46 protein-coding genes (2 of these 46 running past the window's edge) are annotated in these 57,671 nt (G+C 72.8%); 18 read left to right on the forward strand and 28 right to left on the reverse strand.

Annotated elements, in window-relative coordinates; translation table 11 throughout:
• The 3 genes in view from nrfD to fdh are tightly spaced (at most 40 nt apart) and all read right to left on the reverse strand, a layout consistent with a single transcriptional unit that may run on beyond the window.
• Positions 1-548, reverse strand: the 5' portion of a protein-coding gene (gene nrfD / locus ACQEVC_RS31450) for an NrfD/PsrC family molybdoenzyme membrane anchor subunit (protein ID WP_432884786.1). The gene continues 547 nt to the left of window position 1, outside the view; 548 of the gene's 1,095 nt are visible here — the first part of the coding sequence; the start codon lies at positions 546-548; the stop codon falls past the left edge of the window.
• Between the two features lie 40 nt (positions 549-588).
• Entirely contained in the window at positions 589-1,638 is a 1,050-nt protein-coding gene (locus ACQEVC_RS31455; RefSeq protein WP_432884789.1) for a 4Fe-4S dicluster domain-containing protein, read from the reverse strand.
• A gap of 2 nt (positions 1,639-1,640) precedes the next feature.
• Complete coding sequence (gene fdh, locus ACQEVC_RS31460; RefSeq protein WP_432884791.1) at positions 1,641-5,003, reverse strand: formate dehydrogenase; 3,363 nt, start codon at positions 5,001-5,003, stop codon at positions 1,641-1,643.
• Positions 5,004-5,249: 246 nt separating this feature from the next.
• On the opposite strand from fdh, the gene ACQEVC_RS31465 reads away from it, so the two are divergent.
• The 3 genes from ACQEVC_RS31465 (at position 5,250) to ACQEVC_RS31475 (ending at position 8,403) form a co-directional block, all read left to right on the forward strand.
• Positions 5,250-6,518: a cytochrome P450 gene (locus ACQEVC_RS31465; protein WP_432884794.1), complete on the forward strand. Its 1,269-nt coding sequence runs from the start codon at positions 5,250-5,252 to the stop codon at positions 6,516-6,518.
• A 126-nt stretch (positions 6,519-6,644) separates the two neighbouring features.
• Positions 6,645-7,244, forward strand: a complete 600-nt coding sequence (locus ACQEVC_RS31470) for a maleylpyruvate isomerase N-terminal domain-containing protein (RefSeq protein WP_432884797.1) — start codon at positions 6,645-6,647, stop codon at positions 7,242-7,244.
• 130 nt (positions 7,245-7,374) lie between these two features.
• The gene (locus ACQEVC_RS31475; RefSeq protein WP_432891799.1) at positions 7,375-8,403 is read left to right on the forward strand and encodes a magnesium transporter CorA family protein; all 1,029 of its coding nucleotides are present in this window, start codon (positions 7,375-7,377) and stop codon (positions 8,401-8,403) included.
• Between the two features lie 168 nt (positions 8,404-8,571).
• On the opposite strand, the gene ACQEVC_RS31480 is transcribed toward ACQEVC_RS31475, so the two are convergent.
• Positions 8,572-9,339: a hypothetical protein gene (locus ACQEVC_RS31480; RefSeq protein WP_432884799.1), complete on the reverse strand. Its 768-nt coding sequence runs from the start codon at positions 9,337-9,339 to the stop codon at positions 8,572-8,574.
• A 311-nt stretch (positions 9,340-9,650) separates the two neighbouring features.
• On the opposite strand from ACQEVC_RS31480, the gene ACQEVC_RS31485 reads away from it, so the two are divergent.
• The 3 genes from ACQEVC_RS31485 (at position 9,651) to ACQEVC_RS31495 (ending at position 11,954) form a co-directional block, all read left to right on the forward strand.
• On the forward strand, positions 9,651-10,007 hold the full coding sequence (locus tag ACQEVC_RS31485) for a hypothetical protein (protein ID WP_432884802.1): 357 nt from the start codon (positions 9,651-9,653) through the stop codon (positions 10,005-10,007).
• Complete coding sequence (locus tag ACQEVC_RS31490) at positions 10,004-10,663, forward strand: nucleotidyl transferase AbiEii/AbiGii toxin family protein (protein WP_432884804.1); 660 nt, start codon at positions 10,004-10,006, stop codon at positions 10,661-10,663. Before ACQEVC_RS31485 ends, ACQEVC_RS31490 begins: the two co-directional genes overlap by 4 nt.
• Positions 10,664-10,790: 127 nt before the next feature.
• Positions 10,791-11,954 carry a low temperature requirement protein A gene (locus ACQEVC_RS31495; RefSeq protein ID WP_432884806.1) on the forward strand — a complete coding sequence of 388 codons (1,164 nt, stop codon included), beginning with the start codon at positions 10,791-10,793 and terminating at the stop codon, positions 11,952-11,954.
• 97 nt (positions 11,955-12,051) lie between these two features.
• On the opposite strand, the gene ACQEVC_RS31500 is transcribed toward ACQEVC_RS31495, so the two are convergent.
• From ACQEVC_RS31500 to ACQEVC_RS31525, 6 genes are all read right to left on the reverse strand, one after another.
• Positions 12,052-12,768, reverse strand: a complete 717-nt coding sequence (locus tag ACQEVC_RS31500) for a hypothetical protein (protein WP_432884809.1) — start codon at positions 12,766-12,768, stop codon at positions 12,052-12,054.
• Positions 12,769-13,133: 365 nt separating this feature from the next.
• The gene (locus tag ACQEVC_RS31505; RefSeq protein WP_432884811.1) at positions 13,134-13,367 is read right to left on the reverse strand and encodes a hypothetical protein; all 234 of its coding nucleotides are present in this window, start codon (positions 13,365-13,367) and stop codon (positions 13,134-13,136) included.
• Between the two features lie 111 nt (positions 13,368-13,478).
• A complete protein-coding gene (locus ACQEVC_RS31510) occupies positions 13,479-14,516 on the reverse strand; it encodes a questin oxidase family protein (RefSeq protein WP_432884813.1) in 1,038 nt (345 codons plus the stop codon).
• Positions 14,517-14,727: 211 nt separating this feature from the next.
• Positions 14,728-15,414: a DUF998 domain-containing protein gene (locus ACQEVC_RS31515; RefSeq protein WP_432884815.1), complete on the reverse strand. Its 687-nt coding sequence runs from the start codon at positions 15,412-15,414 to the stop codon at positions 14,728-14,730.
• 51 nt (positions 15,415-15,465) lie between these two features.
• Positions 15,466-16,125 carry an SRPBCC family protein gene (locus ACQEVC_RS31520; protein ID WP_432884818.1) on the reverse strand — a complete coding sequence of 220 codons (660 nt, stop codon included), beginning with the start codon at positions 16,123-16,125 and terminating at the stop codon, positions 15,466-15,468.
• Positions 16,122-16,520, reverse strand: a complete 399-nt coding sequence (locus ACQEVC_RS31525) for an ArsR/SmtB family transcription factor (protein ID WP_432891802.1) — start codon at positions 16,518-16,520, stop codon at positions 16,122-16,124. Before ACQEVC_RS31525 ends, ACQEVC_RS31520 begins: the two co-directional genes overlap by 4 nt.
• A 161-nt stretch (positions 16,521-16,681) precedes the next feature.
• Here ACQEVC_RS31525 and ACQEVC_RS31530 point away from each other — a divergent pair, with 161 nt between their 5' ends.
• Entirely contained in the window at positions 16,682-17,698 is a 1,017-nt protein-coding gene (locus tag ACQEVC_RS31530; protein ID WP_432884821.1) for a DUF5937 family protein, read from the forward strand.
• Positions 17,699-17,785: 87 nt separating this feature from the next.
• On the opposite strand, the gene ACQEVC_RS31535 is transcribed toward ACQEVC_RS31530, so the two are convergent.
• On the reverse strand, positions 17,786-18,481 hold the full coding sequence (locus ACQEVC_RS31535; protein ID WP_432884823.1) for a hypothetical protein: 696 nt from the start codon (positions 18,479-18,481) through the stop codon (positions 17,786-17,788).
• 319 nt (positions 18,482-18,800) lie between these two features.
• Positions 18,801-19,691, reverse strand: a complete 891-nt coding sequence (locus tag ACQEVC_RS31540) for a LysR family transcriptional regulator (protein ID WP_432884825.1) — start codon at positions 19,689-19,691, stop codon at positions 18,801-18,803.
• Positions 19,692-19,766: 75 nt separating this feature from the next.
• Here ACQEVC_RS31540 and ACQEVC_RS31545 point away from each other — a divergent pair, with 75 nt between their 5' ends.
• A complete protein-coding gene (locus ACQEVC_RS31545) occupies positions 19,767-20,513 on the forward strand; it encodes a CTP synthase C-terminal region-related (seleno)protein (protein ID WP_432884828.1) in 747 nt (248 codons plus the stop codon).
• A 172-nt stretch (positions 20,514-20,685) separates the two neighbouring features.
• On the opposite strand, the gene ACQEVC_RS31550 is transcribed toward ACQEVC_RS31545, so the two are convergent.
• Positions 20,686-24,453: a CHAT domain-containing protein gene (locus ACQEVC_RS31550; protein WP_432884831.1), complete on the reverse strand. Its 3,768-nt coding sequence runs from the start codon at positions 24,451-24,453 to the stop codon at positions 20,686-20,688.
• Between the two features lie 186 nt (positions 24,454-24,639).
• Here ACQEVC_RS31550 and ACQEVC_RS31555 point away from each other — a divergent pair, with 186 nt between their 5' ends.
• On the forward strand, positions 24,640-25,020 hold the full coding sequence (locus ACQEVC_RS31555; protein ID WP_432884834.1) for a hypothetical protein: 381 nt from the start codon (positions 24,640-24,642) through the stop codon (positions 25,018-25,020).
• Positions 25,017-25,982: a hypothetical protein gene (locus tag ACQEVC_RS31560; protein WP_432884835.1), complete on the forward strand. Its 966-nt coding sequence runs from the start codon at positions 25,017-25,019 to the stop codon at positions 25,980-25,982. Before ACQEVC_RS31555 ends, ACQEVC_RS31560 begins: the two co-directional genes overlap by 4 nt.
• Positions 25,983-26,060: 78 nt before the next feature.
• Here the strand turns inward: ACQEVC_RS31560 and ACQEVC_RS31565 are convergent, their stop codons facing one another.
• The 3 genes from ACQEVC_RS31565 to ACQEVC_RS31575 form a co-directional block, all read right to left on the reverse strand.
• Positions 26,061-27,086, reverse strand: a complete 1,026-nt coding sequence (locus ACQEVC_RS31565) for a hypothetical protein (protein WP_432884838.1) — start codon at positions 27,084-27,086, stop codon at positions 26,061-26,063.
• Positions 27,087-27,098: 12 nt separating this feature from the next.
• On the reverse strand, positions 27,099-28,946 hold the full coding sequence (gene ggt / locus ACQEVC_RS31570; protein ID WP_432884841.1) for a gamma-glutamyltransferase: 1,848 nt from the start codon (positions 28,944-28,946) through the stop codon (positions 27,099-27,101).
• A 345-nt stretch (positions 28,947-29,291) separates the two neighbouring features.
• A complete protein-coding gene (locus ACQEVC_RS31575; protein WP_432884843.1) occupies positions 29,292-30,509 on the reverse strand; it encodes a M20 metallopeptidase family protein in 1,218 nt (405 codons plus the stop codon).
• A gap of 312 nt (positions 30,510-30,821) precedes the next feature.
• Here ACQEVC_RS31575 and ACQEVC_RS31580 point away from each other — a divergent pair, with 312 nt between their 5' ends.
• Positions 30,822-32,609, forward strand: a complete 1,788-nt coding sequence (locus tag ACQEVC_RS31580; RefSeq protein WP_432884846.1) for a bifunctional metallophosphatase/5'-nucleotidase — start codon at positions 30,822-30,824, stop codon at positions 32,607-32,609.
• Between the two features lie 950 nt (positions 32,610-33,559).
• The gene (locus ACQEVC_RS31585) at positions 33,560-34,591 is read left to right on the forward strand and encodes an NlpC/P60 family protein (RefSeq protein ID WP_432884848.1); all 1,032 of its coding nucleotides are present in this window, start codon (positions 33,560-33,562) and stop codon (positions 34,589-34,591) included.
• A gap of 67 nt (positions 34,592-34,658) precedes the next feature.
• Here ACQEVC_RS31585 and ACQEVC_RS31590 read toward each other — a convergent pair whose 3' ends face one another.
• Both ACQEVC_RS31590 and ACQEVC_RS31595 read right to left on the reverse strand, forming a co-directional pair.
• Positions 34,659-35,741, reverse strand: coding sequence for an aldo/keto reductase (locus ACQEVC_RS31590; protein ID WP_432884851.1), 1,083 nt, complete (start codon positions 35,739-35,741; stop codon positions 34,659-34,661).
• A 168-nt stretch (positions 35,742-35,909) separates the two neighbouring features.
• Positions 35,910-37,913 carry a BTAD domain-containing putative transcriptional regulator gene (locus ACQEVC_RS31595; RefSeq protein ID WP_432884854.1) on the reverse strand — a complete coding sequence of 668 codons (2,004 nt, stop codon included), beginning with the start codon at positions 37,911-37,913 and terminating at the stop codon, positions 35,910-35,912.
• Between the two features lie 97 nt (positions 37,914-38,010).
• Here ACQEVC_RS31595 and ACQEVC_RS31600 point away from each other — a divergent pair, with 97 nt between their 5' ends.
• On the forward strand, positions 38,011-38,889 hold the full coding sequence (locus ACQEVC_RS31600; RefSeq protein WP_432884857.1) for an alpha/beta fold hydrolase: 879 nt from the start codon (positions 38,011-38,013) through the stop codon (positions 38,887-38,889).
• Between the two features lie 310 nt (positions 38,890-39,199).
• Here ACQEVC_RS31600 and ACQEVC_RS31605 read toward each other — a convergent pair whose 3' ends face one another.
• Complete coding sequence (locus ACQEVC_RS31605) at positions 39,200-40,264, reverse strand: class I SAM-dependent methyltransferase (RefSeq protein ID WP_432884859.1); 1,065 nt, start codon at positions 40,262-40,264, stop codon at positions 39,200-39,202.
• A 103-nt stretch (positions 40,265-40,367) separates the two neighbouring features.
• On the opposite strand from ACQEVC_RS31605, the gene ACQEVC_RS31610 reads away from it, so the two are divergent.
• The 4 genes from ACQEVC_RS31610 to ACQEVC_RS31625 are packed head-to-tail and all read left to right on the forward strand — an operon-like array spanning position 40,368 to position 43,569.
• Positions 40,368-40,793 carry a TOBE domain-containing protein gene (locus tag ACQEVC_RS31610; RefSeq protein ID WP_432884861.1) on the forward strand — a complete coding sequence of 142 codons (426 nt, stop codon included), beginning with the start codon at positions 40,368-40,370 and terminating at the stop codon, positions 40,791-40,793.
• Complete coding sequence (modA, locus tag ACQEVC_RS31615; RefSeq protein ID WP_432884863.1) at positions 40,790-41,590, forward strand: molybdate ABC transporter substrate-binding protein; 801 nt, start codon at positions 40,790-40,792, stop codon at positions 41,588-41,590. The genes ACQEVC_RS31610 and modA overlap by 4 nt, the downstream gene beginning before the upstream one ends.
• Positions 41,591-41,593: 3 nt before the next feature.
• Complete coding sequence (locus ACQEVC_RS31620; protein WP_432884866.1) at positions 41,594-42,445, forward strand: ABC transporter permease; 852 nt, start codon at positions 41,594-41,596, stop codon at positions 42,443-42,445.
• Positions 42,442-43,569 carry an ABC transporter ATP-binding protein gene (locus ACQEVC_RS31625; RefSeq protein ID WP_432884868.1) on the forward strand — a complete coding sequence of 376 codons (1,128 nt, stop codon included), beginning with the start codon at positions 42,442-42,444 and terminating at the stop codon, positions 43,567-43,569. Before ACQEVC_RS31620 ends, ACQEVC_RS31625 begins: the two co-directional genes overlap by 4 nt.
• Positions 43,570-43,765: 196 nt before the next feature.
• Here the strand turns inward: ACQEVC_RS31625 and ACQEVC_RS31630 are convergent, their stop codons facing one another.
• Positions 43,766-45,124: a cellulase family glycosylhydrolase gene (locus tag ACQEVC_RS31630; RefSeq protein ID WP_432884870.1), complete on the reverse strand. Its 1,359-nt coding sequence runs from the start codon at positions 45,122-45,124 to the stop codon at positions 43,766-43,768.
• Positions 45,125-45,388: 264 nt separating this feature from the next.
• On the opposite strand from ACQEVC_RS31630, the gene ACQEVC_RS31635 reads away from it, so the two are divergent.
• On the forward strand, positions 45,389-45,853 hold the full coding sequence (locus ACQEVC_RS31635; RefSeq protein WP_432884873.1) for a PaaI family thioesterase: 465 nt from the start codon (positions 45,389-45,391) through the stop codon (positions 45,851-45,853).
• Here ACQEVC_RS31635 and ACQEVC_RS31640 read toward each other — a convergent pair.
• The 8 genes from ACQEVC_RS31640 to ACQEVC_RS31675 form a co-directional block, all read right to left on the reverse strand.
• Entirely contained in the window at positions 45,829-47,442 is a 1,614-nt protein-coding gene (locus ACQEVC_RS31640) for a beta-ketoacyl synthase N-terminal-like domain-containing protein (RefSeq protein ID WP_432884876.1), read from the reverse strand. The two genes, ACQEVC_RS31635 and ACQEVC_RS31640, sit on opposite strands and share 25 nt — an antisense overlap.
• Positions 47,442-48,527, reverse strand: coding sequence for a branched-chain amino acid aminotransferase (locus tag ACQEVC_RS31645; protein ID WP_432884878.1), 1,086 nt, complete (start codon positions 48,525-48,527; stop codon positions 47,442-47,444). Before ACQEVC_RS31645 ends, ACQEVC_RS31640 begins: the two co-directional genes overlap by 1 nt.
• Positions 48,524-49,783 carry a beta-ketoacyl-ACP synthase II gene (gene fabF, locus ACQEVC_RS31650; protein ID WP_432884881.1) on the reverse strand — a complete coding sequence of 420 codons (1,260 nt, stop codon included), beginning with the start codon at positions 49,781-49,783 and terminating at the stop codon, positions 48,524-48,526. Before fabF ends, ACQEVC_RS31645 begins: the two co-directional genes overlap by 4 nt.
• A 114-nt stretch (positions 49,784-49,897) precedes the next feature.
• Positions 49,898-51,754, reverse strand: a complete 1,857-nt coding sequence (locus ACQEVC_RS31655) for a hypothetical protein (RefSeq protein ID WP_432884884.1) — start codon at positions 51,752-51,754, stop codon at positions 49,898-49,900.
• Positions 51,751-53,046, reverse strand: coding sequence for a cytochrome P450 (locus ACQEVC_RS31660; protein WP_432884887.1), 1,296 nt, complete (start codon positions 53,044-53,046; stop codon positions 51,751-51,753). Before ACQEVC_RS31660 ends, ACQEVC_RS31655 begins: the two co-directional genes overlap by 4 nt.
• 46 nt (positions 53,047-53,092) lie before the next feature.
• Entirely contained in the window at positions 53,093-54,895 is a 1,803-nt protein-coding gene (locus ACQEVC_RS31665; RefSeq protein ID WP_432884889.1) for an ABC transporter ATP-binding protein, read from the reverse strand.
• Complete coding sequence (locus ACQEVC_RS31670; RefSeq protein WP_432884891.1) at positions 54,892-56,871, reverse strand: ATP-binding cassette domain-containing protein; 1,980 nt, start codon at positions 56,869-56,871, stop codon at positions 54,892-54,894. Before ACQEVC_RS31670 ends, ACQEVC_RS31665 begins: the two co-directional genes overlap by 4 nt.
• On the reverse strand, positions 56,868-57,671 hold the 3' end of the coding sequence (locus ACQEVC_RS31675; protein WP_432884894.1) for an FAD-dependent oxidoreductase. It continues 1,176 nt past the right edge of the window; the window shows 804 of its 1,980 coding nt (coding positions 1,177-1,980); its start codon lies off the right edge, out of view; the stop codon is at positions 56,868-56,870. Before ACQEVC_RS31675 ends, ACQEVC_RS31670 begins: the two co-directional genes overlap by 4 nt.

Genomic DNA, 57,671 nt, shown 5'->3' on the forward strand with positions numbered 1-57,671 from the left:
CGGCGGACCAGCCCGAGCCCGCCGCGCCGGGACAGCGCCGGGGCGACCTCGCTCACCGCGGCAAGTCCGGCCGCCGGCCCGAACGCGGCCAGGATCCAGGTGCCCATCGACATCGGCGAGGTCGGCTTGGCGACCCGCAACATGTGGTGGAACCGTTCCGGCCGGCCGAGATCGTTGACCAGGAAGTAGGCGCTCGCGCAGACCGCCCCGAGCGAGACGAGCCGGCCGGCCCGGCGCAGCGCCGCCCGGCCGGTCAGGTCCGCACCGGCGGCCAGCAGCGCCGATCCGGCGGCCAGCCCGCCGGTGAAGAGGTACGCCGGAACGTCCCTGCGCCACACCGGCGCCTTGACCACCGGCCGCCCGTAGTACGAGCTGAACTCGGCCGGCGGGACGACCACCGGCTGCCCGGCGACGACCCCCGGTCCCGGCCCGCCCCGCCGCCCGGACCGGCGCCGCAGCTCCGCACCGTTCGGCCGGTCGAGGCTCTCCCCGACCTCCCCGAGGTGCTGTCCCAGCGGCCCGTCGCCGTCGGGGCCCGGCCCGGTCATCCCGTCCCACCTCTCCCGGAGAGCCCGACGGTCCGCCGGGTCATGACGGCCGCCCGACGAACGCGGCCACCACGGCGGCCGTCATGGTCAGCGCGGCCAGCCCGGCCCGGCGCCACATCCGGGGCAGGTCCCGGGTGGTCACCACGGGATCCGGCGGCAGGCCGTACACCTCGGGCTCGTCGAGCAGCAGGAAGAACGCGCCGTCCCCGCCCACACCGTCGTCCGGGTCGTGCCCGTAGAGCCGTGCCTCGGGGACGCCGTCGGCGTGCAGCCGCTCGACCCGGGCCCGGGCCCGCTCGCGCAGCTCGTCGAGCTCGCCGTACTGGATCGACTCGGTGGGGCAGGCCTGGGCGCAGGCCGGGGTACGCCCGGCACCGATCCGGTCGTAGCAGAGCGTGCACTTCCACGCCCGGCCGTCGCCCTTGCGCTGGTCGATGACCCCGTACGGGCAGGCGGGAATGCAGTAGCCGCAGCCGTTGCAGATGTCCTGCTGTACCACCACCGTGCCGAACTCGGTGCGGAACAGCGAGCCGGTCGGGCAGACGTCCAGGCAGGCCGCGTGGGTGCAGTGCTTGCAGACGTCCGACATCATCAGCCAGCGCAGGTCGGTACGCCCGTCCCGGTCCTGCTCCCGACCGGGCAGGCTGGCGCCGGGCATGCCGAGGAACTGGGTTCCGTCCGCCATCCGACCGGCCGGTCCGGGTTCCGGGGCCGGCGGCACCCCGGGCCTGCTCCCCTGGTCGGTGGTGGTACCGGCGGCCGCCTCGGCGGTGGCCGGGCTGATCGGCGGCCCGCCCGGGGTACCGGCCAGCGGCGGTGACGACTGCCAGCCGACCGGCCGGGGTTGCTCGACGAAGGCGACGTGCCGCCACGAGTTGGCGGTCAGCGCCCCGGTGTTGTCGTACGACATGCCGAGCAGGTCGAGCCCGCTCTCCGGTACGAGGTTCCACTCCTTGCAGGCCACCTCGCAGGCCTTGCAGCCGATGCAGACGCTGGTGTCGGTGAAGAATCCCATCCGGGGTGGCGGGTCGAGGTGACCGGCCTGCTCGGCGGGGTTGACCGGCGCGTCCGTTCGGCGCGTCTCGACCATGCTCATCCCTCCCGTTCCGGGTCGCCGCCGCCGGCCCGGCGCCCCACTGATCCCGCGTCGCCGCCGGTCCCGCGCTCGGCCGACGCCGGGTCGCCGGGGGCGGGTCCGGCGCCCGGTGGGACGCCCCGGCCGGCGGTCACGACCGGCGGGTGGTGCCCGTCGAGGCCGGCCCGCCGCCGGTAGTCGGCGAGATAGTCGAGCAGGCCCGGTCCGGTCGGGCGCCGCCCGGCCCGGATGTCGCAGGTGCCGACCTTGCTCTCCTGGATCAGCACGTTCGGGTCGAGGGTGACCCCGAACAGGTCGTTGGCCGGCTCGCCCCGGACCAGTCCGGCGCTGCCGAAGTGGTACGGCAGCCACACCTGGTGGATGATCCGGCCCTCGATCCGCAGCGGGGTCAGCCGGTCGGTCACCATCACCCGCGCCTCGATCACGCCCCGGCTGGTGACCAGGTGCGCCCAGCCCAGGTGGGTCAGGCCGCGCTCGACGGCCAGCTCCGGCCCGACCTCGACGAACATCTCCGGTTGCAGTTCGGCCAGGTGTCGGACGGTGCGGCTCATCCCGCCCGCGGTGTGGTGCTCGGTGAGCCGGCTGACCGTGAAGACGTACGGGTAGACGTCCGTGCCCGGATCGGGCGGGCTCGGGTTGGTCGGGTTGTCCGGCCGCTGGTACGTCTTGCGGGTCGGGTTGGCCTGCTGGCCGTAGAGCGGGTTGCGTACCGGGGACTCGACCGGTTCGTAGTGGGTCGGCAGCGGCCCGTCCAGGATTCCGGCTGGCGCGTACAGCCAGCCCTTCCCGTCGCCCTGCATGATGAACGGATCGTCGCCGGCCAGCGCTGCCACCCCGGTCGCGTCCGGGTCCGGCCGGTACGACGGCGGCTTGGTCTTCTCGAAGTCCGGTACGTCGTACCCGGTCCACTCGCCCCGCTCCGCGTCCCACCAGACGTACCGCTTGCGCTCGCTCCACGGCCGCCCCTCCGGGTCGGCGGAGGCCCGGTTGTAGAGGATCCGCCGGTTGAGCGGCCAGGCCCAGCCCCACTCGGCGGCGACCCAGTTCTGCTCCCCGCCGGGCTTGCGCCGGGCCGCCTGGTTGACGCCGTCGGCGAAGACCCCGGTGTAGATCCAGCAGCCGCCGAGGGTCGAACCGTCGTCCTTCATCTCCACGAAGGAGCTCAAGGGGCGGCGGGTGGCGATCTCGTACCCGTTGATCTCCCGAAGCACCGCCTCGGCATCCGGCTCGGCGTGCGGGCCCTCGGTCGGATAGTCCCAGGCCAGGTCGAGCAGGGCCCGGTCGCGCGGCCGGGTGGAGCCGGCGAGCTTGCCGCGGATGATCCGGCCGAGGTGGTAGAAGAACCAGAGTTCCGAGCGGCAGTCGCCGGGTGCCTCGACGGCCTTCTCCCGCCACTGCAACAGCCGCTGCGTCTGGGTGAAGCTGCCGGGCTTCTCCACGTGCGAGGCGGCCGGCAGGAAGAAGACCTCGGTACGGCACCGCTCCGGGGCGATTTCGCCGGTCTCCACCTCCCGGCTGTCCTTCCAGACCGTCGCGCTCTCGATCATGAAAAGGTCGCGGACCACCAGCCAGTCCAGGTTGGCCATGCCGAGCCGCTGGGCCCGGCCGTGCGCCGAGCCGACCGCCGGGTTCTGCCCGAGCAGGAAGTAGCCCTTGACCTTGCCATCGATCATGTTGAACACGGTCTGGTACGTGCCGTGGTCGCCGCTCATCCGCGGCAGGTAGTCGTAGCAGAAGTCGTTCTCCGGGGTGGCCGCCGCTCCCCAGTACGCCTTGAGCAGGTTCGCCGCGTACGCCCGGGCATTGCCCCAGAAGCCCTTCTGGCCCGGGTGCAGGATGGCCTCACACCACTTGTCGAAGGTCGGATGCTCCCGGTGGTTCGGCATCGGCAGATAGCCGGGCAGCAGGTTGAACAGCGTCGGGATGTCCGTCGAGCCCTGGATGCTGGCGTGCCCGCGCAGCGCCAGTACCCCGCCGCCGGGCCGGCCGACGTTGCCGAGCAGGAGCTGGATGATCGCCCCGGTCCGGATGTACTGCACCCCGACGCTGTGCTGGGTCCAGCCGACCGAGTAGACCAGCATGGTGGTGCGGTCCCGGTTCGAGTTCGCCACCCAGGCCCGGGCGACCTCCTCGAACTTCTCCCGGGGTACCCCGCAGACCCGTTCCACCATCTCCGGGGTGTAGCGCGCGTAGTGCCGCCTGAGGATCTGGTAGACGCAGCGCGGGTGCTGGAGCGTCTCGTCCCGCTCCGCCTGGCGGGAGACCGGCGGTCCGTGCGACTCGTGCCGCAGCCCGGCCGCGCTGTCCCGCTCGGCGGCGGTGTCGTTCCCTCCGTCGCCCTCCTGGCCGGCGTACTGCCAACTGGACTGGGCGTAGCTGGTCCGGTCCGGGTCGTAGCCGGAGAAGAGCCCGTCCAGGTCCTCGGTGTCCTGGAAGTCCTCGCTGACGATGGTGGCCGCATTGGTGTACGCGACGACGTACTCCCGGAAGTCCAGCTCGTTGTCCAGGATGTACCGCACGATGCCGCCGAGGAACGCGATGTCGGTGCCGGCCCGGATCGGGACGTAGGTGTCGGCGAGCGCGCTGGTCCGGGTGAACCGGGGATCGACGTGGATCACCTTGGCGCCCCGCTTCTTCGCCTCCATCACCCACTGGAAGCCGACCGGGTGCGCCTCGGCCATGTTCGAGCCCTGGATGATCACGCAGTCACTGTTGATCAGGTCCTGCTGGAATTCCGTCGCGCCGCCGCGACCGAAGCTGATCCCCAGACCGGGGACCGTGGCGGAGTGTCAAATCCGGGCCTGGTTCTCGATCTGGATCGCGCCCATCGCGGTGAACAGCTTCTTGATGAGGTAGTTCTCCTCGTTGTCGAGCGTTGCCCCGCCGAGGCTGGCGATCCCGAGGGTGCGGTGCAGCGGCCGGCCCTGGTCGTCGACGTCCTCCCAGGTGGCGTCCCGGGCGGCGAGTACCCGGTCGGCGATCATGTCCATCGCGGTCGGCAGGTCCAGCTCTTCCCACTCGGTCCCGTACGGGCGGCGGTAGCGCACCCGCTGCTGCCGCAGGTCGCTGGTGACCAGGCCCAGGCTGGCGGCGCCCTTGGGGCAGAGCCGGCCCCGGGAGATCGGGCTGTCCGGGTCTCCCTCGATCTGGGTGACCCGGCCGTCGGAGACGTAGACCCGTTGGCCGCAGCCGACGGCGCAGTACGGGCAGATGGACCGGGCGACCGAGTCGGCGGTGTCGGTACGCGGCGTCAGCCCGGCGGAGCGGGCGGACTTCGCGGCGGCACCCCGGCCGAGCGGGTCGGTGCCGGTGAGCTGGCGGTAGACCGGCCACCCCTCGATCCAGGTGCGGACCCCCATACCTCAGCACCTCCTGCGATGGCGAGGCCGGTTTCCCGACCACCCGAGGGTAGGTCAGCCAGACGGTGCCCCGAGGGAAAGCGCCGAAACCCGGCGGAGCCGGAAATCCACCGGGAAGTTTTCGGCAGCCTCGCGTCGCCAATCGCGCCTCCAGCCCGCGAAAACGGGACGAAGGGCAGCAAAGCCCCGAGCGCCAATGCGAATGATCATGACATCCGAGGGCGATTGGGGCAGTACCCTGACGCGATGTCTGTCGATCAATCCACCGAGACCGGTTCGGATTCCATCCCCCGGATCGACTTCGACCACCACTCCCCCGAATACCGCGCCAACTGGCGGGCCATCTCCGACGACCACCTGGCCCGCTGCCCGGTGGCCCGGACCGACGCGTACGGCGGCTTCTGGGTGGTCTCCGACCACGCCGGCGTGAGTCAGGTGATGCGGGACGACGCCACCTTCAGCTCGGGCCGCAGCACCGAGGACCCGTCGGACCCGCGGCAGGGCATCGTCATCCCGCCGAACCCGATCAGGCAGGTGCCGCTGGAGCTGGACCCGCCGGAGTACAACCCGTACCGGCGGATCATGAGCCCCTACTTCTCGCCGAGCGCGGCCCGCGACTCGCTGCCCTTCGCCGAGCAGGCCGCCGACGCCCTGCTGGACCGGGTCTGCCCGAGCGGCCGGATCGACCTCGTGCTGGACTACGGCAACCCGCTGCCGGCACTGGCCACCATGAAGCTGATCGGACTCCCGCTGGACGACTGGCAGACGTACGCCGGGCCGATGCACTGGGTCGCGGCCTCGCCGCCGAGCGACCCCGACTACCCGCGCAACGTCCAGGTGATGGGGCAGCTCGGCGGTGCCATCGCCGCCGAGGTGCCGAGGCTGCGCGAGGAGCCGGGCGAGGGACTGCTCAGCGGTCTGGCCAGGGCCACCGTCGACGGCGCACCGCTGCCCGTCGAGGAGGTGGTGAGCATCGCGCTGCTGGTGATCCAGGGCGGCCTGCACACCACCACCGCGCTGTTCGCGCACACCATGCGCTGGCTGGCCGACCACCCCGAGCACCGGGCGGCGCTGATGGCCGATCCGGCGCTCTGGGAACACGCGACCGAGGAGTTCCTCCGGGTCTTCCCGCCGGCGATGGGCTTCGCCCGGACCGCCACCCGGGACGTGATGGTCGGCGGGCAGCAGATCCGGGCCGGCGACCGGGTGATGATGTCCTTCGCCGCCGCCAACCGGGATCCGTCGGTCTTCCCGGACCCCGACGAGGTACGGCTGGACCGCTCCCCCAACCGGCACACCAGCTTCGGGCTCGGCATCCACCGCTGCATCGGGCTCAACCATGCCCGCGCCTGGTTCCCGCTGATGGTGCGGCGGGTGCTCGAACGGATGCCGGACATCGTCATCGACCAGGCGGCCACCAGGCAGAACGAGAGCCTCGGCGTGATCAACGGCTTCGGCAGCATGCCGGCGACGTTCACCCCGGGCGAACCGCTCGGCGTGACGATGCCGGACTGACCGGCGCAGGTCGCCCGGTCGCCGGTCCGGGCGGTCGCCGGGAGCGTCCCGGCGGGCGCCCGGCCGTCGGGCGGAGCGGGTACGGTCTCCGCTGACCACCAACCGATCCACCGTACGGGGGTAGCGATGACCGTCAGCGCGGACGACCTGGAGACGGCGGTGGCGAGTGTCGTCGAGACGCTCCGGCCCGGCACCGACCGGGACTGGCGGGTCCCGGCGGACGGACTGGACTGGGACTGCTGGCACACCGGGGAGCACCTCGGCGACTGCCTGCTGTCGTACGCGATGCAACTCGGCTCCCGCCCCGCGGACCGGTACGTGCGGTTCCTGGCCACCGTCGCCCCGGAGGCGACCCCGGCCCAGCTACTGGAGTTCGTCGAGGGCAGTGGGCGGGTCCTCGCCGCGATGGTCCGGACCGCCCCGGCGGCGGTGCGGGCCTGGCACCCCTACGGCATGGGCGACCCGGCCGGCTTCGCCGGGATGGGCTGTGTCGAGGCGCTGCTGCACGGCGACGACATCGCCCGGGGCCTCGGACTGACCCTCGCACCGCCGGCCGAGGTCTGCTCCCGGGTGCTGGCCCGGATGTTTCCACAGGTCGCCGCCGAGTTGGCCGAGGTCGACCCGTGGTCGGCACTGCGCTGGGCCACCGGCCGGACCGAGCTGCCCGGCCGGCCCCGGGTGCGGCGCTGGCACTGGCAGGCCGCGCCGCCGGACGAGCGCGGCTGACCGGGCTCTCCCGCCCGCCCGGACCTCGTCGCGTCGCCGTCACCGACAGCGGCCGAGGTTCGACGAACCAGCACGCCGGCCGGCACCGTCGGCCTACCGTCAGGTGCGTGGAGGAAGAGACGGCGTGCGGATGAGCAACACCCGGATGTACCGGGACGGCGCCCTCGTCGACCAGGACTTCCCTGCGCGGGAGGTCGGCGACCGGCTCGCCGGCGACGACCGGGTGGTGATCTGGCTCGACATCTGCCGGCCGACCGAGGACGACCTGAAGCTGCTCGCCGAGGAACTCGGGATGCACGAACTGGCGGTCGAGGACATCGTCCAGCAGGCCCAGCGGGCGAAACTCGACCGGTACGACACGCACCTGTTCCTGAACACCTACATGGTGCGGCTGGACGCGGACGGCGGGCTGACCGACGACGAGTTGTCGGCGTTCATCAAACCCCGGGCCCTGGTGACGGTCCGCTACACCGACAAGTTCGACATCCGGCACGTGCTGGCCCGCTGGGACGAGAGCGCCGAACTCGCCCCGCACGGGATCGCGTTCCTGCTCTACGGCCTGCTCGACACCCTGATCGACGGCCACTTCTCCGCGGTGCAGCAGCTCGACGCGACGCTGGAGCGGGTGCAGGGCTCGATGTTCAAGGACGGTCGGGCGGGCGGGGCCGGCGACGCGGGCCGGGGCGGCGACGCCGGTGCCGCCGGCGAGATGGACCGCAACGAGGTGCAGCGGCAGATCTTCCTCGCCCGGCGGGACCTGGTCCGGCTCCGCCAGGTCACCCTGCCGATGCGGGAGGTGGTGAACGCCCTGATGCGTCCCACCATGCACACCGTCGATGAGGAGATGCTGCCGTACTACCAGGACCTGTACGACCACGTGCTGCGGGTGATCGAGTGGAGCGATTCGCTGCGCGACCTGAACACGACCATGCTCGAGACGAACCTGATGCTGCAGAACAACCAGCTCAACCTGATCGTCAAGCAGGTCACCGCCTGGGCGGCGGTGATCGCCGTACCGACGGCGGTGACCGGGTTCTTCGGGCAGAACCTCGCCTTCCCCTGGCGGCACACCCCGGCGGAGTTCATCGTCTCGCTGGTCGTGACGTTCGGGCTGGCGATCGCGCTGTACGTGGTGTTCCGCCGGAAGAGTTGGATCTGACCGGCCGTCCGGGCCGGTTGCCCACTGCGGGCTGCTCGCCAGCGCAACGTTCCCGAGGACGGACCGGGTCAGGCTGGCTTCCGGGCCAGGTGACGGTTCCGGGCCAGGTGACGGTTCGGGGAGGCCGGCGCGTGGCCGGGCCTCCCCGAAACGGTTCCGTCGACGGCGTTACCGCGACCAGACGTCCTGCACGATGTCCGCGGCCTGGTCCTCCCACTGCGCGTACGCGTAGGGGTACGCGGACACCTGCACCGCCTGGGCGGCGTCGGTCAGCGGCCGGTCCCACCAGCGGTCGACCCGCTTGAGCCCCTCGAAGAACGCGGCCGAGGAGTAGTCGCGGTCGCGGATCTGGTCCGGCGAGCCCCAGCCGGACGACGGCCGCTGCTGGAACAGCCCGAGCGAGTCGTGGTCGTTCCACTCGCCCAGGTGCCCGAGGTTGCGCAGCTTCGACTCCTGGAGGGCGGTCGCCACGCCGATCACCGCGCCCCGCTGACCCATGTCCAGCTTCCGGGCCACCCGGACGATCTCGCGGGCGTTGTCCCGCTGCTCGTCATCGAGGTCGATCCGGGACTGGTAGCCCTGCACGCCGTACGGGACCAGCTTGTCCCGGGACGCCCTGCGGTCCGAGTTCCCGCTGTCGGCGGGCCGGTTGCGGTCGTCCTCGTGCGAGTCGTCGTCCCGCATCGACTGGCTGTACGCCGCCGGCTGCGCGCCCGGGTTCCCGGAGGCGGCCACCACACCGACCGGGCCGGCCACGGCCGAGCAGGCGGCCGCGCAGGTAAGGCCCGCGACGGCCAGCGCGGACCGGCGGGCGATCGGGGTTTCCGCGACGGCCGGAAGCCGGCGCGTCACCGGATGTGCGGCGATGGCGGGAAGCCACCGCGTGCGAGCGGTCTCCGCGATGGCGGGGAGCCATCGTCCGAAGATCGGATTCATGGTTGCCCTTTCGTCTGGATTCCGGGAGGCACTGCGAGGCTCTGGGGGACCCCCAGCGCACAAGGGAGGTACGCCCGCGGTCCAGGGGGCTGAGCTCGCGGGCGTACCGAGATAAACAACCAGCCCGCCCAGTCCGGCATTCCGGATTTGCCTGGCTGGCCTCGGCCCCGGTCCGGTCCTGCGGTGCCGTCCGGGACCGGCGGTCACGGACGCCGGGTCCGGGCCGGTCCGGGGCCGGCGGCAGGCCGGACAGACCAGCAAAATCGGGTACGGACGATCCGTACCCGCCAGCTTCCGGCTACCCTGAGCGCATGCAGTACGCCGCCGTGGCCGGAACCGGCGTGGTCCACCTGGCCCGCCCAGGCCGGCCTGCCGTGGTGACCCCGACCGTCGCCGAGCTGACCGGCCCGACCCGGGGCACGGTCGTGCTGCCGCTGCGCCTGATGTGGGGGCCGGAGCGCAGCTTCGACCTGGACGATCCGGACCAACTGCTCTGGATGTACGAGAACGTCCTGCGCGAGAGCACCCGCTCCGACGACCTGCGCCGGTTCCTCAACGGCCGGGTGCTCCGCCGGATCTGGTCCGCACTGAACCTTCCGCGCGGGGTCCGGGCGGCGTGGGAGCGGCGGCACCCGTCGCTGGCCGCCGCTGATCGCCGGGCGGCATGACCACCACCCATCTCGACGACTTCTACCGCCAGGTCGCCCGGGTCGCCCTCTCCGTGGCCGACAAGCACGGATTCGTGCTCGGCGGCGGGGTGGCCTGGGCTGCGCACGGGCTGCTCTCCCGGCCGACCGAGGACGTCGACCTCTTCGCCGACGTCGACGGCGCGGCGGCCAGCGCCGAGGCGGAGGTCCGGACCGCGCTCGAGGCGGCAGGCTTCAGCGTCGTCGACGAGGACCCGTCGAGCGACCTGGCCGGGCTGTTCAGCGGGTTCGAGCTGGACATGAAGGACTTCCTGGTCGGCCGGGGCGGACGGCGGCTACGGCTCAGCCTGGGGCGGCTGGACCGGCACCGCAGCCCGGTGGTGATGGACCTCGGGCCGGTCATGCACGTCCAGGACCTGGTGGCCAGCAAGACCGCCGCCCTGGTCACCCGCCGTGAGGTCCGGGACTACATCGACGTCGCGGCGGCGCTCGACCGGTACGCCGTGGATGACCTGATCCGGCTCGCCGCCGAGTACGATCCGGCGATCGAGCCGGACGACATCACCGCCGCCGGCCGCTACCTGGACCGGCTGCCCGACCAGCGCTTCGCCCGGTACGGCCGGGACCCCGCACAGGTCCGGAAGATCCGCGCGAAACTGGCCGGCTGGCCCCGCTGACCCGGTCGTGCCCCGCCTCGTCCGGCGCCCCTAGCTGGCGTTTTCCCGATCGCCGCCGTCGACGGATGTGAGACTGGGACCGGGCCCGCTCGGTGACGGGCAGCACTCCGATTCGTCTGGTTGACCATTGCTGGAACCCCGTCCCGACAGCGCCCGCCGGCCGACGATGCTCGAACTCTTCTTCGACCTGGTGTACGTCGTCGTCCTCGCCCTCGTCTCGCAACGGCTGATGCGCGACCCGGACTGGGCAGACGCGATCCGCGCCCTGCTCCTGCTGACGGCGCTCTGCTGGGTCTGGGGCGCGACCGTCCTGATCACCAACCTCTACCACCCGGACCAGCCGAGGATCCAGGTCGCCACCATCGTGGCCATCGTCGGCAGCCTGCTGATGGCCGCCGCGATACCGGGCGCCTTCGACCGGCACGGCCTGGTCTTCGCGGTCACGTACGTGGGGATCCATCTGGGCCGTGGGCTCCTGCTGATCCCGACACTCCGGGGCCAGCCCGGCGAGTTCCAGCGGGCCGTCAAGGTGATGACCTGGTTCTCCGTCTCCGCCGTACCGTGGCTGGCCGGCGGTGCGCTCGGCGGGACCGAGCAGATCGCGCTCTGGTCGGTCGCGTTGGCGATCGACGCCCTCGGGCTCGGCCTCCGGTACCCGGTACCCTGGCTGCGCAGGGTCCGGGCCGCCCAACTCCTCAGCGTGGCCGAGCACCTCGGCGAGCGGTTCCAGCAGTTCTTCATCGTCTCGCTCGGCGACGCGATCCTGATCATCGGGCTGGCGATGAGTCGCACCGAGTTCACCGCCGTACACCTGGCCGGGTTCGGGGTGACCCTCGGCAGCACCGTCCTGCTGTGGCGGATCTACGTACACTGCGCCGGGCAGGTGCTGCCCGCCGCGATCGGCGCGTCCAGGCGGCCGGCACGGTTCAGCCAGAGTTCGCCGTACAACCACGTGGTGATGGTTGCCGGGGTTGCCGCCACCGCCGCCGGCTTCGAACTCGCCATCGTGGATCCGACCGGCGAACCGACACCCGGGTGGGTCGCCACGACCCTGGGCGGTCCGGCACTCTTCCTGGCCGGACGGGCCCTCTTCGAGTACGAGGTCTTCGGTCGCGTCTCCCCGGTACGCCCCGCCGCGATCCTCGTACTCGTCGCGGCGGTGCCGGGCGTGCTGCGGCTGCCTCCGCTCGCCGGTACGGCCGTGGCCGCTCTGGTGCTGGCCGGGGTCGCGGTCACGGACGCACTGCGCGGCCGGAGGCACTCCGCCGGGGCGACCGCCTCGGCCGGTTGAACCCGGCGACCGCACCGCGCGCCCCGGCCAGCGCCGGGTTCGGCCCGGACACGCCGAAGGCCGGACCCGGGTGGGATCCGGCCTTCGGTTTCCTGCGTTAGCTGTTGTTCCAGGTGTTGGCGACCAGGTCAGCGGCCTGGTCCTCCCACTGCGCGTACGCGTCCGGGTACGCCGACACCTGCACCTTCTGCGCCGCCTCGGTCAACGGCAGGTCATGCCAACCGTCAACCTGACGCAGACCCTTCAGGAACGCCGTGGTGGAGTACTCCGGATCGGTGATCTGCTCCGGCGAACCCCAACCCGACGACGGACGCTGCTGGAACAGCCCCTGCGAGTCGTGGTCGTTACGGTCACCCAGATGACCCAGGTTCTCCAACTTCGACTCCTGAAGGCTGGTGCCGACCGCGATCACCGCGGCACGCTCGTCCAGACCAGCCTTCTTCGTCGCCTTCACAATCGCCTTCACGTTCTCGGACTGCTCACCCGACAGCGAGATCCGCGACTGCTCACCCTGCACACCACGCGGCACCAGCTTGTCCCGCGACGGCTTACCGCCCTTGCGGTCCTTGTCCCGCTTGTCACCCTTGTCACGCTTGTCGCTCTTGCCCTTGTCGCCCTTGTCGCCCTTGTCGGCCTGCATCACCGACTGCGACACCGGGCTACCGGCATGCTCCGGAGCGGCCTGCGCGGCCACGGCGGGGCCGGCGACAGCGCCACCGACGAACGCCAGACCAGCCACACCCAGAGCGGTCCTACGAACCAGAGAAGTCTGCTCGACGGCCGGAAGCCATCGGCTGAACAGAGTCGTGTTCATGATGGTCCACCTTCCAATCGGGGGAACAACACCCACAGGGGGCTGGGGTGTCATCGGAAATGCAACCTCGTCCCGAGACACACGCTGACGCTGGTCTCCAAGGGACAGAAGAACACCCGAGCACCTCGCAGGGGGATGCCGGTACTCGGGCGAACACCATATGTAACGACCGGCGGCCCCGGATCATTCCCGGAGACCCGACCACCAGCCCAGCTCACAGCCGGTGGTACTCAGCCGTACGCGATATGTAACGACCGGCAGGCCACCAACATTCCCCGAGACCGAGTCGATCATGAAATCGAACCGGACACCCGGGACGAGACAGGCCATGGCACGCAGCCAGCCGCTTGGTCCAGCGTGCGCGGCTAATCGTCCGCCGTCAGGCGGGTCACCAGTTGGCCGAGGTAGCCCTCCACCTGCGCCCGGTCGTAGCCGCGGAGCCGTACTGTCAACACAGGTCGGCGAAGCTGCTGGGCAGCGGCGGCACGATTCGCCGGACTGCCCGACGCAAGCGCGTCGTTGCCGCGACGGATCAGCTCGTGCACCTCGTCCCGGTCGTACCCACGCAGTGTCACAGTGAAGTCAGGATCTTGGGTCACCTCGGCAGGGTCGCACCCCGTGTCCAGACACGCCGCTGGCCGGGCCCCTGTCTGTGTGGAGTTCCAGCGGCGCACAGTCAGGCCCAAGCTGGGCTGGCGGATGTGGAGAGGTCACTCGATGAGCTGCCCGGCCCGCACGGCAGCGGCCAGTGCGGCTCGCTCCCCGGTCCGCTGGTACACGTCGAGCGCGGTGTCGGCGAACTTGATGACGTGCTCGTCGCCGTGCGTGACCGCGCACTCCAGCACGTCCGCGTCCCCGCCGGAGACCGTAGGTGGGCGGCGATCGGGTGGCACGGAGTCCGGCGCGTACGCGCAGATGATGGCCGCGGTCGCCGACCAGGCTGCGGTGAGACTCGCCGGCCAGAGGTCACGCGGCAGCGCCGGCAGCGTGTGCAGTACGGCGTTGGGTGCCGTCGCGGTGTGCACCAGCAGTACCGGACCGGCGTGCCCGTGGCCGGTGTAGCGCAGCGTCGCGGCGGTGGTCAGCTCCGAGAGGATCACCCGAGCCTCGTCGGGATCCGACGGCGCCCGCAGCGACGCCACCGCGCTGGTCCAGCCCGGCAGTCCGGGCAGTCGGGCCAGCCGTTCCGCGACGGTACCGGCCGGTGCGTCGAGTCGGGGCAGGACGGCGATCGCGGCATCCGCCGGCAGGCTGCCCACCGGGATCGAGGCGCCCGGCACCGTACGGAACCGAGCGGCCCAGAACGCGAGCCCGTACGCGAGTTCGACCAGCACCGGTCGGCGCGGGTCACCGGCGAGCAGTGCCCGTACGGCATGGCTGACCCGGATCACCCCGTGGGTGGTGCCGGCGACGATGCCCGGCAGCAGCCGGGGCCACCAGGTTGCCAGTACGTTCCGCCACGGCCGTTCGGTGACCTGCCGGGTCAGGTACGCCGTCCAGTCGCCGATCCGCCGCTCGTCGCCGAGCGCTGCCCGCCAGTTCCGGTCGGTGACCGCCTCGGTCGGCGCCGGCAGGTCGTCCAGCCGCGTGATGTACCGGTCGAGCCAGCGGTGTACCCGATCCGCGTGGCCACGGCGTACCAGTACCTCCACCGCCATCGGGCCGTGGTTGGTCAGGGTGTTCTCGCCCCACTCGGGGCCCGCGCCGTGCAGCCGCTCGTACGCTTCGGAAAGCAGTTCGGTATCCATGGGTACGAGGTTCTCGTTCGGTAGTGTCCAGGGCGACGATTAGGATGTGACCTAATCGTCCGGACGGAACAGCCACCGTCGCGGCACGGCTGCCCCGCAGGACCATCCGTGGCAACGGTGGCCACTCCGCTTCCCCCGCCCGCCTTGCCGGCCGTCCGCCTTGCCGGCCACTAGTTGCGCGCCGGCCGGGCTTCGGCCCGCGAACCGGCTCCTAGCCCTCGCGGACTCGGCCGCGTTGGTGCGCGGCCAGCAGCGACGTCCAGGTCAGGACAAGCCCGATCGCGACGGCGAAGGCGACGTTGGCCGGTCGGGACCCCGCCAGCACGAAGATCGACATCCAGCCGGCCAGGAAGAGCAGGCCGGTAGTCGCGCTGAACACCGCCCAACCGTGACGACCGGCCGACGCGAACCGCCGGGCGAACCCGAAGCACGCGGCGATCAGCGCGAGGAAAGCGACCCCGGCGACCAGGAAGTGCAGCATTCCGTGCCAACTGACGCTGGTGGGCGGGCCGGTCGGCGTGCCGGGCGGGAAGCCGTCGACCGGGTCGGCGGAGAAGAACGCCGCGCCGACCATCCCGGCACCGAAGACGCCGATCAGCCGGGGTGCCCAGGCCCGGCCCGCCGCCGGCTCGCGGAGCCGGCGCAGACCGATCGCGTACGCCACGAACAGCAGGCCGGTGACCGCGAAGTTGACGATCTGGATCCATCCCTGGGCACCGTTGCTCAGCAGGCTGGCCGGGTGCCGGCCGATGTCGAAGCCGTCCCTGGTGAGCATCTGTAGCACGACCACCACTATGTAGAGGGGGCCGGCGACGACGCCGCAGGCCAGCAGGGCCCTCGTCGACCCGACGACCGTTCCGGGCACCCTGCCGGGCTCGGCGCTGACGGTCCCGGTCACCGGTCTGTCCCGTCCGCCGGTACCGGACGGGTCACTTCCGCCCGCCGCCGGTCAGCCATTGTCGTCGCCGTTGGTGTCGGGGGCGAAGTGCTGCACCGCGAACGCGATGGCCGCGGCGAGGTCCTCGTCGCTGGTTCCCCAGGCGCCCTGGACCGCCGGTCCCCAGGCGTGGCAGCTCTGCCGGGCGAACTCCTGCACCTCGGGGGCGTCCTCCCAGGTGGCGGGATCGAACTCCGTACCGCCCAGGAACAGGTCGAGGCCGAGCAGGGCGATGTCCCAGCCGCCACCAATGCCGATCGTGCCGCCAGGGCCGTAGGTGGCCACCATCTCGTCGACGATCTGGGCCGGCGACGCGTGCTCCAGCTCCAGTACGGTACCGCCGTCCGCGTCGGGCGCGAGCCGGACTTCGACCTCGGTGGACATTCCTTCGCCGAGCACCCAGGTCACCTTGATCAGGCGGGGCTCCGCACAGCGCAGGATCTCTCCGCCGGCATTGTCCCTGAGCTGGAACTTGCCGCCGAGCCGCAGGTCACCCTCGATCGGGGCCAACCATCGGCTGATCCGTTCGGGGTCGGTGCAGGCGCTCCACACCTCCTCGATCGGTGCGTCGTAGCTGCGGCGCAGCAGCAACGACCGCCCTTCGCCCGTGGCGACGGCCTGGTTGCCGATCTCCCGGTGGGTGGCGTTCACCTGGTTGACGATGTCGATCACGTGTCTTCCTCGCTCTTCGTGGATGGTTGTCTGCCCGCGGATGACGTCCCGGCAGCCTTGTCGCGTGGTTCGCGGCGCTCGCGCCTGCCCCGGGCGAGTTCGGTGCCCAACGCGTCCAGGCGCTGCGTCCAGAACCGGCGGAAGCGCTCCAGCCAGATGTCGACCTCCCGTAGTGGCGCCGAATCGACGGTGTACAGGCGGCGGGTGCCGTCCGGGCGGACGGTCGCGAACCCGGACTGTCGCAGCACCCGCAGGTGCCGCGACACCGCCGGTTGGGAGATCCCGAACTCCGTCCGGATGACCTTGCTGACCACGCCCGCGGCCTGTTCGCCGTCGGCGAGCAGTTCCAGGATCCGGCGTCTCACCGGATCGCCGAGCACGTCGAACGCCTGCACGGCAGAGAGAATGTCATCCGACACTTATATAAGTCAAGCCTGAACTTTGACCTTCGAGTGGACTGCCTCCGGTTCCGCCGGACAGGGGTGTGGGGTCGGCCGGCGCCCCGCCACAGCACGGCACGGACCGGGCCTGTCGCTCGGGGGCTAACCTCTGCCTGGTGATCCACCTCCACTTCAGCACGGAAGACCTGGGCCGGATCCGGTTCGCGTTCTCACCGCTGATGGAGGCCGTGACCAGCGTACGAGCGCTGTCCGCCAGCACCCCGAGCCGACTGCACGCCCCCTGGGTACGGCAGGTGGCGGCGCGACTCGACGAAGTCGACCTGGAACTGTTGACCGCCGTCGTGCGGCCCACCGGATACATCCCCGACTTCCTCGTCCCGCCGCCGTCGACCCGACTGTCCAGCATCGAGGCGAGCCTCGACGAAGTGGCCGGGGCCGACCTCGACGAAGTGGCCGCGCAGCTGTCACACCTGGCCGGACACCGGGTTGCCCAGCAGGGCGCGGGCCGACCCCGACGGGAGCGGCTGCTGCGGGAACTCGTCGACGACCCGGAGGCGGCAGTGGCCCGTCTGGTCGGCGCGTTCGCACACTACTGGCAGATGGTGATCGTGCCGTACTGGCCACGGATCCGCGCCCTCTTGCAGGCCGACCTGGGGTATCGGCTCGAAGAACTCGCCGCCGGCGGGGTACAGCAACTCTTCCGTACGCTGCACCCGCTGGTCAGCTTCGACGGCGACACGCTGCGCGTCGTCAAGTACTACGAAGGGCACGCCGACCTGCGGCATCGTGGACTGCTGCTGGTGCCCTGCGTCTTCGCCTGGCCGGACGTGATCGTCCGCACCGGTGACCCCGGCCCGCCGACCGTCACGTACTCGCCTCGCGGGCTCGGCCGGCTGTGGGAGACCCCAAACCTCCAGCAGCAATCCCCGTTGGCCGGGGTGCTCGGTCGTACCCGCGCCACGATCCTCGCCCAACTGGACCTGCCGATGTCGACGACCCAGCTCGCCTGTCAGGTGGAGCTGACCCCGCCCACGCTCAACTCCCACCTGAAGGCGCTGGAGGCAGCCGGCATCCTGTCGGCACGACGGGACGGCCGCTCGGTCCTCTACGCCCGCACGTCCCTGGGAGACGCGTTGCTCACCGGGCCGGTGGACGCCCCGACAGGCGGTTGACCCGCACCGCGCCCGGTGCGGAGACGCCGCTGGCCGGGTCCCCGATGGTGGGGACCCGGCCAGCGGATGTGCTGCTCTGCTTGTTCGTTAGCTGTTGTTCCAGGTGTTGGCGACCAGGTCAGCGGCCTGGTCCTCCCACTGCGCGTACGCGTCCGGGTACGCCGACACCTGCACCTTCTGCGCCGCCTCGGTCAACGGCAGGTCATGCCAACCGTCAACCTGCTTCAGACCCTTCAGGAACGCCGTGGTGGAGTACTCCGGATCGGTGATCTGCTCCGGCGAACCCCAACCCGACGACGGACGCTGCTGGAACAGCCCCTGCGAGTCGTGGTCGTTACGGTCACCCAGATGACCCAGGTTCTCCAACTTCGACTCCTGAAGGCTGGTGCCGACCGCGATCACCGCGGCACGCTCGTCCAGACCAGCCTTCTTCGTCGCCTTCACAATCGCCTTCACGTTCTCGGACTGCTCACCCGACAGCGAGATCCGCGACTGCTCACCCTGCACACCACGCGGCACCAGCTTGTCCCGCGACGGCTTACCGCCCTTACGGTCCTTGTCGCTCTTACTCCTGTCACCCTTGTCGCCCTTGTCGCCCTTGTCGGCCATCACCGACTGCGACACCGGCGAACCGGCATGCTCCGGAGCGGCCTGCGCGGCCACGGCGGGGCCGGCGACAGCGCCACCGACGAACGCCAGACCAGCCACACCCAGAGCGGTCCTACGAACCAGAGAAGTCTGCTCGACGGCCGGAAGCCATCGGCTGAACAGAGTCGTGTTCATGATGGTCCACCTTCCAATCGGGGGAACAACACCCACAGGGGGCTGGGGTGTCATCGGAAATGCAACCTCGTCCCGAGACACACGCTGACGCTGGTCTCCAAGGGACAGAAGAACACCCGAGCACCTCGCAGGGGGATGCCGGTACTCGGGCGAACACCATATGTAACGACCGGCGGCCCCGGATCATTCCCGGAGACCCGACCACCAGCCCAGCTCACAGCCGGTGATACTCAGCCGTACGCGATATGTAACGACCGGCAGGCCACCAACATTCCCCGAGACCGAGTCGATCATGAGATCGGACGCCGCAGACTGCCGGCTATCCGGTTTGCCCGGTGATGGCGTCGCTGAGCGCGGTGGCCAGCGATCCGCCGGCGCGAGGTCTGAGCAACTCCGTCCGGTGCACCAGACGTGGAGCGACCAGCGGTACCTGATCGATCCCGGCGCAGGACGGCACCGCCGACCGGGGCAGTACCGCGAGCCCGTGCCCGGCCGCGACCAGTGCGACCAGCGCGGCGATATCGGTGCCGGCGTACCGGATCGAGGTTCGCGGGTTGTCTGAGCGGGCGACGGCGCTCAGGTCCGACAACGCGGCCGTCACGTCGGGTGCGTCGATCCACCGGGCATCCAGCAGATCGTCCAGCGTGAGCCCGGCGCGCGGCCCGAGCGGATGGCCCTCCGGCAACAGCACGACGAGCGGTTCCTCGGTGACCGCGACGCCGACGAGCGCGCCGGAGTCGAACAGTCGTAACGGGTCGCTCGGTGCGACCACGCCGTCGACCAGGGCGATGGTGTACTCGCCGGTGGCGAACCCGGCGGCCACCGACTGCCGGTCGGCGACCCGTACGGTCACGTCGAGGCCGGGTCGGGTCCGGCGTACGACGGTGAGTGCGGTCGCTACCCGGGCCGTCGCGGCCAGCGGGGTCATGCCGAGGCGCAGGGGTTCGTTCGGGTCCGCAGCCGCCCGCCGGACGTCGACCCGGGCCGCGTCCAGCCGCAGCAGGATCGGACCGGCGTGCTCCAGCAGCCGCTCCCCCGCCTCGGTCGGCGCCACCGGGCGGCGGTGCAGCAGCATGGTGCCGAGATCGCCCTCCAGCGCGGCGATGTGCTGCGAGACCGCGGACTGGGTGTAACCGAGTCGCCGGGCGGCCGCCGAGAACGAGCGGCAGTCGGCCACCACCACGAAGGTACGCAGCAGGTGCGGGTCCACCGCATCAGTATTGCTTATCAGGCCAGCGCTGATCATCATTGGTGCTGCACGCGGTCGGCGGGCCAGGATGGTGCCATGTCCGAGATCCGATCCGCCTTCACCGCCCGGGTCGCCGCCGTCGGCGACCGTTCTCCGCACGTCCGCGCCCATGCCCGCATCCCCGCGCTCCTCGACGCGCTGCGGCTGCGTGACCGGCTCGACCTGGACCTGTACTGGATCCCGACGCCCGAGGCGGCGGACGGCGGCGCACTGGCCGGCTTCGACGGGATCTGGCTCACTCCGGGCAGCCCGTACCGGAGTGAGGTGGGTGCGATCAACGCCGTCCGCACCGCACGGGAGCAGGGCATACCGTTCCTCGGTACCTGTGGCGGCTTTCAACATGCCCTGTTGGAGTACGCGCGTGACGTGTGCGGGCTGTCCCGGGCCGCGCACGGCGAGAACAACCCGGAGGCGACCGGAGAACTGCTGATCGAACCGCTGGCCTGTTCGCTCGCCGGGCACGAGGGGACGGTACGGATCGCAGCCGGCTCGCTGGCCGAACGGGTGCTCGGTGCCGCCCGGAGCGTCGAACGTTATCAGTGCGCCTACGGGGTCAATCCCTCCTATCTGGACGTCCTCCGGGCGCACGGGCTGCGCCTGACGGGCTTCGACGACGCCGGAGACGTCCGCGTCGCCGAGTTGCCGGGGCACCCGTTCTTCCTCTGCACCCTCTTCCAACCCGAACTCGCCGGGGACGGCACCGTCGTGCACCCGATGATCCGCGCCTTCGCCACGGCCGCCGCCCTGCACGCTGGCAGCCCCGACCCGGTACCCGCGACCTGACTGTCGCCGCCCGGCCCGCGCGCGACCCTGACCCGCCCGGCCGCCCCACCGCCGGGACGGCCGACCGCCCCACCGACCGACCGGCACGCCGGAGAGCACGCCGTCCCGGTGGCCTTGGCGCCCCCGCTCCAGTCGACCCCGCTCCGGTCGACCCGTCCACGCCGGTGGTCCGTCAGCTCGGAGCCGGGGAGAGTGGCCGGTTCAGCCCCACGTGGAGGTATCCGGCCCATCGGGTCGGAGTCGACGGAAACTCGTCGCGCAGCGCCCGTACCGTGTCGGTGAGCGCCCGCGCCGCGTCGGCCGTCTCCGGTGGCCTGGTGCCAGCGCCGGTCAGGGTGCCGTAGAAGGCCTCGGCGACCCGGGCGCTGTCCGTGGTGCGCCACATCGTGCCGACGACCCCACGGAACCCGGCGAGTTGGAACGCCGACGCCAGGTGCAGCGGCTCGTCGGTGAAGGTCGGATGGGCCTCGGCGGTACTGCACGCCGACAGGAAGGCCAGCTCCGGCCGGTCCAGCCGGTACGAGCGGACCAGGTGCGGGCTGAGCGTCGCCGAGCCGAGTCGCAGGCCACCGCCGAGCATCGCGTTGGCGCTGGTGTCGGCGGCGCCGTGGCAGGCGAAGTGCGCGATCGGGTGGACCCGGAGCAGGTCCTCGACATCGCGCAGCGCCACCTCCGTCCCGCTGAGCAGGGCGGAGCCGGGGATCAGCCGGGCGACCTGCTCGACCTCGGCGCGTACCTCCGGCAGCGCCGACAACCGCGGTGCGCCCGGTACGCCGACGACCGCCGCCGTTGCGGTGGCCGATGGCCGGGCCCGCCCGGTCGCCGCGTGGGCGAGCGCGCTGAGCGTCGGAGTGTACGACGACACGGTGCGGTCGAGCACCGTACGGGACCCGTCCGCCGCGCGGTGGTGACCGGCCGCGTGCAGCGGAAGCCGGGCCAGCGAGCCGACCGGGCACCACCAGATCCTCGGCGCCGGACCCTCCGCCGGGGCGATCCGGTCGAGTACCGGCCCGGTGACGGCGTCCCACAGCCAGGCCAGCACGTCGAGCAGGTCCTCCTGGGCGGCGACCCGCCGGTCGAAGGGTACCGCCGGGTCGGTCGCGTCGAGCACGGCCGCGTACATCCGGTTGACCTGGCGTTGGACGGCGGCCTCGCGCAACTCGGGCAGCCGGACCAGGTCCACCGGCCGTCCCGGCTCCGCCGGGACCAGCAGGGCGTCGCCCCGGTCGCCGAAGGTGTTGACCACGACCACCGGCAGGCCCCGGAGCCGTTCCCGGAGCACCGGCAGCGACGGTGGCCGCAGCAGGTCGGCGAAGCCCGGCAACGCGCGGATCCGGGCCACCAGCCGGTCCCGCTCGGCGGCGAGTTCGCGGGTCCGGGGCAGCCAACTGGTCCGGGGATCCCACTCCCGGGTGCTCTTGGCCAGCGACTCGCCGGACGCCGTGGTCCGCTCCACCTCGATGATGAACTTGCGGACGTGCGTGTACGCGTCCGCCTCGGCCAGTTCACGTTCGACCCTGGCCAGGTCCGCGGCGAGCAGCGGATCGACGGCAGCCAGCTCCGCTCCGCCGACGCGGATGTCCAGGGCCTCGTTGAAGAGCAGGCCGCGCCCCCGCTCCAGGAGTTCCACGGCGGCGTCGGGATCTCCCGCCGCGACCGCGACGGCGGCGGCCTCAGACGCCAGCCCGCCGAGTCTCGCGATGGCGTCCAGCCGGCGCCGGCCGGCGGTCGACCGACTGATCACCGAGGGGATCCGCCGGACGGCACGCTCGAGCGCGGCCAGCCGGGCGGCGGGATCTGCCGCCTCGACGGCGAGTTCGGCCTGGCGGCGTTCGGCGTCGATCCGGCGCTGCGGATCGGTCACCGGCGAGGCGGCGATCGCGGCGTAGGTGGCGATCGCCTCGGCGCGTGCCGCCGCCGCCTCGGGCCCGCCCAGGCCGGCCAACTCGGCCGATGCCCGGGCCAGGATCAGGGCTCGGATCGGCCACCAGTGGTGCCCGGCCGGAGTCTCGTCGAGCGCCTGCCGGGCCAGTGCCACGGCTCCGGTGAGCGCGTCCAGGTCACCACCGAGCACGAACCGCTGGTACCGCGTCTCCGCGATCGAACTGCGGATCCGCGGCTGGTCGGGATGACCCGGCGGCAGCAGCGCGAACGCCTCCTCGAAGACCTGCTCGGCTGCCAGCAGCTCCACCGGGTCCTTACGCCGAAGGGCGTACTGGGACCGGCTGCTCGCCAGGTTGTAGGTGAAGCCGACCCGGCGGGAGTCGTCGCCGGGCAGGGCGGCGAGCGCACGCCCGTTCGCCTCCACCGCCTCGGCGAGCAGCGCGTCGTCCGGCGCCAGGGCGTCGCGGTGCACCAGCATGCTGGCGAGGCTCATCAGCCGCACCGGGTACACCTCCTGGTCGGCCGAGGTGTGCGCGACCGCCTCCCGCTGGTGCCGCACCGCCTGGTCCAGGGCGTCGCGGTCGCCGGCCAGCCGTCCGGCCCGGGCGTACGCGTCGGCGAGCACGCCGAGCTGGGTCGGTCGGGCCTCCGGGTGCGCGTCGGTCAACTCCAGGGCGGCCCGGGCGGCGCTGACCGCCGCCTCGACCAGCGCGTCGGAGCGTCTGTGCAGTCCCGCGTCACCGGCCGCACCGGCCAGCAGATTCAGGAGTTCCCGGCGCAGCGGGTGCTCCGGGCCGGCGGCGTCCAGGGCGATCTGGGCGCAGATCGCGGCCCGCTCGGCCCCGTCCAGTTCACCGCCGTGCTGCCAGCGGTCGTGTTCCGCCTGGCCGAGTAGGAGCAGGGCACGCGGCCGGGCCGGGTCGAAGGCCGGTACCGCGGCGCACAGCACCAGGGCCGAGTCGAGCCGCTCGGCCAGTACCTCCGGCGAGGTGTCGACGCCGACCCGGTCGGCCAGTTCCCCGGTACGCCGGAACAGCCGGTCCAGCAGCCCCGGCCGCTGGGCGGCATTCAGCACGGTACGCACCGGTTCGAGGCCGACCGCACGGGCCAGCAGGTTGCCGACCTCGTTGAGTCGCTCCAGCCGGGACGGCAGCTCCGGATCCTCCGGAAGCGACGAGGTCACCGCGTCCCGCCACGCCGCCGTCGCCTCGAGCAGGATCTCCACCGACGGCTGTTCCGGCAGCTCCGACAGGCGGCGCAGCGCGGCACCGAGCCGACCGACGAGGTCCAGGTCGGTCGGCCGCCGGTGCCAGCCGAGCTGCGCGGCCCGACGGTAGTCGCCGACCGCCATCTCCAGCGCCCTCGGGCCGGCACCCTCGTCGAAGTACAGCTCGAAGAGACGGCCCCGGAAGGTGAGCCGGGCCGGCCGGTGCGGGTCCCGGGCGGCGGTGACCGTCAGCGCCTTCGTGGCAGTGTCCAGCGCGTCGTCGTACCTGCGTCCGTCAAGGGCGTGCTCGGCGACCGCGAGCAGCGCGTCGGCGAGGTCGGTCAGCAGCGCGGCCTGGAGCAGAACGCCGGGCCAGCCACGCTGCCGGGCCGCGTACGGGAGCCACTCCCGGTAGAGGCTGACCAGCATCCGCAGCGCCCGATCGTCGCCGGCCAGGTGCCGCTGCCGCAGCCGGTCGACCCGGTCGGCCTGCTGCCGGCTCAACAGGACGGCGGAGAGTTCGTCGACTCCGGACGGACCGGGCTCACGGCACTCGTCGCGCAGCGGCTCGGGCACCAGATCCGGTTCCCGGCGCTGGAGCCGGCGGAACAGCTCGACCGCCGCCTGGCGCTCCCGCAGCCCGTCCAGCCCGGGCAGCAGCAGATAGCGGCACCAGTGCAGTCGAGCCAGCACCCCCGCCACCTGCCAACCCGGGCCCCGGTCACCGACCTGCGGGCCGAGGCGCTGCGCCGCGTCGGCCAGATCCGCGTCGAGCGGGATCGACGGATCGGCGCTGCGCTCGTACTCGTCGAGGGCGGCGGTGATCAGGTCCAGGTCGCTTCTCGACATCGCTGCGTCCCATCGTCCGGCCGGGCTACCGAGGCTGGCCCGCGGTCGCCTTCCGGCACACAGTCTCGCCGACCGGGGTGGTGGGTGCGAGGCGATGCCACCGGGTGCCCGCACCTCGCGACGACGCGGTGCGGTGGGCGTTACTGTGTCAGCGGAATCCGGCCGGCCGACGCACGGGGAGCGGACATGGAACTCGTTGCGCAGCGCATCGGGCGGCTCTGCGGCCAGGCGGGCGGCGGACAACTCCGGGAGTACGCCGAGCGGTTCGGCGCCGTCGACGTGCTGGACCGGATCGCCGACGCGATCGGGCAGGGACGGCTGGACCGGCAACTCGAAGCCGACCTCGACCGGCTCGACGTCGTGTTCGCGCGGCACGGCGTCGACGGGCTGACCACCGGCAGCCGGGGCTTCGAGACCTGGCGGGGCGGCGGCGGGCATCCCACGGTCACCGGCTGGACCTGCCCGAACCGACAGGCATGTGCCCGGGCGGAGCGGGCCGGTGACGGTGACCGGCCGACCTGCGCCCTGACCGGGCTGCCGTTCGTCGAGACCCGGATCACGCTGTGACCGCGTTCCTCGCCGAGCTGGGCAAGCAGTTGGTGACCCGGTGGACCGCCACCCTGATGGTGCCGGGGGCGCTCTTCGCCGGGGTGGTGGTGCTGGCGCAGGTACTCGGACACCGCCACGCGGTCGACCGTCGGATCCTCGGCACCTGGCTGGACACGGTCGCCGCCACCCCGACCAGCGGACGCAACGCGACCCTGCTGATCGCCGCGGCCGGATTCCTGCTCAGCGCCGCCGCGGCCGGGCTGCTGGCCGGGGCGGTGGGCCTGCTCGTCGAGTGGACCTGGGGACTGGCCGGCTCGGCGCCGGTGTTGCGCTGGCTGGCCGGGTCCCGGCAGCGGCGGTGGGCCACGGCGGACGCCGAGGTGGCGGAGGCGGAACGCGCGCTGCTGGCCGATCCGGCCGATCCGGCGGCCCAGGCCCGGGCCCGGCGGGCGATCGCCCGGCGGGACGCCATCGGCCTGGTGGCGGCGGAGCGGCCGACCTGGATCGGTGACCGGTTGCATGCGGCTGACGTCCGGGTGCACCGCAGCTACGCGATCGACCTGGCGACGGTGTGGCCACGCCTCTGGCTGGTGCTGCCCGAGGCGGTACGCGGCGAGTTGACGGCGGTGCAGGACCGCTGCGCCTCGGCGGCCCGGCTCGCCGGCTGGGGTGTGCTGTACGTGCTCCTCGGCGCCCTCTGGTGGCCGGCCCTGTTCGTCGGGGCGGTGGCCCTGCTCACCGCCCGGTACCGTGCCCGGCTCGCCGTCGGCGTCTACACCGACCTGGTCGAGGCCGCGGTGGACCTCTACGGACGGAAGCTCGCCACCCACCTGGGCCTGTCCGGCCAGGGTCGGCTCACCGCCGAGACCGGGGCGGAGATCAGCGCGATCGTCCGCAAGGACGACGTGGTACGCCAACTCCGCCCGACCACGCCCGCCGGCTCTGCTCCCCCGCTGCCGCTGCCGCTGCCGCACGGCTGACGGCGTGCCGGCCGTACGCTACTCGCGTGCTCCGGCGCCCCTACGGTTGCCGACGGCGCGGCCGAGGCGTCGCGACGGTCAGGGCCGCCAGGACGGGTTGTGCAGGATGGCGAGGTTCTGCCGGGCGGTGACCCCCAGCGCGTGATCGGCGCCGGCCAGCGCGTCGAGCACCGCCCAGTACCCGGTGATCGCCCGTTCCCGCTGGCCGGCGAGGGCGAGGGTGGCGGCCAGGTTGTTGCGCCGGCCGATCGTCTCCAGGTCGGCCGGCCCACGCCGCCGCTCGGTGTGCCGGACGTTCTGCCCGTGCAGGTCGATGGCGAGCGCGTACTGGCCGGCCTGCTGGTAGCCGATCGCCAGGTTGTTGCGGAACACCAGGCTGAGTTCACCGTCGACGCCGTGCAGGTGCTCGGTCACGGCCACCAGTTCGCGCAGCACGTCCAACCCGTCGTCCACCGCCCCGGCCGCGAGGTACGTCTGGCCGAGCGCGTTGCGGACCTTCAACGTGTCGTCGTCGGTCGGGCCGAAGGCCCGGGCGGCCTCGGCCGCCAGCGGCCCGAGCACCGCGACGGCCTCGGTGAACGCCCCGGCGAACCGATGGTTCTCGGCCACCGCCAGCCGGTAGGCCAGGGTGCTGCGGTCGGCCAGCGGCTCCCGGCCGAGACTGGCCGCCCGCCAGACGTCGAGGGCCATCCGCACCGTACCGAGCTGACCGTCGACCTGGCGCGGGGCGGGCGGCGGTGTCGCCGGCAACGGGGCGTCCGGCCCGGCCTCCCGGGTCACCCACCCGGCGAGCGCCGCCCGCAGGTCGGCCTGGCGGACGCCGTTGACGTGCAACCGGGACAGCCCCCGGTCGGTACGCAGGTGCAGCGTCGCGCCGTCGGCGTCCACCTCGGACAGCGACGTCGACAGCACGAAGGTCACGATGTCCGGTGACCGTACGTCGAGTCCGCGCAGGTCGGGCCAGCGGAACTCGAGGAAGCGGCGGAACCGTCCGCGTACCACGATGCCGGAGCGGTCGAGGACGACGGTGAGCTGTGCACTCTGCTCGGTCCGATCGGGATGCCCGCCGAGATAGGTCACCCTGGGCAACGTCAGCGCCGGCATCCCGACATCCTCTCACCCCGACGCCGCCCACCGACCGGGCTGGACGACACCGGCCGCCCCGCCGCCGCGCCGCACCGGTTCCGCCGACGCCAGCAGACCGTGCCGACCGGTGAACTCGATCGCGGTCGCCGCACCCAGCTCGGCGGTGGCGGCGAACGCCGGATGGCCGAGCGCACCGAGTGCGCCGCCGTACGCGCCGACGAAGGCCGGCTCCGCCTGCGGTGCGGCACTGTTGCGCTGCGAGGCCCGGGGTGCCGCCAACGCCTGTGGCAGGGACATCCCGAGGTCGATCCGGTTGACCAGGATCTGCAGCACGGTGGTGATGATGGTGGCGCCGCCGGGGGTGCCGAGGGCCAGGAACGGGCGACCGTCGTCGAGCACGATCGTCGGCGACATCGAACTGCGCGGTCGCTTGCCCGGCGCGGGCAGGTTCGGGTCCGGCGCGGCGCCCGGGGTCTGGGCGAACGTGAAGTCGGTCAGCTCGTTGTTGAGCAGGAATCCGCGTCCGGGCACCACCATCGCGTTCCCGCCGGTCTGCTCGATCGTCAGGGTGTACTCGACGAGATTGCCCCAGCGGTCGGCCACCGTCAGGTTCGTGGTGCTCTGCCCGGGGTTGGCCTCGGCACCGGCCGCCACGGTCGCGCAGTCGCCGTACCGGCCGTCGGGGTCGCCGGGCGGTACCGGCTTCGGTGCGGCCCGGGCGGGGTCGAGCCGGCAGGCGCGCTCGGCCGCGTACCGGTCGTCGAGCAGTTCACCGAGGATCCGCCGGGAGGTGCCGTCGGCGACGTACCGGTTGCGGTCGGCGAAGGCCAGGGCACTCGCCTCCAGGTAGTGGTGCAGCGCCTCGGTGACGGTCAGCTTCGACAGGTCGAACCGCTCCAGGATGTTCAGTGCCTCGCCGACCGCGACACCGCCGCTGGACGGCGTCGACATGCCGTACACCTGGTAGCCCCGGTAGTCCGACCGGGTCGGCGCGGGGAACCGCAGCTCGTAGCGGGCGAGGTCGGCCCGGGTCATCCCGCCGGCCTGGATCGGGAACTGCCACGGCACGGCCGGGTCGGTGGCGACCGGCGGGCGGCGCACCGCCGCGACGAGGTCCGCGCCGACCGGTCCGGTGTAGAAGACGTCGACACCGGACCGGGCGATCTGCCGGTAGGTGTCGGCCAGGTCCCGGTTGCGCAGGGTGGTGCCGACCGCCGGCGGCTGGCCACCGGGCAGGTAGAGCTTCCGGGTCGCGTCGAACTGGGCGAACGCCGCCGCGTTCTCCGCCACCTGCTGCTGGAACGTCGGGTCGACCACGAACCCCCGCTCGGCGACCTCGGCCGCCGGGGCGAGCGCCGCCGACAGCGGCCGGCTGCCCCACCTGCGCAGCGCCTCCTGCCAGGTCATAAGCGTTCCGGGTACGCCGACCGACAGCCCGCTGACCCGGGCCTGCGGGAACGGGTACGGAGCGCCGGTGGCCGGGTCGACGAAGGAGTCCTCCCGGATCGAGGCGGGCGCCGACTCCCGGCCGTCGACGGTGTGCACCCGTCGGGTACCCGCGTCGTAGTAGACGAGGAAGCCGCCACCGCCGATGCCGGCCGAGAACGGTTCGGTCACCCCCAGCGTGGCGGCAGCGGCCACCGCCGCGTCGACCGCGTTGCCGCCGCGACGGAGTACCTCCAGACCGACAGCGGTGGCGGTCGGGTCGACGGTGGACACGGCGCCGCCGTACCCGTGTGCGGTCGGCGTCTTCGGTGCTGCGCCGAGCTGGCCGGCGGCGCCCGGTGCGGCGCTGGCCGGTGCCGATGCGGCGACCAGGGTGACGGCCACGGCGACCGTCACCGCCGTCCGGGACGTTGCCCTCTTGGTGAGCCTCATTGCCCCTCCATGGTCAGGTTGCGTCCTTGATATGCCTCCGGCGGCGGCACGGCAAGCGGAGGCCGGCACGGATCGGCTCCGGTTGCTGCCTTCGTGGTCCTCCGGTGTGTCTGCCCGCACTACCCGTAAGGCATCCTAGGACGATAGGCTGCTCGACATGGGCTCAGGTTGGTCGACATCGACCCGCGCCCCTGCCGCTTCGACCACCTTGGACCAGGGAGGTATTGCACGGTGAGTTCTACGCCGCCTTCGCCCTGGTCGACTGAGCGGCGGCAGCAGGTGACAAAAGACGATCGCGGGGTGGGCCGGCGGCAGGGACGGCCCGCCCCGCTCCCCGGCTCCGGGTCAGGGCGTACGCGAAAGCGGGCCGGCGGCCGGTCGAGCGAGCCGCCGGGTGGCCAGCTCGGCGAGAAACGCCGCGCCGTCGGCCAGCACGCTGTCGTCGTAGACGGCACGGGGCGAGTGGTTGCCGGGCGCCGTCTCCGGGTCGTCGGTGGCGCAGGCACCGAGGAAGACGAAGGCTCCGGGCACCCGGCCGAGCACCCGGGAGAAGTCCTCCGAGCCGGTCATCGGGTGACGCATGTCGACGAACCGCTCCGCGCCGAACAGCTCCCGGACGGTCGACGCGGCGAACTCGTGCTCGTCGGGGTCGTTGGCCGTGACCGGATACTCCGGTTCGTACCGCACCTCGGCGCGCAGGCCGTGCGCCGCCGCGATCTGCTCGCAGAGCCGGACGGCGTGCCGGCCCAGCTCGGCGTGCACGGCGGGGTCGAAGGCCCGTACCGTCGCCTCGAAGCTCGCCTCGTCCGGGATGACGTTGCGCCGGGTTCCGGCGTGGAAGGTGCCGACGGTGAGCACCACCGGTTCGAACGCGTCGAACCGGCGGGTGACCATCGTCTGTAGCGCGGTGACCATCTCGCAGGCCACCGGCACCGGGTCCAGGGTCACGTGCGGCCGGGAACCGTGCCCGCCCGCCCCGACGACGGTGACGAAGAGACCTGCCGAGCCGGCCATCAGCGGGCCGGGGCGGGAGGAGAAGACTCCCCGGTCCAGGATGGACGAGAGCACGTGCAGCCCGTACGCCGCCTCGACCGGGCGGCCGGCGGCGGTCAGCACCCCCTCGTCGATCATGTGTCCGGCGCCGTTGTAGCCCTCCTCGCCGGGCTGGAACATGAACACCACGTCGCCGGCGAGGTCGTCGCGACGGGCGGCGAGCAGCCGGGCTGCCCCGACCAGGCCGGCGGTGTGCAGGTCGTGCCCGCAGGCGTGCATCACCCCGTCGTGCCGGGAGCGGTAGTCGACACCGCTGCTCTCGGTGATCGGCAGCGCGTCCATGTCGCCCCGGAGCAGCACCGCCGGTCCGGGCGCACCGCCGCGCAGCACGGCGGTGACCGAGGAGAGTCCGGTTCCGGTGCTGATCTCCAACGGCAGGGGTTCGAGCGCGGCCAGCACCCGTTGCTGGGTACGCGGCAGGTGCAGGCCCTCCTCCGGGATCTGGTGCAGCTCCCGGCGCAGCCCGGCCAGCTCGTCCTGGATCTCCGCCGCATCCTCGCGCAGGCTCATCCGTCTCTCCCCCGCCCTGGCGTACCGCCGTGGCCGCTGCCGCCGAGGTCTCGGACGCCTCCGTCGTGGCTGGTCCGCGCCCCGACCTCGGGGATATCGAGATCCTACGGAGCTGACCCGGGCGATCAAGTCTCATGATCATGCGCGGGAGCCGGACGTGACGAACGGCACGCTTCCTGGTGGCCTGGCCTTACCCGGCGGCGGCCTCGTCGCGGTAGCGGTCCATCGCTCGGCTGGCGTGACCCGCGACCGGTCGTTATGGTGCCGTCGGCGCGCCCACCCGGCGCTCCCCAAGTCTAGGAAAGGCGCGGCATGACCCCTCTTCCCGGCCCTTCGCGACGCCAGGTGCTCGCCGTCGCCGCGGCGGCCGCGACGGCACCGCTCGTCGGGGCCGCACCGGCGCAGGCGCATCGGCAGACCAGGCCGAAGACCTACGACCTGACCGTACTCGGCACGTCGGACACCCACGGCAACGTCTACAACTGGGACTACTACCGGGACGCCGAATACGACGACAGCGCGCACAACGACGTCGGCGTGGCGAAGCTGGCGAGCCTGGTCAAGCAGATCCGGGCCGAGCGGCGTGGCAGGGCGACGCTGGTGCTCGACGCCGGTGACACCATCCAGGGCACGTCGCTGGCGACCTACTACGCCAAGCAGGAGCCGATCACCGAAACCGGCGAGACGCATCCGATGGCCCGGGCGATGAACATCCTCGACTACGACGCGGTGACGCTCGGCAACCACGAGTTCAACTACGGGCTGCCGCTGCTGGACAAGTGGATCAAGCAGCTCGGCTTCCCGGCCCTGGCCGCCAACGCGGTCAACGAACGCACCGGCAAGCCGGCATTCACCCCGTACCTCATCAAGAAGGTGTCGCTCGGGTTCGGGGCGCCAACGCTGCGGGTCGGCATCCTCGGCCTGACCAACCCGGGCAGCGCGATCTGGGACCGGGGGCACGTCGAGGGCAGGCTCCGCTTCGAGGACATGGTCGCGACCGCCGCGAAGTGGGTACCGGTGATGCGCCAGCGCGGCGCCGACATCGTGCTGGTCTCCGCGCACGGCGGCGACAGCGGTACCTCGAGCTACGGGCCCGAACTGCCGAACGAGAACCCGTGCGCGATGATCGCCGAGCAGGTGCCCGGGATCGACGCCATCCTGTTCGGGCACGCCCACGCCGAGGTGGTCGAGCGGTTCGTCACCAACACCCGGACCGGCGAACGGGTGCTGATGTCGGAGCCGTCGAAGTGGGGCCAACGGCTGACCCGGATGGACTTCACCCTGGAGCGGGAGCGCAACCGCTGGCGGATCACCGGCAAGCGGGCCACGATGCTGAACAGCAACACCGTGCCGGAGGACCCGAAGGTGCTCGCGGCGGTACGGCGGCAGCACGGCAAGACGGTCGCGTACGTCAACCAGGTGGTCGCCACCTCGGCGGTCGAACTGTCGGCGGCGGGGTCCCGTTACCAGGACACCCCGATCCTCGACTACATCAACAAGGTGCAGACCGACACCGTCACCGCCGCACTGTCCGGCGGCGAGTACGCCGACCTGCCGGTGCTGTCGATCGCCGCGCCGTTCAGCCGGACAGCGGTCTTCCCGGCCGGGGACGTACGCATCAAGGACGTGGCCGGGCTCTACATCTACGACAACACTCTGGAGGCCGTACTGGTCAGCGGCGCCGAGCTGCGCGCCTACCTGGAGTACTCGGCGAAGTACTTCCGCACCCTCTCCCCGGGCGCGCCGGTCGACCCGGCGCAGCTCAACGACCCGAGCGTGCCGGACTACAACTACGACACCATCTCCGGAGTCGACTACGACATCGACATCAGCAGGCCGGTGGGCCAGCGGATCACCAGGCTGACCCATCCGGGCGGGGCGGTGGTCGCCGACACCGACCAGTTCGTGATCGCGGTGAACAACTACCGGCGCAGCGGGGGCGGCAACTTCCCCGGCATCGTAAAGCCGCAGATCTACAACGAGCAGCAGGAGATCCGCCAACTGCTGATCGACTGGGCGCAGGCCAAGGGCAGCATCGACCCGGCCGACTTCTTCCAGCCGAACTGGCGGCTGGTCCGCGAGGGCGTACCGGTCTTCTGAGCCGGGCCGTCCGGTGATCCGGTGCGGCTCGCCGGCCCTGTCCGGGCATGGCGGGTCGGCCGGTGACGGCGGCGGGTGTTTCGGGCAGGCGCCCGGCTGGGACATCCTGGCCGGGCGCCTCGCTCTCCGGCCTCGACCGACCGCCGGGCCCGGCCGGGCGGGCCGGGTGCGGACCGGAGCGTGTTTAGCGGCTCGCGCGGAGGGGAGACAGCGTCTCCGGACAGGGACCCGCCCGCCGGACGATCCGCCGTTGCGGCGGTACCGGTCCGCCGGGGTCGTACCGGACGAGGAGGAGCCGAGGTGGCCGACGCACGACGAGCAGGCCCGATCCGATCCACCGCCACCCAGGGGAGACGGCCGGCGGACGGTCGAGGCGGCAGCAAGCGCACCCCCACCAGGCCCGCCGCGGCCCGCAAGGCCACCGGCGCGAAGAAGGCCCCGGCGAAGAGCAGCGCGAGGGCGAAGAAGGTCGCCACCGCCACCCGTCGGGCCACCGGGGCGACCGCCGCGAAGACCCCGGAGCAGCGGGCGGTCTCTGCGGCGAAGGCGGCGAAGAAGGCCGCCCCGGCCACGCGGACCGCACCATCGAAGCGGGTACCGGCGAAGAAGGCCACCGCGGAGAAGGCGACCGCGAAGCCGGCGAAGAAAGCCACCGCGAAGAGGGGGACCGCGAAGAAGGCCACGGCCGGGAAAGCCACCCCGGGGAAAGCCACCGCGAAGAAGGCCACCGCGAAGCCGGCGAAGAAGGCCACCGCGAAGAAGGCCACCGCGAAGAGGGCCACGGCGGCGGGCGCCCGCAGGAGTACGGCGAAGACGACGACGGTCCGGAGGGCGACCCGGTCGCGGTAGCTGTGCACCGGGGCGCCCGGTAGCCCGGTCGGCCACCCGGGGACCCGGGCCATCTATGTAGGTTCTTGTCGCGCGACGTTGTCGTGGTGGAAGATATCGCCGTGACACGACTGCCGCGCCGCACCCTCCTGGCCACCCCGCTGGTCCTCGGCTCGCTGCTCACGACGACACCGGTCGCCCGCGCCGCCGGCCCGGCAGACCTCGCCGAGCCGTACACCGGCTATGTCGACGTCTCGGTGGCCACCCTGTGGGTGGAGCCCGGTCGACAGCGTCCCGTCGACCTGCCCTCCATCACGAACCCGGTGGACCTGCGGGCCTGGACGGCGGGGATGACCCTCGCCGAGCGGCGCTGGCTCATCGGCGACCTGGAGACCCAGGCGACCTACGGTCAGCGGGTACTGGTCCTGGAGGAATCCGGCGACTGGGTGAAGGTGGTCGTACCCGGTCAGCCCACCCCCCGGCACGCGCTCGGCTACCCCGGCTGGCTGCCGAAGGCGCAGTTGACCGACCCGACGGTCTTCCCGCGCCTCGCCGGTCGTCCGTTCGCACTGGTGGAGACCCCCACGACCTGGCTCTACGACGACCCGCGCCGGACCCGCCGGGCGATGGAGTTGAGTTACAACACCCGACTACCGGTGCTGGCCCGGCTCGACCGGGCGGTGCTGGTGGCCACCCCGAGCGACGGCACGAAGTGGCTGGCCGCCTCGGACGTCTCGGTGTACGCCTCGTCCGCCGACATCCCCCGGCCGACCGGCCCGGACCTGGTGGCGGCCAGCCGGATGTTCCTCGGCCTGCCCTACCTGTGGGCCGGTACCGCCGGATTCGCCTTCGACTGTTCCGGGCTCACCCACTCCGTGTACGCCGCACACGGCATCACCATCCCCCGGGACGCCCAGGACCAGGCCAACGCCGGCACTCCGGTCGCCAGGGAACAGCTCGCCCCCGGCGACCTCGTCTTCTTCGCCCGCAACAACGGCACCGGACGGGTGCACCACGTCGGCATGTACGCGGGTGACGGTTACCTGGTCGACGCGCCGACGAACACCGACACCGAGGAGAGCGGCGTCGAGTACGTCAAGCTCGACGAGCACCGGTACGCCCACGAGTACGCCGGAGCGCGCAGGTATCTGTAGCCAGGTCCGGCCGCGCCCCTCGGCAACGCGGGTGGCCTGCGCCGCCAACGCCCCAACTCCGCCCGCCTCAGTACCGGGTGCTGTCCTGGAGCAGCGGCGGATAGCCGGCCGAGGAGACGCCGTCGACGGTGGCACCGCCGAACTGCAGCATCGCGCCGGTCTGCCGGTTGAGGTCGTACGGGTAGTTCAGCTTCGGCGCCGACGCCTCGTCGAGTACGGCGATCTGCTGCTCGCTGAGCCGGACGTCCAGTGCGGCCAGGTTGGCCTCGAGGTGCGCCACGCGGCGTGGCCCGAGGATCGGTGCGGTGACCGTGGGGCGGGCGCGCAGCCAGGCGAGGGCCACCGCGGCCTCGCTCGCCTCGACCTCGGCGGCGACGGCGGTCAGCGCGTCGATGACGGCGTACTGGGCCTCGGTGGGGCCGCCGGTGATCTGGCCACGCCGGGTGTCGGCCACCTCGGCGACGCCGCGACGGTACTTGCCGGAGAGGAATCCGCCGGCCAGCGGGCTCCACGGGGTCACTCCCATCCCGGCGTCCCGGGCCAGCGGGACCAGTTCCCCCTCGACGGTACGGGCCAGCAGCGAGTACTCGACCTGGAGGGCGATGACCGGCGTCCAGGAGCGCAGCAGTGCCATGGTGTGCGCCTGCGCCGTGTACCAGCCGGGAGTGTTGGAGAAGCCGACATAGCGGATCTTGCCGGCGGTGACCAGCGTGTCGAGGGTCCGCATGGTCTCCTCGACCGGGGTGTGCGCGTCCCAGTTGTGCAGCCAGTACAGGTCGAGGTAGTCGGTCTTCATCCGCCGCAGCGTCTGCTCGAGCTGGGCGACGATCGCCTTGCGGCCGGCGCCGCCGCCGTTCGGGTCACCCGGGTACATGTTGCCGAAGAACTTGCTGGCCAGTACGACCCGGTCGCGCAGGCCCGGGCGGGCCGCGAAGAAGTCGCCGAGGATCGCCTCGGAGTGGCCGTTGGTGTAGAAGTTGGCGGTGTCGACGAAGTTGCCACCGCGGTCGAGGTACGCCTGCAGGATCCTCTCGGACTCCTCGACCGAGCTGCCCCAGCCGCCCTCCTCGCCGAAGTTCATCGCGCCGAGGGCGAAGGGGCTGACCCGCAGCCCGGAGCGGCCGAGGGTGAGGTAGGAATCGAGCGACATGTCTGGGCTCCCAAGCGTCCTGTCGGAGATGTGGACCATTCCACTACAGCAGCCCGACCTGCCCGGCAGATAGAACTATCCTCCCTACCTCTTGCCTGATCCTGCCTGCGACCGCCGGATCGGGCAGGGCGGGTTCGACCGGCGCGGGGTGGGCGCCGGCGGGCCGCGCTAGCCGGACAGGTCCTGGGCGGCGGTACGGCCGAGGGCGGCGCCGAGCCGGTCGAGGTGCTCGGCGACCGGGCCGGCGGTGAGCATGCCGCTGCCGGCCCCGGCCAGCTCGTGCACCGCCGGTGCGAGTGCGGCGTGGGCACGCTCCAGCATCGCCCGGTCGTCCAGCATGATCGCCGCCTGGCCGGTGAGGCACCAGAGCGCCTCGACGAGCAGGTCGTGCGGCGGATCCGGGGTCCGGCGCAGCGCCACGGCGGCATCGTTCGGACGGTCCCGAGCCAACAGGACGAGTGGTCGGGCCCAGGGCGCGTACGGGCCCCAGTCGGTGTGCTCGGCGGCGGACGCCGGTCGGCCGTGCCAGACCCGCAGGCAGAGCAGGGCCAGCGGCAGCAGTCCCCGCTCGACCCCGGGCATGCCGGCGCCGGCGAGCTGTGCCGCCGCGGCCCGGTACCCGGCCTCGGCCTCCGGCGCCGACGCCCCGGTCGCGGCCAGCCGCATCGCCCGGTACCACCGGGTGAAGACGGCCGCCAGCGGCCGTTCGTGCCGCTCGGCGACCCGGTCCACCTCGGCCGCGTGCGCGTCCGCCGCCGCGAAGTCCCCGAGCGCACTGCGGGCCTGGAGCCGGATCAGGTGGCCGAGCACCTCGAAGGTCGGCAGGTCGTGCCGGGTGGCGAGCGCGACCAGTTCCGCGCCGACCTCGTCGCGCTGCGGGGCGAGCCCCGCGCGCCGGAAGCTCTGCATGAACACCCCGTTGAGCGCGAAGGCCAGCAGAGCCGGGTCGGCCAACCGCCGGGCTATCCGCTCCGCCTCCCGGGCCGCCTCGGGGCCGCGTGCCGCCCGGGTGCCGCGGGACTCCACGGCGATCGTGGCGAGCAGGCGGGCCCGGGTGGCGGCGGACGCGTCCGGGTGCAGGGCGGCCAGAGCCCGTTCGGCCGCCGCCACGATCCGGGCCGCCTGCGCCGGGTCGTCGGACCGGGTCCAGATCGCCGGTACGTCGTAGCCGCCGATCACCCGCGCGGTGAGTTCCGGGTCACCGAGCTGCTCGGCGGCGGCGATGGCCGCGAACCGCTGTTCCCTGGCGGCTTCGAGTCCGCCTCCGCCGGCCACCGCGAGACTTCGCAGCAGGCCGACCGTGGACTCCAGCCGGGCCCGGGCGCCGGATGCGACCGTCCGGTCGTAGGCCGCGGTGGCCTCCGCCCAGACCCGGTCGGCCGGACCCGGTGCGGGGCCGGCTTCCGGGTCGGTCTGCCGGAGGATGTCGGTCTCCAGCCGGCGCAGTCGGGGACCCGGGTCGACGCCGAGCTGGTCGAGGAGGAGACGGCGGGCCCGGCGCAGCACGGCCAGCGCGTCCCCCTGCCGGTCCGTGCGGTAGAGGGCCAGGGCCAGCAGCCGCCACGTCTCCTCCCGCCATGGATGCTCGGCCACGTGGGCGTCGAGATCCGCCACCACCTCGGCGGCCCGGCCGAGCGCCAGCAGCGCCTCGGCCCGCGACTCGACCGCGTGCAGCCGTAGCTCTTCGAGCCGGCCGCGCTCCGGGCGGGCCCACGACTCGTCGTCGAAGCCGGCGTACGCGGGTCCTCGCCACCAGCCGAGCGCCCGGTCGAGGCGGTCGAGGGCCGGTTGAGGTGGTCCGGCGGAGCCGGCGCCGACGGCCTCCTCGAACCGCCAGGCGTCGACGGTCTCCGGCCCGGTCCGGAGGGCGTACCCCGGTCCCTCGGTGACCAGCAGCCGGGCCGGCTCACGCGGTGGCCGGTGCGGCTCCAGCGCGCGCCGCAGCGCCGCCACGAACGTCCGGACCGCGCTCACCGCACCCGGCGGAGGCTCCGGCCACAGGTCGTCGACGAGCCGGCCGACCGGGACGACCCGACCGCGCGCGACGACGAGCCGGGCCAGCACGGCGCGGTGTTTCGGCCCTTTCACGTCGATCGGCGCTCCGGAGGCGTCCCAGACGACGACCGGCCCGAGCACCCCGAAGCTGACCTGCACCGATTCACCCTTCCGCACCGAGGCGACCAACGTATCGCGCTCATCGGTTGCTCATCGGCGATCGGCACGCTGGACGGGCCCAGCCGGGCAGGACCGACCAGGAGAGGACAACACCATGGCTGCTGCCATTTCCGGCTTCGACTACCGTCGGGTCGCGGTCGACGACGACGTGACGCTGTCGGTGGCGGTGGGCGGTGCGGGCAGCCCGATCGTGCTGCTGCACGGCTTTCCGCAGACCCACCTGATGTGGCGGCACGTCGCCGCCGACCTGGCCGCCGAGCACACCGTGATCTGCCCCGACCTGCGCGGCTACGGGGCGAGCGACAAGCCCGCCGTCCGCGACGACGGGACGTACGCCAAGCGGACCATGGCCGCCGACGTCGTCACCCTGGCCCGGGAACTCGGCCACCCGCGCTTCGCGCTCGCCGGCCACGACCGGGGCGCCCTGGTCGCCGTCCGCGCCGGCCTCGACCACCCGGACGCGATCTCGCACCTCGCCGCGCTCGACGTGCTGCCGACCCTCGACATGTGGGACGTCCTGCACGGCGCCCGCGCCGCGGTCGCCTTCCATCTGTACCTGATGGCCCAGCCGCCGGGCCTGCCGGAGCAGATGATCTCGGCCAGTCCGGACGCCTTCTTCGGCTACTTCCTGGACGGTTGGGCCCGGGACCCGCGGGCGATCCCGCCGGAGGTGCGGGCGGAGTATCTCCGGGCGTCCCGCGAGGCGGTGCCGTCCATCGTCGCCGACTACCGCGCCTCGGCCGGGATCGACGTCACGCACGACGAGGCGGACCGGGCCGCCGGCCGCCGGCTGGCCATGCCGGTCACGGTCGTCCAGCAGGACTGGGGGGCGGCGCTCGGCTACGACGCCGCTGCGCTGTGGCGGGCCTGGGCCCCGGACCTGGTACACCAGACCACCTCGGCCGGGCACTTCATGGCCGAGGAGGCGCCGGAGGAGATCGGCAGGGTACTCCGCGCGCTCGTCGCCCGCTGACGCACCGACCGGCGGTGCGGGGGCCCGGTCGGGTACTCGGCCCCGGCCGCAGATGCGCGATCGGGATGGCGATGGTGGTGCTGCCGGGCGTGACGGTCAGTGCGCTGGTCGTGGCGAGCCCGGTCAGCGGAGTCCACCACGAAGACGCGTACCTGGCCGTTGCCGCTGCCGGGGACCTGGGCCGGCACCTGGTAGGTAACCGTCCCGGGGGTTGCCCTCCTGGACCGTCCGCTCACCCAGGTCGACCCGGGGCAGCGACACCGGCTGCGGCCGGCGGCGCGACCGGCCCGGCCGACTGGGCAAAGGGAGATCAGCCCGGCTGGCGGACGGCGGTGGCGAGAAACCGGTGCGCCGCGTCGTCGTAGCTGCTGAGCTGCCATCCGGCGCGGCGGGCCGACCGGCGGAGCGGGTCTTCGGCGAGCGGTTCGTCGGGGCGCAGGGTCCGGCCGTGCCGCGCGGCCAGCGCGGCGCGACCGGACGGATGGAAGAGCACCAGGCGACCGCCGGGGCGGGTGACCCGGGCCAGCTCGCCGAGCCCGGCCACCGGATCGGGCAGATGGGTGAGCAGCCCGGCGGCGAAGATCACGTCGGCGGTCGCGTCCCCGAGCGGAAGGTGCCGGGCGTCGCCGATCAGCAGGGCGGCGGCCGCGTCCCGGCCACGCGTCGCGGCGGCGGTCACCATCTGCGGGGTGAGGTCGAGTCCGATCACGGTCCCGGCGGGCCCGACCGCGCGCCGGAGCGCGGACAGCGCGCGACCGGTGCCGCAGCCCACATCCACCGCCACTCCCCCGGCCGGCAGTCGCGCCTCCGCGACGGCGGCGGCGTAGGCGGGCAGATCGTCGCCGAACTTGGCGTCCCAGGTGGCGGCGCGGACCCCGAAGAAGGCACGGGCCTCGCCGACGTACCAGCGCTGCACCGGAGCGAGCCGGTCGGCGAGTTGCCGGATCACCGGCCAGGTCGGATCGCGCAGGTCGACGACGATGTCGCCGCTCTCCCCGTCGGCGGCGGGCCCGCCCGGCTGGGCGGATCGGGTGCGCAGCCTGACGACCACGTCCCAGCGCCCGGTGGGTGGACGGGCCCGCCAGCGAGACCCGTCGGCCAGCGCGACGGTCTCCGGGCTCCGGCCGGCCCACCAGGTGTCCTCGTCGGCCAGCGGCGTCGTGTCGGTGAGCCGGGCGCAGGGGCGGCCGGCGGCGGACAGCGTGTCCGCGAGGCGGTCGGCGACGACGCCCGCGAGCGGACCGCCGTCGACCAGCACGGTGGCCGCACCACTCGGAAGGGCGGCGGCAAGGTGGTCGAGGACCTCGGCCCACCGGCGGGCCTGCTCGCCGGTCAGGGTGGGCCGTGCCGGTACGGGACGCACGTCGCCAGCCATCGCTCCATCATGCAGGTGCTGGGAGCATCCCGCTACCCACTGCGGCAGATGCAAACCGCTCCGCCACTTTCACATTGCAGATGCGGATCGGTAACCTGGCCGTGTGACGATGTTCCGGATCGGTGAGGCCGCAGAACTGCTCGGCGTCAGCGTCGACACGGTACGCCGCTGGATCGACGCCGGACGCCTACCCGCCCTGCGCGACGACTACGGGCACCGGCTGATCGACGGGGCGACGCTCGCCGGATTCGTCCAGGCGCAGGGAGGCGGGCCGGAGGAGCGCACCGAGGAGTCGTCGGCGCGCAACCGGCTGCGGGGCATCGTCACCGCCGTGGTCAAGGACACGGTGATGGCCCAGGTGGACATCCAGGCGGGGCCGTTCCGGCTGGTGTCGCTGATGAGCCGGGAAGCCGTCGAGGACCTCGGACTGGAGGTCGGCTCGGTGGCGGTCGCGGTGATCAAGTCGACCACGGTCGTGGTGGAGAAGCCCGCGACGACCGCCGGCAGCCGAGGGAGGACCAGTCCGTGAGAGCAGCACCATCCCGTACCGCCCTGGCCGCGTTCACCACGCTGGCGGTGCTGGGGCTCTCCGGCTGCGGGAACGGCGACGACACCGCAAGCCCGGCACCGGACGGCGGCGGCACCCGGGCCACCGGAAACGTCACCGTCTTCGCGGCGGCGTCGCTGACCGAGTCGTTCACCCGGCTCGGCCGGGACTTCGAGGCCGCCAACCCGGGCGTGCGGGTCACCTTCAGCTTCGCCGGCAGCTCCGCGCTGGCCAACCAGATCAACCAGGGCGCCCCGGCGGACGTGTTCGCCGCCGCCGCGCCGGCCAACATGAAGACCGTCACCGACGCCGGTAACGGCGACGGCACCCCGAGCACCTTCGCGCGGAATCAACTCGTGATCGCCGTGCCGAAGGGCAACCCCGGTGCGGTGGCCAGGCTGGCCGACCTGGCCAGGCCCGACGCCAAGGTGGCGCTCTGCGCCGAGCAGGTGCCGTGCGGAGCGGCGGCCAGGAAGGCTCTGACCGCCGCCGGGGTGACGCTCACGCCGGTCACCCTGGAGCAGGACGTTAAGGCGGCGCTGTCGAAGGTGCGGCTCGGCGAGGTCGACGCGGCGCTGGTCTACCGGACCGACGCCAGGGCCGCCGCGGGCGAGGTCGACGGAATCGAGTTCCCCGAGTCGGCCGGGGCGGTCAACGACTATCCGATCGTGGTGCTGAGGGACGCGCCCAACAAGGCGGCCGGGCGGGCGTTCGTCGGCTATGTGCTCTCCGACGCCGGCCGGGGCGTACTCACCGCCGCCGGATTCCAGGCGCCGTAGCCGGTGTCCCTCCTCGACGACGTACCCGCGGCGACCCCGTCCGGGAGGGGCCGATCGCTCCGGCGGCGACGACGTACCGGCCGGGTGCCGGCCGCGCTGCTCATCCCGGCCGCGCTCGGCCTGCTCTTCCTGGTGCTGCCCCTGATCGGCCTGCTGGTACGCACACCATGGAGCACGCTTCCGCACCGGCTCACCGAGCCGGGAGTACTCGCCGCGCTCCGGCTGTCCCTACAGACCGCCACCCTCGCCACCCTGCTCTGCCTGCTGTTCGGCGTACCACTGGCCTGGCTGCTCGCCCGGGTCGAGTTCCCCGGCCGCCGGGTCGTACGCGCGCTGGTCACCGTCCCGCTGGTGCTGCCGCCGGTGGTCGGCGGCGTCGCCCTGCTGCTCGTCTTCGGTCGCCGGGGGCTGCTCGGCGGCTGGCTCGACAGCACCTTCGGGATCACCCTGCCGTTCAGCACCGCCGGAGTGGTCCTGGCCGAGGCGTTCGTCGCGATGCCGTTCCTGATCATCGCCGTCGAGGGGGCGCTGCGTGGCGCCGACACCCGCTACGAGGAGGCCGCGGCCACCCTCGGCGCCGGCCGGTGGACCACCTTCACCCACGTCACGCTGCCGCTCGTGGCCCCGGGGATCGCGGCCGGGGCGGTGTTGTGCTGGGCGCGGGCGCTCGGCGAGTTCGGCGCCACCATCACCTTCGCCGGCAACTTCCCCGGTCGGACCCAGACCATGCCGCTCGCCGTCTACCTGGCGCTGGAGACCGACCTGGAGGCGGCGATCGTGCTGAGTCTGCTGCTGCTCGCCGTCTCGGTGGCCATCCTGGCCAGCCTGCGGGACCGCTGGATCACCAGCCCGTGACCGCCGTCTCCGTGACCCGGGCCGGTGCCGAGGCCGGCACGCCGCTGCTCGACGCGCATCTGGTCGCCGACCGGGGCGCCTTCCGGCTCGACCTTCCGCTGCGGATCGGCGCCGGCGAGGTCGTCGCGCTGCTCGGCCCGAACGGTGCCGGCAAGACCACCGCGCTCCGGACGCTCGCCGGCCTGCTGCCGCTCACCGACGGGCACATCATCCTCGCCGGCCGGGACCTCGACCGGCCCGACCGGGACCGCTGGACCCCGCCCGAACGGCGGCCGATCGGCGTGGTCTTCCAGGACTACCTGCTCTTTCCGCACCTCACCGCGCTCGACAACGTCGCCTTCGGGCCTCGCCGGCACGGCGCCGACCGCCGGCAGGCGCGGCTGCGCGCCGCCGAGTGGCTCGACCGGATGGGTCTGGCCGGACAGGCCCGGCGGAAACCACGGCAGCTCTCCGGTGGGCAGGCCCAGCGGGTCGCCCTGGCCCGCGCCCTCGCCGTCGACCCCGCACTCCTGCTCCTGGACGAGCCACTCGCCGCACTCGACGCCCGGACCCGGCTCGACACCCGTACCGAACTGCAACGCCACCTCGCCGAGCATCCCGGCGCCACCCTGCTGGTCACGCACGACCCGCTCGACGCCCTCGTCCTGGCCGACCGCTTGGTGATCGTCGAGAACGGCCGGGTCGTCCAGGAGGGTGACGCCGCCACCATCACCGCGCAACCCCGCACCGACTACGTCGCCCGACTCGTCGGGCTCAACCTCTATCGCGGCCGGGCCGACGGGGACGCGGTACGGATCAGCGACGACTTCTCCCTCACCACCACCGACCACCCGCACGGAGAGGTCTTCGTCGCGTTCCCGCCCTCCGCCGTCGCCCTCTACCCCGGCCGCCCCGACGGCAGCCCCCGCAACATCTGGCCGGCCACCATCTCGGCGATCCAACGCCACGGTGACAACCTGCGGATCCAGCTCACCGGCCCGATCCAGGTCGCCGCCGACATCACCCCGGCGGCCGCCACCCAGCTCCGGCTGACCCCGGGGCAGCCGCTCTGGGCCGCGGTCAAGGCGACCGAGACCCGGGTCTACCCGGCGGTGACCGGCGGGCGACAGCAGCCGGACCGGTAATCGCCGGCAGCGGACCGGCAGTCGCTGGCAGCGGGTCCGCTCCGGCCGGCGGCGTAGGTACGGGTGGCTCGGCGGCGCGCCCGGGCCCGGCGGCGGTCGGCACGGTCCCGCGGCGTCACCGGCTTCGCCGGTCGGAGCGGCAAGGGCGGTACGGCCGGGCCGGGTCGCCCCGACCCGGGCCGTACCGCCCTTGGGCTCAGCTCGCGGTGCAGGACAGCGTCGGCGCGCTGTTGGTGCCGGTCCACGACCCGAGGAAGCCGAAGGTCGTGCTCGCCCCGGCGGCGAGGCTGCCGTTGTAGCTCACGTTGCGGGCGGTCACGTCCGACCCGCTGCTGGTCACGGTCGCGTTCCAGGCCTGCGAGACGCGCTGGCCGCTGGCGAAGGTCCAGGTCACCGTCCAACCGCTGACGGCCGAGCTACCGGCGGTCACCCGTACGTCGCCCTGGAAGCCACCGGCCCACTGGCCGGCCACGGCGTACGTGGCGGTGCAGCCACCGCTCCCGCCCGGCGGGGTGCCGGTGGGGGTCACCGGCGGCCCGGTCGTGGGGGTGACCGGCGGAGTGGTCGGGCCCGGTGTCACGCTGTTGTAGATGGTGGCCTGCCGGGCGGTCGCCCTGATGCCGTCGGCGCCGTTGAAGATCCGCTCGCCCCAGGTGGTGAGCTGGTTCGGGTCGAAGTTGGTGGCCATGTCGAGGATCGGGTCGGTGTTGCCGCTCCACGACCAGCCGAGATAGCCCAGGCCACGGGCGTTCGCCTCGGACAGGATCGTCTCGTGGTCCACCTCGCCGGAGTTGAACCGCCAGCCGAACTCGCCGATGACCAGCGGCCAGCCGTTGGACTGGAAGCGGTTGAGGTAGTCGGTGATGCTGGCGGCGGTGTTGAAGACGGCGTACATGTGGATCGACAGCACGGTGTTGCGCTGGCTGTCGGCGTCCAGGATCGTCTGGGCGTTGTCCCGCATGACGTACTGCCAGTCCTGGCCCCAGTTGGGTCCGTCGACCATCAGCAGGTGCTGGAAGCCGTTGGTGCGCATCTTGGCGATGGCCGCGGTGGTGGCGGCGGTCCACTGCCCGGCGTTGGTGTTGCCGATCGGTTCGTTGCCGATGTTGATGACGACGTAGTTCTCCTGACCGACCAGTGCGCTCTTCTGGCTGATCCAGTAGTCGACCGCCTCGTCGAGCGAGGCGGCCGCCGCCTCCTCGCCGTAGCCGGTGGTGTCGTGCACCTCCAGGACGCAGATCAGCCGGTTCTGCTTGCACAGCGAGATCACGGCGCCGACGTCGGTGGACGGGCCCCACCGCTTGCCACTGCCGAGTACGACGCGCACGGTGTTGGCACCGAGCGCCTTGATGTTGGCGAACGAGCTGGTCTGGTTGGTGTACCAGACGTGCGGATGGTTGACGCCGCGCATGACGAACGTCTGGCCGTTCGCCTCGACGATGTTCCGGCCGCTGACGTGCAGACCGACGGCGGCGTCCGCCGGTCCCACGGAGATCAGGACGGAACTGGCGACCGCGAGCAGCACGGCGCCGAAGGCAGCGAGTCGTCTCTTCATGACCTACCTCGAGCTGAGGGCCCCGGTACCGGGGCAGGACGGGCTGGCCACCGGCGTGGGCCCCCGACGATCGCTGCCCTGCTCTCGGGGGTGGGACGGGCACAGTCCGTTGGCTCGTTACTGGATGATCCGGCTCGTGGATGCACGGTACGCTTCGCCGCATCCCGATGCAATCCATGACCTTCGATGCCCAGGTTGCCGCGACCGGTGCGTCGGCGCCGCGTCGTCCGGGTGGCGACCTGATCGACGCATATAGTGTGCTCTATGCGCAGCCAAGCGGTGATGCCGCTCGACAAGGCGCGGGCCTGGCTCGCCGACGTCATCTCCGGCACCGACCGGCTGCGAATCGAGACCGTCGACGGTCCCCGGGTGGTCTGCGCCGCCGGCCCGGACGGGCTCGAACGCCGGCTGGACGGCGCCATCTCCGGGCCGGCGATGTTCTGGGCGATCGACCTGACCGGGTTCGTCGCGGTCAACGTCCTGGTCGGCCCGACACCCGCGATGGCGCTCGCGCACAGCAGCGTCAGCTTCCTCGAACCGGCCGAGCCCGGCATCCTGCTGGTGGCGGCCGAGGTGGTCAAGCTGGCCAGCCGCTCGGCGGTGGTGGACGTCCGGGTCAGCGACGGTCGCGGGCACCTGGTCGCGATCTCGACGCTGCACTTCGCGCTCCCCTCCCGGGCCACCCGGGTGGCGCTGGCCGACGGTCACGCCGAGACGGTGGCCAGATAGCTGCCGCGCTGCCACGGATAGCCCGGTAGGGAGACGACCGCGCGGCCCGGCGGGATCGGCACCGGCTCGTCGGGGCCGACCGGGCGGACGGCCGGGTGCGCCGAGCCGGCGGCGAGCGCGGTCAGCGCCGGCACCGCGTCGCGCGGCTCGGCGGCGCGTACCCAGACCGCGTGCTTCAGCCGGGTACGTCCGGCGGTGGCGGTGCCGGCGAAGGCGGGATAGTCGCGGTCGGGCAGCGTGCCCAGGTGCGCGGCGTAACGGCGGGCCAGCTCGGCCAGCGCGGCCGGGGTGGCGGCCGAGACCAGGAAGCCGGGTGCCGCCGGCAGCTCCACCGCCGGGTCGACCGGCGGGGCCGGGGAGAGCACCGCGTACGCGTTGGTGCCGCTCATCCCGTACGAGCTGGTCGAGGCGCAGTCGCCGAGCCGGCCGTCCCAGGGCAGCGGTTCGACCGGGATGTCGATGCCGGTCCCGGAGAGGTCGATCCGGGGGTTCAGCGTCCGGTAGTTCGCCTGTGGCGCGATGGTGCGCCGGACCAGGCAGAGGATCGCCTTCACCAGCCCGAGCACCCCGGCCGCCGCCTCGGTGTGCCCGACGTTGCCCTTCACCGAGGCCACGTAGAGCGGCCGGTCGCGGCGGCCCAGCGCGGCGACGATCGCGGCCATCTCGACCGGGTCGCCGAGCGGGGTCCCGGTGCCGTGCGCCTCGTGGAAGCCGATCTCCTGCCCGGAGATCCCGGCGGCGGCCAGCACCGAGTCGATGAGTTTCGCCTGCGCCGACATGTTCGGCGCGGTGAAGGCCGGCGTCCGACCGTCGTGGTTGATCCCGGTGCCGCGCAGCACCGCGAGGATCCGGTCCCGGTCCCGGCGGGCGTCGGCCAGCCGCTTCAGCACCAGCATGCCGCACCCCTCGCCCCGGACGAACCCGTTGGCGGCGGCGTCGAACGGGCGCGAGCGGCCGTCCGGCGACAGCGCGCCGGTCTGGTTCACCCAACGGGTGGTACTCGGCGCCAGGATCAGGTTGACCCCGCCCGCGACCGCGGTGTCGCAGTCGCCCGCCGCCAGCGCCCGGCAGGCCTGGTGCACCGACACCAGAGACGACGAGCAGGCGGTGTCCAGCGCGAACACCGGCCCCTGCAACCCGAGGGTGTACGCGATCCGGCCGGCGGCGAAGCTGTGCCCGTTGCCGATCGTCGAGTACGGGTTCGGCTCCCCGGAAAGCCACTGCCGGTAGTCCCGGCCGGTGATCCCGACGAAGACGCCGGTGCCCGCCGCCACCTCGGCGACCGGGATCGCGGCATCTTCGAACGCCTCCCACACCACCTCCAGCAGGAGCCGGTGCTGCGGGTCGAGCACCCGGGCCTCCTTCGGCGAAATGCCGAAGAACTTCGGGTCGAAGTCGAACGGGGCGTCCAGGTAGCCGCCTCGGGTCACCATGCCGTCCCACTGCGCGCCGAACGCACCGCGCCGGTCGGCGGGTAGCTCGCCGGTGAGGTCACGGGCGTGCACGACGGCCGACCAGTACGCGTCGAGGCTGCTCACCCCGGCCGGCGCGCGGACGGCCATCCCGACGACGGCGATGGATGCGCTCACTAGTTCACCCGGTACATCCAGCCGGCGGTGTCGACGGTCCGGCCGTACTGGATGTCCAGCAGGTGCTCGCGGAACTGCTGGGTGTACGTGCCCGGCTTGCCGTCGCCGACCGTGCTGGAGAACTCCTCGCTCTTGAGCCCGACGATCGGGGTGATCACCGCGGCGGTACCGGCGGCGAACGCCTCGGTGATCGATCCGCTGGCCAGCCCGTCGTGCAGTTCGTCCATGTCGATGGAGCGCTCGACCGGCGTGAGCCCGTGCTCGGCGGCCAGCCTGAGCACGCTGTCCCGGGTCACGCCGTCCAGGATGGTGCCGAGGGTCGGGGTGACGAGTTGCTGGTCCCGGGTCACGAAGAAGACGTTCATGGTGCCCGACTCGTCGATGTTGCGCCGGTTCTCCCCGCCCAGGTAGAGCACCTGGTCGCAGCCGTGCTCCAGCGCCTCGAACTGGGGGGCCAGGCTGGCACCGTAGTTGCCGCCGCACTTCGCCGCGCCGGTGCCGCCGATCGACGCCCGGCTGTACCGGGTGCTGATCCACAGCGTCACCCCGGTGACGCCGTTCGGGAAGTACGGCCCGGCCGGGCAGGCCAGCACGCAGTAGCTGACGTGCTTCGCCGGGCGTACCCCGAGGAACGCCTCCGAGGCGAACATGAACGGCCGGAGGTAGAGGCACTGCTCGCCGCCGTACACCGGCACCCAGGCGTCGTCGGCGCGGACCAGCGCGGCGACGCTCTCGACGAAGGTCTCCTCGTCCATCTCGGGCAGCATCATCCGGCGGGCCGACGCGGCGAACCGGCGGGCGTTGAGCGCCGGCCGGAACAGCCACACGCTGCCGTCAGCGTGCCGGAACGCCTTGAGTCCTTCGAGGATCTCCTGCGCGTAGTGCAGTACCGCCGAGCCGGGGTGCAGGGTGAACGGCGCCAGCGCCCTCACCCGGTGGTCGTGCCATCCGGCGTCCGGGGTCCAGACGGCCGTCGCCATGTGGTCGGTGAAGTGCCGGCCGAACCCGGGATCGGCGAGGATCTCCTCCCGGGTCTGCTTCGGAGTCGGGTGGTCGGTGCGGGTCAACGGAAACTGAACGGTCATTCGCAATCTCCCGGCGAGGGTCCATCGGTGAACACGGCGACGCAATTCTGCCCGCCGAAGCCGAACGCGTTGGTCAGTGCGGTCCGCACCGGCACCTCCCTGGCCTGGTGCGGCACGTAGTCCAGATCGCACTCCGGATCCGGCTGGTAGAGGTTGATGGTCGGCGGCACGACCCGCTCCCGGATCGCCATGGCGCAGACCATCGCGCCGAGCGCACCGGCGGCCCCGATCAGGTGGCCGAGCATCGACTTCGGAGCGCTGACCGCGACCCGGTCGGCGGCCTCGCCCAGCGCCGAACGGATCGCGACGGTCTCGGTCAGGTCGTTGGCCTTCGTGGAGGTGCCGTGTGCGCAGACGTAGTCCACGGCCTCGGGGCGTACCCCGGAGCGCCGGAGGGCCTGCCGGATCGCCGCGGCGGCGTGCACCCCGCCCGGCCGGGGCGCGCTGACGTGGAAGGCGTCGGAGGTCAGTGCCCCGCCCGCGACGGCGGCGTACCAGGTCGCGCCGCGCCGCCGGGCGTGTGCGGCGGACTCCAGGACCATCACGACCGCGCCCTCGCCGAAGACGAACCCGTCCCGGTCGGCGGCGAACGGCCGGCTGGCGCCGGTCGGGTCGTCGTTGCGCTCCGACATCGCCCCCATGCTGACCAGGCCGGCGAACATCACCGGCGTGATCGCCGCGTCGGTGCCACCGCAGACGACCACGTCGGCCTCGCCGGCCCGGATCAGCCGGGCGGCGTCGAGCAGCGCGTAGGTGCCGCTGGCGCAGGCCAGCGCGCTGGCGTTGACCGGACCGTGCGCGCCGAGGTCGATGGCGACCTCGCAGGCCGGCATGTTGGTCAGCGAGGCCGGCACGAAGTGGGCGCCGGGCGCGGCCGGGTCGGGCCCGGTCAGCCTGCGGGTGGCCGCCTCGACCGTGTCGAAGCCGGCGACCGCGGCGTTGACCACCACGCCGACCCGTTCGGCCAGATCCGGGTCGATGGTGAGCGCGGCGTCGGCGACCGCCTCCCGGGCGGCGACCACCGCGAACTGGCTGAACCGCGCCATCCGGCGCATCCGCTTGGCGGTGAAGTGCTCCTCCGGCACGAAGCCGCGCACCTCGGCGGCGATCCGGGTGGCCAGGTCGCCCGCGTCGAACGCGGTGATCGGGCCGACGCCCGACTTGCCGGCGAGCAGGCCCTGCCAGGTGCTGTCCCGGTCGAGGCCGAGCGGCGTCACCGCGCCGATGCCGGTGATGACGACGCCGTCCCCGATCATCCCGCGAGAACTCCCGTTCCCCACCGACATCCCTCCAACTACTCAGCGCACACTACCGGTCGCCACAGGTGCACCTGAGATCGACCCACGATAATGATTTCGAGCCCCGTCCGCTCACCCGGACCGCCCGGATCCGGCGGCGACGACGGTGGCGTCCCGCCACGCGTCGAAGCCGGCGCCGATCCGGCGGACCGGCTCGCAGATCACGTACTCGGCCGGCGCCACCAGGCCGGGCCGGTCGGGCAGCGCGTCGAGTACCCGCCGGTGCAGTTCCTCGGGCGAGATCCATCCGGCGGCGACGTACGCGGTCAACTCCCGGATGCCCCGGGGATCGGCCCGGTCCGGTGCGAACACCCCGGTCGCGGCGCCGCCGGCGGCCTCGCGTACCAGTTCCGCGACGTCGTCGGGGCGGACCCAGCCGTCCGGGGTACGCACCCAGTCCGGGCCGCGCCGGGCGGGCGTCATGCCGATCCGGGCGGCGATGTCGGCGGACCGGACCTCGCCGGTGACCGCGTCGCAGAGCAGCGTCTCGATCCCCCGCACGATCACCTCGCCGAGCGCCCCCGGCAGGTACGCCGTGTCGACCAGCAGCCCGAGCCGGCACACCCCGCCGCCGGGGTTGCTGGCGGCGACCATGAACTTCATGTCGTGTTTGGACAGCGGGTCGAGCCGGGTGTACCGGGACTCCCGGCGGAGCCGGTCGAGCCGCACCGCCGGAAGGTCCGGACCGGCCGGCGGCCAGTCGTTGCCCCGGTGCCCGTTGTTGAAGTACGCCGACAGGTCGAAGCCGACCCCCCGCCGCCGGCCGGTCTCCGCGAGCAGGGCGTCCAGCGCGACCGGGTCGTACTGGGCGCGGCGGTAGGCGTCGAAGGCGGGACGGTGCACCTGCCGGGCGGTGTCGAGCAGGTCGGTCTCCGGCACCGGGAACGCCAGGAAGGCGTCCTGGGCGTTGATCGCGATCAGCTCGCGGCTGCGCCGGTCGAGCCGGTTGCCGGCGATCAGCTTGAGTACGCAGGTGTGGTGGCCGTTGTACGCGGTCAGGATCATCGCGGTCAGCCCGAGCAACACGCTGGAGAAGGACGTCCGGGTGCGCGCCGCGAGCCAGGACGCCGCCTCGGCGGCCGCGACGGAGTCCAGCAGGTGCCGCTCGATGGGGTGGTCGCCGGTCTCCGCCCGGGGCAGGTCGAACATCGAGGCCGGCGCCGCCGACAGGGCGTCTTCCCAGTGCCGCAGCGCGAGTCGGCCCTGCCGTTCGCCCTCGGGTGAGGACTGCAGGACGGCCTGCTCGACCGGCTGGAAGCCGGCACCGGCCGGTCCGGCCGGCGCGCGGGTCGGTGCCGACCCGACCCCCGCCGGGGGCGGCCGGTCGTCCACGGACTCGCGCTCACCCACACCCCGGCCGAGGTGCGGGGCTGCCGGATCGTCGGCGAGCTGTGCGCGCAGCAGGTCGACCAGGGTGGTGAACGCCCAGCCGTCGAGGGCCAGATGCGATCCGACCAGCGCGATCCCGGTCACCAGGCCGTCGGAGTCGACGGTCCAGCCGAGCCGGAGCGGGAACTCGACCTCGTGGTCGAAGGCGGCGTCGGCCAGCCGCGCGGTCAGCTCGTCGAGGACCGGGGCGGGCTCGGCCCGGTCGTCGGCCACCGTGACGTCGAGGCAGCCCTCGGCCGCGACCCGCTGCCGGGGCCCGTCCGAGGCGTCGACGTAGTGGCTCCGCAACGCCTGGTGACGCTCGACCAGGGTACGCAGGGTCGCCAGCACCCGGGCCTGGTCGGCCGGCGCGGCGAGCACCAGCGTACCGGTGAGGTTGAACTGGTTCGCCTCCTTGCCGAACCACTGGATCGGTCCCCACATCACCCGCTGGGCCCAGGTCAACGGCGCGGTGGCGGGCTCGCCAGCGGCGAACTCCAGGCGGACGGAGTCCGGCCCCGTCGCGGTACCGGCCCGGCCGGTCTCGGTAGCGTCAGTCACTCGGATTCTCCCGCTCGGGACGCTCCGGCTCGGCTGTCCGCGCCGGTCGGCGCTCCGGGGCCGGACTTCGGGGTCAGCCGCAACGGCAGGTGGTCGAGCCCCCGGAACGCCGGACTCTGCACCTTGACCAGCTCGCCGATCAGTTCGATGTCGTCGGTGCGCTCGATGAGCAGGCGCAGGAACGTCGCCGCCTGGAGCCGGGCCAGGTGCGCGCCGACGCAGGTGTGGATGCCGGCACCGAACCCGAGGTGGCCGTCGGTGACCCGGTCGATCCGGTACCGGTTGGGGTCCGGGAAGCGGCGCGGGTCCCGGTTCGCCGCCGCGAACGACAGCTCCACCCGGGCGTCCTTCGGGATCCGGGTGTTGCCGACCACCACATCGGTGATGGCGGTCCGGAAGACGTTCTGGACCGCCGGATAGAACCGGGCGGTCTCCTCGATCGTCGCCGGGATCAGGTCGGGCCGCTCGCGTACCATCCGGAACTGGTCGGGGTGGTGCAGCAGGGCGTCCACCATGCTGCCCAGGAAGTGCGTCATCGTCTCCTGGCCGCCGACCAGGAGAGTCAGGCAGAGCCAGAGGATCTCGTCCTCGCTCACCCGGTCCTGTTCCACCGCGAAGAGCTTCGAGACCAGGTCGCCCCGGGGCGCCTGGGCGCGCCGCTGTTCGAGGACGCCACGCAGGAAGCCGGTGAGGCCGGCGACGGCGGAGAGCGTCTGCTTGGCGGCCTTCAGCCGGAGTGCCGACTCGGCGGGATCGGCGGGATCGAGTTCGGCGCGCGGCCCGACCCGGGCGTTCGGGATGAAGCTCTCCAGAACCCCGGCGGTGAGCTTGAGGGTCGTGAGGTCGTCGCCCGGTACCCCCACGATGGTGGTGATGACCCGTACCGGCAGCGGGATCATCGCCTGCTGGACGAGGTCGACGTCGCCCATCGCCACCGCCTCGTCGAGCAGCTCGCCGCAGGCCCGCTCGATGAAGGTGCGCCAGACCTGCACACCGCGGGGCGAGAAGGCGTGCCTGATCAGCCCGCGCAGCCGGGTGTGGTCCGGCTGGTCGATGCCGAAGAGCACCGGCAGCGCCGAACGGTGGTAGGCGATCCCCTCGGCTGAGGAGAGGCCCGGATGGTCCTTCGCCGCCGCGCGGACGTGGTCGTAGCGGATCACCAGCCACATGTCCCGCTGTTCCAGGTACAGCGGCTCCTCGTGCCGGAGGAGTTCGGCGTACGCCGGGTACGGGTCGTCCATGGCTTCCGGGGAGAACGGGTCGAACTCCCCGGTGTACGTCGCACTGGTCACTGCGATCTCCTCCCTACCTGGGTCGCGCAGGATCCCGCCGCCCTGCTCATCGGTACGCCTTGGCCTGCAGGTCGAACATCTCCGCGTACCGGCCGCCGGCGCCGACCAGCTCGGCGTGGCTGCCGACCTCCTCGACGCGGCCGTCGGCGAGTACCACGATCAGGTCCGCGAGCTGGACGGTGGAGAAGCGGTGCGACACGAAGACGCTGACCGCACCGGTACGCCCGCCGACCCGGGCGGCCTGCTGCCGGTAGCGTTCGAACAGCGCGTGTTCGGCCTCGGCGTCCAGCGCCGCGCTCGGCTCGTCGAGCACCACCAGCAGCGGGTCGTCCCGGATCAGCGCCCGGCCGAGGGCGAGCTTCTGCCACTGGCCGCCGGAGAGTTCGACGCCGTCGGCGTAGCTCTTGCCGAGCGGGGTGTCCAGGCCCGCCTCCAGCGCTCCGGGGAGGTCGTCGGCGCCGGCCCGGTCCAGCGCGGTACGCACCGCCGCCTCGTCGTCGAGCCGGGGCAGGTCGCCGAGGCCGACGGTGCGCCGGGCCGGCAGCTCGAACCGCACGAAGTCCTGGAAGCCGGCCGCGATCCGCTCGCGCCAGTGCGGCGCCGACAGCTCGGCCAGGTCGATGCCGTCCACCAGGATCCGGCCGGCGGTCGGCCGGAGCAGACCGCAGATCAGCTTGACCAGGCTGGTCTTGCCGGCGCCGTTCTCGCCGACCACGGCGACCGTGCTGCCGGCCGGCAGGTGCAGGTCGAGGTCGGCGAGCACGGTCCGGTCCGCACTCGGATAGCGCAGGGCGACGCCGACCAGCCGGATGCCGTCGCGCAGCCGGTCCGGCGCCGGGGCGAGGGTGCCGGGCGACCGGGCGGGAGCCGGCTCGTCGGCCCGGACCAGCTCGTGCACCTCGTCGAACCGCTGGTAGACGCTGCGCAGCCGCTGGAGGTCCTGCAACACCCCGACCGCCGCGGCCACCTGCTGGTTGACCTGGGCGGCGATCGCGATCACCAGGATGAGGTCACCGGCGCTGCGGCGGCCGGCGACGGCGTCGCGCAGGATCACCAGTACCGCGGCGATGTAGCCGGCCGCGAAGGCCGACTGGCCGAGCATCCGGACCAGGCTCGCCACGGTCTGGCTGCGGCACAGCCGCCCGGTGGCGTCCTGCCACAGTCCACGGTGCCGGTGCCGTACCTCGTCGGCGAGGCCGAAGACCCGCAGCTCCTTGCCGGCGGCGGCGGAGGTGGCCAGCCGGAACAGCCCGAGCGCCCGCCGGGTGGTCTCGGCGGTGGCCTCCCGGCTCCGGTCCACCATCCGCTCCGCCCACCTGCCGGCCAGCAGCGGCGGTACGGCGACCAGCGGCAGGAGCAGCAGCAGCGGGTGCAGCGAGCCGAGTACCGCCGTGGTCAGCGCCATGGCGACGGCCAGCCCGACCCCGGTCAGCACCGCCTGGAGGCCGACCCGCAACTGCTCGATGTCCTGCTCCAGCACCGCGACCTTGTCGGCGAGTTCGGGCCGCTCGTGGTGCGCCATCCCGGACGACCCGTTGGTGGCCGCCATCAGCTCCTGGTGCAGGTGCAGCACGTCCAGTTCGGAGAGTTCGAAGTAGGCGATGTGCGCGAAGTGCCCGAGGGTGAGCCCTGCGATCAGCAGTACGGCGACGCCGATCCCGGCCAGGCTCGCCGCCAGCGGGCGCCCGGCGCTCGCGGCGTCGAAGAGGGTACGCAGCAGCACCGCCACCAGCGGCCAGGCCGCCGCACCGGCAACCACCAGGGCCAGCGCGGTGACCGCCTTGCGCCGGTCCTGCCGCAGCGACGTCCGCCACAGGGTCCAGGCGGCCGACAGCAGTCCTCGACTCATCCGACCCCCCGCTCTCCGGCGGTGCCCACCGGGGTACGGCCGGGCCCGTCGCGGAACCGTGCCGCCTGGAGTGCGAAGAGCCGGGCGTACCGGCCGCCCCGACGCAGCAGTTCCTCGTGCGTACCCTCCTCGGCGACCCGCCCCTGCCCGAGTACGACGATGTGGTCCGCCCGGCGGACGGTGCCGAACCGGTGCGAGATCAGCACCTTCGTCACCCCGGCCGTGGCGGCGACCACCTCGTCGAAGAAGCGTGCCTCGGCCCGGGCGTCCAGGCTCGCCGTCGGTTCGTCGAGCACGATCACCGAGGCACCGTGCCGGACGGCGAACAGCGCGCGGGCGATGGCCAGCCGCTGCCACTGGCCGCCGGAGAGCTCCACCCCGTCGCGCAACTGGCTGCTGAGTGGCGTTTCCAGGCCCAGCGGAAGTGCGTCGAGCGCGTCGAGGATGCCGGCGGCCTCGGCGGCGGCCCGGATGCCGGCCCGGTCCCCGGCGTACTCGACGGCGCCGAGCGCGATGTTGTCCGCCGCGCTGCTCTGGTGGCGCAGGTAGTCCTGGAAGATGACGGCGAGGCTCCGCCGCCAGCGGGCCGTCGGGATCTCGTCGATCGGGCGCCCGCCGAGCGTGATCCGGCCCGAGTCCGGGATCGCCAGCCGGGTCAGCAGCTTGACCAGGGTCGTCTTGCCGGCGCCGTTGAGGCCGACGATCGCGGTGCAGGCCCCGGGACGCAGGGTCAGCTCCAGGTCGGTGAAGACCGGGGTGGCCCGGTGCGGATAGCGGAACGACACCGACTCGAAGCTGATCGCCGCCGGGGCGCCGGGTTCGGCGCCGGGCCGGGCCGCGAGCGCCGGGGTGGTGCCGGTCGGTCCGGCAGCCGTAGCCGGTGCGGCGGCACCGGGCGGTCCGGTGGCCGTGGCCGGGTCGGCCGAGGCACGCATCCCGGCCTCGAAGTCCCGCACCGCCCGGTAGGCGTTCATGCCGAACTGGGTCTGCACGTCGGCCTCCGGATAGAAGTCGCCCAACTGGATCGCCGCCAGGGTGGCCTGGACGACCAGTGCCAGTTGGGTGAGGTTGACCTGCCCGGTCGCACCGCTGCGGCCCAGCGCGGCGAGCAGCGCGACCACGACCAGCAGGCCGAGCGCGGTGTACCCGAAGTAGGGCTTGAGGTAGACCCGGCGCCGCTCCGCCCAGACCGGACGCATCCAGTCCAGGTACGCCGACCGGTACTGGTCGCGCAGCCAGGGCAGCAGGCCGAAGATCCGGATCTCCTTGGCCGCCGGCAGGCCAGTGGCGACGCCACGGAAGTAGCTGAGCTTCCGTACCCGGGGCACGATCGAGCCGTATATCGCCGCGTACTTGCGCAGGCCGCCGCGTTGGCCGTGCCGGAACACCAGGACGGCGACGAGCAGCCCGATCCCGGCCGGCCAGGAGAAGACGGCGCCGACCACGGCCGCGTACCCGGCCAGTTGCCCGTAGCGGGCGACCAGGGCCAGCATCCCGGCGCAGGCCGCTCCGGGGCTCTGGATACCGTGCTCGACCTCGCGGGACGCCTCGGCGAGCTGGTCGAGCCGGGCCTGGTCCTCCAGCGGCGCCATGCTGACGCTGCTCAGCGCGGCGTCCATCAGCTCGTCCGCGACCCCGCCGTCGATCCGGCGCTGCACCAGCAGCCCGGTCGCGACCTGGAGCTGCGCCAGCACCTGCTGCGCGCACAGCGCCCCGGCCGCCACCACGAACGCGGTCACCAGCCGGTCGAAGGCGGCCGAGTCGACCCCGTCGCGGACCGCGGCGGGCAGCCGGCCGACCAGCAGGCTCGTCTCGACGACGAACAGCACGGGTGCGGCGGCCAGCAGCAGGTTGTCGAGTACCGCGACGGTCACCGCCGGCCACCCGGCCCGGGGCAGCAGCCGCAGGATCCGCCAGCGGTCGGCAGCGACCCGCCGGAGCACCCCGAGCGCGGAATCCCGCTCCGAACTGGTCATACCTGCTCCTCGACCCGGTCTCGTCCGCGTACCCGGGAGAACGCCTGCGCGGCGGCGTAGCCCTCGTCGAACGCCCGGACGGCGTCCAGCCCCGAGGTGTCCCGGGCGCCGCCGACGACCCGGTACCAGACCCCGGTGCGGCGTACCGTCGCCGTCAGGGCGTCGTTGCGGAGCTGGCCGGCGGCGATCACCACCGTGTCGGCGGGTACGGTCCGGGGCGTCCCCTCGGCGTCGACCAGGTGCACGCCGTCGGCGTCGATCCGCAGGTCCCGGACTCCCGGCAGGATCCGCACGCCCTGGTCGCGCAGGGCCGCGAGGATCGCCCAGCGGGTCGACCGGCCCAGCCGGGGCCCGAGCCGGTCACCCCGGTGCAGGACCGTCACCTGCCGGGCCGGACGGTCCGGGGTCGGATGGCTGGCCAGGTGGGCCAGGTCGACCGCGACGCCGCCACCGCCGATTACGACCACCCGCTCCCCCAGCGCCCCGGTGCAGAACGCCGAGGCGTAGTCGCGCACGTGTGGCAGCTCGGCACCGGGGATCGGCACCGGTCTCGGCAGTACCCCGGTGGCCAGCACGATCCCGTCGTAGCGGCCGAGCAGGCGGTGGTCGGCGGCGGTGACCGGCCGGCCGGTGCGGATGTCGCCGCCGAGCCGGGTCAGCTCCGCGACCAGGTAGCCGATCGCGTCGGCGTAGTCGGCCTTGCCCGGCACCCGGCAGGCCAGCCGGAACTGGCCACCGAGGTCCCGGTCCGCCTCGTAGACGGTCACCCGGTGCCCGGCCAGCGCCAGCCGGTGCGCGGC

The organism is Plantactinospora sp. CA-294935, assembly GCF_050936445.1.
Taxonomy (GTDB): domain Bacteria; phylum Actinomycetota; class Actinomycetes; order Mycobacteriales; family Micromonosporaceae; genus Plantactinospora.

Coding starts and splice junctions, on each gene's coding strand:
- ACQEVC_RS31455 (WP_432884789.1), bottom strand. CDS start 1,638: ATGGTCGAGACGCGCCGAACGGACGCGCCGGTCAACCCCGCCGAGCAG.
- ACQEVC_RS31465 (WP_432884794.1), top strand. CDS start 5,250: ATGTCTGTCGATCAATCCACCGAGACCGGTTCGGATTCCATCCCCCGG.
- ACQEVC_RS31470 (WP_432884797.1), top strand. CDS start 6,645: ATGACCGTCAGCGCGGACGACCTGGAGACGGCGGTGGCGAGTGTCGTC.
- ACQEVC_RS31475 (WP_432891799.1), top strand. CDS start 7,375: ATGAGCAACACCCGGATGTACCGGGACGGCGCCCTCGTCGACCAGGAC.
- ACQEVC_RS31480 (WP_432884799.1), bottom strand. CDS start 9,339: ATGAATCCGATCTTCGGACGATGGCTCCCCGCCATCGCGGAGACCGCT.
- ACQEVC_RS31485 (WP_432884802.1), top strand. CDS start 9,651: ATGCAGTACGCCGCCGTGGCCGGAACCGGCGTGGTCCACCTGGCCCGC.
- ACQEVC_RS31490 (WP_432884804.1), top strand. CDS start 10,004: ATGACCACCACCCATCTCGACGACTTCTACCGCCAGGTCGCCCGGGTC.
- ACQEVC_RS31500 (WP_432884809.1), bottom strand. CDS start 12,768: ATGAACACGACTCTGTTCAGCCGATGGCTTCCGGCCGTCGAGCAGACT.
- ACQEVC_RS31510 (WP_432884813.1), bottom strand. CDS start 14,516: ATGGATACCGAACTGCTTTCCGAAGCGTACGAGCGGCTGCACGGCGCG.
- ACQEVC_RS31535 (WP_432884823.1), bottom strand. CDS start 18,481: ATGAACACGACTCTGTTCAGCCGATGGCTTCCGGCCGTCGAGCAGACT.
- ACQEVC_RS31545 (WP_432884828.1), top strand. CDS start 19,767: ATGTCCGAGATCCGATCCGCCTTCACCGCCCGGGTCGCCGCCGTCGGC.
- ACQEVC_RS31550 (WP_432884831.1), bottom strand. CDS start 24,453: ATGTCGAGAAGCGACCTGGACCTGATCACCGCCGCCCTCGACGAGTAC.
- ACQEVC_RS31555 (WP_432884834.1), top strand. CDS start 24,640: ATGGAACTCGTTGCGCAGCGCATCGGGCGGCTCTGCGGCCAGGCGGGC.
- ACQEVC_RS31565 (WP_432884838.1), bottom strand. CDS start 27,086: ATGCCGGCGCTGACGTTGCCCAGGGTGACCTATCTCGGCGGGCATCCC.
- ggt (WP_432884841.1), bottom strand. CDS start 28,946: ATGAGGCTCACCAAGAGGGCAACGTCCCGGACGGCGGTGACGGTCGCC.
- ACQEVC_RS31575 (WP_432884843.1), bottom strand. CDS start 30,509: ATGAGCCTGCGCGAGGATGCGGCGGAGATCCAGGACGAGCTGGCCGGG.
- ACQEVC_RS31580 (WP_432884846.1), top strand. CDS start 30,822: ATGACCCCTCTTCCCGGCCCTTCGCGACGCCAGGTGCTCGCCGTCGCC.
- ACQEVC_RS31590 (WP_432884851.1), bottom strand. CDS start 35,741: ATGTCGCTCGATTCCTACCTCACCCTCGGCCGCTCCGGGCTGCGGGTC.
- ACQEVC_RS31600 (WP_432884857.1), top strand. CDS start 38,011: ATGGCTGCTGCCATTTCCGGCTTCGACTACCGTCGGGTCGCGGTCGAC.
- ACQEVC_RS31605 (WP_432884859.1), bottom strand. CDS start 40,264: ATGGCTGGCGACGTGCGTCCCGTACCGGCACGGCCCACCCTGACCGGC.
- ACQEVC_RS31630 (WP_432884870.1), bottom strand. CDS start 45,124: ATGAAGAGACGACTCGCTGCCTTCGGCGCCGTGCTGCTCGCGGTCGCC.
- ACQEVC_RS31635 (WP_432884873.1), top strand. CDS start 45,389: ATGCGCAGCCAAGCGGTGATGCCGCTCGACAAGGCGCGGGCCTGGCTC.
- ACQEVC_RS31645 (WP_432884878.1), bottom strand. CDS start 48,527: ATGACCGTTCAGTTTCCGTTGACCCGCACCGACCACCCGACTCCGAAG.
- fabF (WP_432884881.1), bottom strand. CDS start 49,783: ATGATCGGGGACGGCGTCGTCATCACCGGCATCGGCGCGGTGACGCCG.
- ACQEVC_RS31665 (WP_432884889.1), bottom strand. CDS start 54,895: ATGAGTCGAGGACTGCTGTCGGCCGCCTGGACCCTGTGGCGGACGTCG.
- ACQEVC_RS31670 (WP_432884891.1), bottom strand. CDS start 56,871: ATGACCAGTTCGGAGCGGGATTCCGCGCTCGGGGTGCTCCGGCGGGTC.